The organism is Mesorhizobium sp. B2-7-1, assembly GCF_006440735.1.
GTDB lineage: Bacteria > Pseudomonadota > Alphaproteobacteria > Rhizobiales > Rhizobiaceae > Mesorhizobium.
In genome coordinates, this window is record NZ_VFUA01000057.1 from 1 (window position 1) to 42,419 (window position 42,419).

At 64.3% G+C, this 42,419-nt stretch carries 45 protein-coding genes and 1 pseudogene; 16 read left to right on the forward strand and 30 right to left on the reverse strand.

What is annotated here, in order from left to right; genetic code table 11:
- Positions 1 to 108: 108 nt before the first annotated feature.
- Positions 109 to 477: a response regulator gene (locus FJ471_RS20525; RefSeq protein ID WP_140806571.1), complete on the reverse strand. Its 369-nt coding sequence runs from the start codon at positions 475 to 477 to the stop codon at positions 109 to 111.
- A 223-nt stretch (positions 478 to 700) separates the two neighbouring features.
- The gene (locus tag FJ471_RS20530; protein ID WP_140806576.1) at positions 701 to 1,330 is read right to left on the reverse strand and encodes a histidine phosphotransferase family protein; all 630 of its coding nucleotides are present in this window, start codon (positions 1,328 to 1,330) and stop codon (positions 701 to 703) included.
- A gap of 384 nt (positions 1,331 to 1,714) precedes the next feature.
- Here FJ471_RS20530 and FJ471_RS20535 point away from each other — a divergent pair, with 384 nt between their 5' ends.
- Both FJ471_RS20535 and FJ471_RS20540 read left to right on the forward strand, forming a co-directional pair.
- The gene (locus tag FJ471_RS20535; protein WP_246684777.1) at positions 1,715 to 2,251 is read left to right on the forward strand and encodes an EipA family protein; all 537 of its coding nucleotides are present in this window, start codon (positions 1,715 to 1,717) and stop codon (positions 2,249 to 2,251) included.
- A gap of 134 nt (positions 2,252 to 2,385) precedes the next feature.
- On the forward strand, positions 2,386 to 3,525 hold the full coding sequence (locus FJ471_RS20540; protein ID WP_140806578.1) for a hypothetical protein: 1,140 nt from the start codon (positions 2,386 to 2,388) through the stop codon (positions 3,523 to 3,525).
- Positions 3,526 to 3,700: 175 nt separating this feature from the next.
- Here the strand turns inward: FJ471_RS20540 and FJ471_RS20545 are convergent, their stop codons facing one another.
- The 6 genes from FJ471_RS20545 to FJ471_RS20570 form a co-directional block, all read right to left on the reverse strand.
- A complete protein-coding gene (locus tag FJ471_RS20545) occupies positions 3,701 to 4,498 on the reverse strand; it encodes an RNA methyltransferase (RefSeq protein ID WP_140806579.1) in 798 nt (265 codons plus the stop codon).
- 55 nt (positions 4,499 to 4,553) lie between these two features.
- Entirely contained in the window at positions 4,554 to 4,892 is a 339-nt protein-coding gene (locus tag FJ471_RS20550) for a metalloregulator ArsR/SmtB family transcription factor (protein WP_140806580.1), read from the reverse strand.
- A 158-nt stretch (positions 4,893 to 5,050) separates the two neighbouring features.
- Positions 5,051 to 5,821, reverse strand: coding sequence for a HugZ family protein (locus FJ471_RS20555; RefSeq protein WP_140806581.1), 771 nt, complete (start codon positions 5,819 to 5,821; stop codon positions 5,051 to 5,053).
- Positions 5,822 to 5,857: 36 nt separating this feature from the next.
- Entirely contained in the window at positions 5,858 to 7,045 is a 1,188-nt protein-coding gene (locus FJ471_RS20560) for a CaiB/BaiF CoA-transferase family protein (RefSeq protein ID WP_140806582.1), read from the reverse strand.
- Positions 7,046 to 7,051: 6 nt separating this feature from the next.
- The gene (locus FJ471_RS20565; protein ID WP_140806583.1) at positions 7,052 to 7,813 is read right to left on the reverse strand and encodes a 3-hydroxyacyl-CoA dehydrogenase; all 762 of its coding nucleotides are present in this window, start codon (positions 7,811 to 7,813) and stop codon (positions 7,052 to 7,054) included.
- A gap of 27 nt (positions 7,814 to 7,840) precedes the next feature.
- On the reverse strand, positions 7,841 to 8,446 hold the full coding sequence (locus tag FJ471_RS20570; protein WP_140806584.1) for an N-acetyltransferase: 606 nt from the start codon (positions 8,444 to 8,446) through the stop codon (positions 7,841 to 7,843).
- A gap of 307 nt (positions 8,447 to 8,753) precedes the next feature.
- On the opposite strand from FJ471_RS20570, the gene FJ471_RS20575 reads away from it, so the two are divergent.
- Positions 8,754 to 9,740: a glutathione S-transferase family protein gene (locus FJ471_RS20575; RefSeq protein ID WP_140806585.1), complete on the forward strand. Its 987-nt coding sequence runs from the start codon at positions 8,754 to 8,756 to the stop codon at positions 9,738 to 9,740.
- Positions 9,741 to 9,760: 20 nt separating this feature from the next.
- Here the strand turns inward: FJ471_RS20575 and FJ471_RS20580 are convergent, their stop codons facing one another.
- Entirely contained in the window at positions 9,761 to 10,243 is a 483-nt protein-coding gene (locus FJ471_RS20580) for an ABZJ_00895 family protein (protein ID WP_140806586.1), read from the reverse strand.
- Positions 10,244 to 10,315: 72 nt separating this feature from the next.
- Positions 10,316 to 10,819: an NUDIX domain-containing protein gene (locus tag FJ471_RS20585; RefSeq protein ID WP_140806587.1), complete on the reverse strand. Its 504-nt coding sequence runs from the start codon at positions 10,817 to 10,819 to the stop codon at positions 10,316 to 10,318.
- A gap of 68 nt (positions 10,820 to 10,887) precedes the next feature.
- Here FJ471_RS20585 and FJ471_RS20590 point away from each other — a divergent pair, with 68 nt between their 5' ends.
- Entirely contained in the window at positions 10,888 to 11,823 is a 936-nt protein-coding gene (locus FJ471_RS20590) for a metallophosphoesterase (protein WP_140806588.1), read from the forward strand.
- Here FJ471_RS20590 and FJ471_RS20595 read toward each other — a convergent pair.
- Together FJ471_RS20595 and FJ471_RS20600 are read right to left on the reverse strand one after the other, a co-directional pair.
- Positions 11,813 to 12,433 (reverse strand): hypothetical protein, encoded by a 621-nt coding sequence (locus FJ471_RS20595; RefSeq protein ID WP_140806589.1) that lies wholly within the window; start codon positions 12,431 to 12,433, stop codon positions 11,813 to 11,815. The genes FJ471_RS20590 and FJ471_RS20595 overlap by 11 nt on opposite strands.
- 134 nt (positions 12,434 to 12,567) lie before the next feature.
- The gene (locus tag FJ471_RS20600) at positions 12,568 to 13,323 is read right to left on the reverse strand and encodes an alpha/beta fold hydrolase (protein WP_246684778.1); all 756 of its coding nucleotides are present in this window, start codon (positions 13,321 to 13,323) and stop codon (positions 12,568 to 12,570) included.
- On the opposite strand from FJ471_RS20600, the gene FJ471_RS35350 reads away from it, so the two are divergent.
- The gene (locus FJ471_RS35350) at positions 13,219 to 13,452 is read left to right on the forward strand and encodes a hypothetical protein (protein WP_224670246.1); all 234 of its coding nucleotides are present in this window, start codon (positions 13,219 to 13,221) and stop codon (positions 13,450 to 13,452) included. The genes FJ471_RS20600 and FJ471_RS35350 overlap by 105 nt on opposite strands.
- A gap of 136 nt (positions 13,453 to 13,588) precedes the next feature.
- On the opposite strand, the gene FJ471_RS20605 is transcribed toward FJ471_RS35350, so the two are convergent.
- Together FJ471_RS20605 and leuA are read right to left on the reverse strand one after the other, a co-directional pair.
- The gene (locus FJ471_RS20605; RefSeq protein ID WP_140806591.1) at positions 13,589 to 15,376 is read right to left on the reverse strand and encodes a tetratricopeptide repeat protein; all 1,788 of its coding nucleotides are present in this window, start codon (positions 15,374 to 15,376) and stop codon (positions 13,589 to 13,591) included.
- A gap of 192 nt (positions 15,377 to 15,568) precedes the next feature.
- Positions 15,569 to 17,245 (reverse strand): 2-isopropylmalate synthase, encoded by a 1,677-nt coding sequence (gene leuA / locus FJ471_RS20610; RefSeq protein WP_181179609.1) that lies wholly within the window; start codon positions 17,243 to 17,245, stop codon positions 15,569 to 15,571.
- A gap of 565 nt (positions 17,246 to 17,810) precedes the next feature.
- On the opposite strand from leuA, the gene FJ471_RS20620 reads away from it, so the two are divergent.
- The 3 genes from FJ471_RS20620 to FJ471_RS20630 are packed head-to-tail and all read left to right on the forward strand — an operon-like array spanning position 17,811 to position 20,072.
- Positions 17,811 to 18,977, forward strand: coding sequence for an ATP-grasp domain-containing protein (locus FJ471_RS20620; protein ID WP_140806593.1), 1,167 nt, complete (start codon positions 17,811 to 17,813; stop codon positions 18,975 to 18,977).
- A gap of 4 nt (positions 18,978 to 18,981) precedes the next feature.
- Positions 18,982 to 19,758, forward strand: a complete 777-nt coding sequence (locus FJ471_RS20625) for an alpha/beta hydrolase-fold protein (protein ID WP_140806594.1) — start codon at positions 18,982 to 18,984, stop codon at positions 19,756 to 19,758.
- A complete protein-coding gene (locus FJ471_RS20630; protein WP_140806595.1) occupies positions 19,758 to 20,072 on the forward strand; it encodes a nuclear transport factor 2 family protein in 315 nt (104 codons plus the stop codon). The genes FJ471_RS20625 and FJ471_RS20630 overlap by 1 nt, the downstream gene beginning before the upstream one ends.
- A gap of 107 nt (positions 20,073 to 20,179) precedes the next feature.
- Here FJ471_RS20630 and FJ471_RS20635 read toward each other — a convergent pair whose 3' ends face one another.
- Positions 20,180 to 21,715 (reverse strand): MFS transporter, encoded by a 1,536-nt coding sequence (locus tag FJ471_RS20635; RefSeq protein ID WP_140806596.1) that lies wholly within the window; start codon positions 21,713 to 21,715, stop codon positions 20,180 to 20,182.
- A gap of 147 nt (positions 21,716 to 21,862) precedes the next feature.
- Between FJ471_RS20635 and FJ471_RS20640 the strand changes: the two genes are divergently transcribed.
- Positions 21,863 to 22,750: a LysR family transcriptional regulator gene (locus FJ471_RS20640; protein WP_140806597.1), complete on the forward strand. Its 888-nt coding sequence runs from the start codon at positions 21,863 to 21,865 to the stop codon at positions 22,748 to 22,750.
- A 4-nt stretch (positions 22,751 to 22,754) separates the two neighbouring features.
- Here FJ471_RS20640 and FJ471_RS20645 read toward each other — a convergent pair whose 3' ends face one another.
- The 5 genes and pseudogenes from FJ471_RS20645 to FJ471_RS20665 all read right to left on the reverse strand — a co-directional run bounded on the left by FJ471_RS20645 (position 22,755) and on the right by FJ471_RS20665 (position 25,781).
- Complete coding sequence (locus tag FJ471_RS20645; RefSeq protein WP_140806614.1) at positions 22,755 to 23,507, reverse strand: SDR family NAD(P)-dependent oxidoreductase; 753 nt, start codon at positions 23,505 to 23,507, stop codon at positions 22,755 to 22,757.
- 155 nt (positions 23,508 to 23,662) lie between these two features.
- Positions 23,663 to 23,773, reverse strand: a pseudogene (locus tag FJ471_RS20650) (AbrB family transcriptional regulator); the annotation flags it as partial.
- A gap of 367 nt (positions 23,774 to 24,140) precedes the next feature.
- Positions 24,141 to 24,452 carry a putative quinol monooxygenase gene (locus FJ471_RS20655; protein WP_140806598.1) on the reverse strand — a complete coding sequence of 104 codons (312 nt, stop codon included), beginning with the start codon at positions 24,450 to 24,452 and terminating at the stop codon, positions 24,141 to 24,143.
- A 52-nt stretch (positions 24,453 to 24,504) separates the two neighbouring features.
- A complete protein-coding gene (locus tag FJ471_RS20660) occupies positions 24,505 to 25,278 on the reverse strand; it encodes an SDR family oxidoreductase (RefSeq protein ID WP_140806599.1) in 774 nt (257 codons plus the stop codon).
- 68 nt (positions 25,279 to 25,346) lie between these two features.
- Entirely contained in the window at positions 25,347 to 25,781 is a 435-nt protein-coding gene (locus tag FJ471_RS20665) for a DsrE family protein (protein WP_140806600.1), read from the reverse strand.
- Between the two features lie 200 nt (positions 25,782 to 25,981).
- On the opposite strand from FJ471_RS20665, the gene FJ471_RS20670 reads away from it, so the two are divergent.
- On the forward strand, positions 25,982 to 27,079 hold the full coding sequence (locus tag FJ471_RS20670; RefSeq protein WP_140806601.1) for a hypothetical protein: 1,098 nt from the start codon (positions 25,982 to 25,984) through the stop codon (positions 27,077 to 27,079).
- A gap of 157 nt (positions 27,080 to 27,236) precedes the next feature.
- Here FJ471_RS20670 and FJ471_RS20675 read toward each other — a convergent pair whose 3' ends face one another.
- The 6 genes from FJ471_RS20675 to FJ471_RS20700 all read right to left on the reverse strand — a co-directional run bounded on the left by FJ471_RS20675 (position 27,237) and on the right by FJ471_RS20700 (position 35,061).
- Positions 27,237 to 28,178 (reverse strand): cation diffusion facilitator family transporter, encoded by a 942-nt coding sequence (locus FJ471_RS20675; protein WP_140806602.1) that lies wholly within the window; start codon positions 28,176 to 28,178, stop codon positions 27,237 to 27,239.
- A gap of 13 nt (positions 28,179 to 28,191) precedes the next feature.
- A complete protein-coding gene (locus FJ471_RS20680) occupies positions 28,192 to 30,381 on the reverse strand; it encodes an anthranilate synthase (protein ID WP_140806603.1) in 2,190 nt (729 codons plus the stop codon).
- Positions 30,382 to 30,620: 239 nt separating this feature from the next.
- Entirely contained in the window at positions 30,621 to 31,676 is a 1,056-nt protein-coding gene (locus FJ471_RS20685; protein WP_140806604.1) for a succinylglutamate desuccinylase/aspartoacylase family protein, read from the reverse strand.
- A 163-nt stretch (positions 31,677 to 31,839) separates the two neighbouring features.
- The gene (locus tag FJ471_RS20690; RefSeq protein WP_140806605.1) at positions 31,840 to 33,012 is read right to left on the reverse strand and encodes an MFS transporter; all 1,173 of its coding nucleotides are present in this window, start codon (positions 33,010 to 33,012) and stop codon (positions 31,840 to 31,842) included.
- 214 nt (positions 33,013 to 33,226) lie between these two features.
- Positions 33,227 to 34,603: an FAD-containing oxidoreductase gene (locus FJ471_RS20695; RefSeq protein ID WP_140806606.1), complete on the reverse strand. Its 1,377-nt coding sequence runs from the start codon at positions 34,601 to 34,603 to the stop codon at positions 33,227 to 33,229.
- Positions 34,600 to 35,061, reverse strand: a complete 462-nt coding sequence (locus FJ471_RS20700) for a DUF4126 domain-containing protein (protein WP_140806607.1) — start codon at positions 35,059 to 35,061, stop codon at positions 34,600 to 34,602. The genes FJ471_RS20695 and FJ471_RS20700 overlap by 4 nt, the downstream gene beginning before the upstream one ends.
- A 145-nt stretch (positions 35,062 to 35,206) precedes the next feature.
- On the opposite strand from FJ471_RS20700, the gene FJ471_RS20705 reads away from it, so the two are divergent.
- On the forward strand, positions 35,207 to 35,764 hold the full coding sequence (locus FJ471_RS20705; protein ID WP_140806608.1) for a sugar O-acetyltransferase: 558 nt from the start codon (positions 35,207 to 35,209) through the stop codon (positions 35,762 to 35,764).
- Here FJ471_RS20705 and FJ471_RS20710 read toward each other — a convergent pair.
- Together FJ471_RS20710 and FJ471_RS20715 are read right to left on the reverse strand one after the other, a co-directional pair.
- Positions 35,751 to 37,100: an ATP-binding protein gene (locus tag FJ471_RS20710; RefSeq protein ID WP_140806609.1), complete on the reverse strand. Its 1,350-nt coding sequence runs from the start codon at positions 37,098 to 37,100 to the stop codon at positions 35,751 to 35,753. The genes FJ471_RS20705 and FJ471_RS20710 overlap by 14 nt on opposite strands.
- On the reverse strand, positions 37,097 to 37,756 hold the full coding sequence (locus FJ471_RS20715; protein ID WP_140806615.1) for a response regulator transcription factor: 660 nt from the start codon (positions 37,754 to 37,756) through the stop codon (positions 37,097 to 37,099). Before FJ471_RS20715 ends, FJ471_RS20710 begins: the two co-directional genes overlap by 4 nt.
- Positions 37,757 to 37,917: 161 nt before the next feature.
- On the opposite strand from FJ471_RS20715, the gene FJ471_RS20720 reads away from it, so the two are divergent.
- The gene (locus FJ471_RS20720; RefSeq protein ID WP_040989764.1) at positions 37,918 to 38,184 is read left to right on the forward strand and encodes a PepSY domain-containing protein; all 267 of its coding nucleotides are present in this window, start codon (positions 37,918 to 37,920) and stop codon (positions 38,182 to 38,184) included.
- A gap of 5 nt (positions 38,185 to 38,189) precedes the next feature.
- Positions 38,190 to 38,750, forward strand: coding sequence for a cytochrome b/b6 domain-containing protein (locus FJ471_RS20725; protein ID WP_140806610.1), 561 nt, complete (start codon positions 38,190 to 38,192; stop codon positions 38,748 to 38,750).
- Between the two features lie 60 nt (positions 38,751 to 38,810).
- On the opposite strand, the gene FJ471_RS20730 is transcribed toward FJ471_RS20725, so the two are convergent.
- Positions 38,811 to 39,800: a helix-turn-helix domain-containing protein gene (locus tag FJ471_RS20730; protein WP_140806611.1), complete on the reverse strand. Its 990-nt coding sequence runs from the start codon at positions 39,798 to 39,800 to the stop codon at positions 38,811 to 38,813.
- Positions 39,801 to 39,928: 128 nt separating this feature from the next.
- Positions 39,929 to 40,099, reverse strand: a complete 171-nt coding sequence (locus FJ471_RS35355) for a hypothetical protein (RefSeq protein ID WP_246684775.1) — start codon at positions 40,097 to 40,099, stop codon at positions 39,929 to 39,931.
- 4 nt (positions 40,100 to 40,103) lie between these two features.
- On the opposite strand from FJ471_RS35355, the gene FJ471_RS20735 reads away from it, so the two are divergent.
- The 3 genes from FJ471_RS20735 (at position 40,104) to FJ471_RS20745 (ending at position 42,274) form a co-directional block, all read left to right on the forward strand.
- On the forward strand, positions 40,104 to 40,568 hold the full coding sequence (locus FJ471_RS20735; RefSeq protein ID WP_246684776.1) for an isochorismatase family protein: 465 nt from the start codon (positions 40,104 to 40,106) through the stop codon (positions 40,566 to 40,568).
- A gap of 160 nt (positions 40,569 to 40,728) precedes the next feature.
- A complete protein-coding gene (locus tag FJ471_RS20740; protein ID WP_140806612.1) occupies positions 40,729 to 40,944 on the forward strand; it encodes a hypothetical protein in 216 nt (71 codons plus the stop codon).
- Between the two features lie 16 nt (positions 40,945 to 40,960).
- Positions 40,961 to 42,274, forward strand: a complete 1,314-nt coding sequence (locus tag FJ471_RS20745) for a hypothetical protein (protein WP_140806613.1) — start codon at positions 40,961 to 40,963, stop codon at positions 42,272 to 42,274.
- Positions 42,275 to 42,419 lie beyond the last annotated feature (145 nt).

Genomic DNA, 42,419 nt, shown 5'->3' on the forward strand with positions numbered 1-42,419 from the left:
AGCGCGTCGCGCTGAACCGGATTCAGGCGACGCGCCTTAAGTCTTTGTTTTGATGCATGTCGTTGTCCCAGAACCGCCGCGCACTTCTGGGCGACATGCATTAGCGAATCAGGCGGCTATCTTCAGGACACGGAAGCTTTCGAGCAATTGCGCCCGGTTGAAGGGTTTCAGCAGATAGCCCTGGGCGCCGGCGCGCTTGGCGCGCATGATCGCCGCGACGTCGACCTCGACCAGCGAGACCAGGATCTGCGGCTTGATGGGGCTTTCCATGGCGCGGATGCGACGAATGAGGTCCGCCGCCTGGACATCGGTCAGGCCGCCGTCGATGACGATGACGTCCGGCATGTCGCCGGCGCACATCTCGGTGGCTTCAAGTCCGCTCGAGGCTTCCATGACAATCATGTCCGAGCCGCCAAGAATGCGTTTTGCGACCTTCCTGATGACGCTCGAATCATCGACGAAAAGGCAGCGCTTCATGTCCGGGTCCTCTTTGCCATCTGCCGAACGGGCAGCCTCCGGGTAACAGGTGGGCACCATAGTCCAATCTGGTAAAGAAGCCGAAAAGCCGTTAGGTAAAGTTTTTCCAAACGGGCGTATCGCGTGGTTCTGGCCCGCGGCGCCGTTACATGGATTTCGACTGGCATTGCTCGATCTGCATCGCCAGCATAAATATTAGCAATTAAACATACTTCAGCTTTTCTTATGCAGCCGTCAGCACGATCTCTTCGGCTGTCGCGTGGATCGAGATCGTCATATTGGCCTCACGCGCCAGAAGCAGCGTGTAGTAAGGCTGGACGGAATGGGCGTCGATCGGCTCTTCCGGCTTATGGCCGGAATGCAGTTCGAGGAATTTCGGCGGAACGCGGAGCATCGGGCCGGCGGCCGACAGCAAAAAACGCGGCTCGGTTTCGAGATTCTCCAGCGTAATCACCAGCTTGCCGCCGCGCGGTATGGCCGCGTTGGCGACGAGAATGAGATTGAGCAGCAGCTTGACCTTGTTCTTGGGCAAGAGCGCCCGGGGGCCGTTCCACACCAGTTCCGGCTTTTCGTTCTTCAGGAAGGCGATGGCCACGGCCTCGGCATCGCCGGTGTCGATCATCATGCCGGCGGAACCCGCGGCACCGAAGGCGATGCGGGCAAACTGCAGCCGCGCCGATGCGTTCCTGGCGCTCTGGCGGATGAGCTTCATGGCGTCTTCGTCGGCGCCGCCCTCGTCGAGCAACTCGAGGCCGTTGTTGATTGCGCCCACCGGCGAAATGATGTCGTGGCAGACGCGGCTGCAAAGCAGCGCCGCGAGATCCGGCGCGGAAAGGGTGAAAAGCTCGGCCATCGTGGAAATCCCTGCTTCAAGTCACTTGTTCATGGCCGAGCGACCGTTTTCGCGCCTGCCCACACGAATCACGCTCTTTTCCAAGGCTTTCTGAATACACAGGGCCCGAGCGCGCATCAACAAATCCAAAATTGTCGGCGGCGAAAATGGTGTGTTCGCGGGGGGAAACCCGCCACCGAGGCGCAAGCGCAGCCTTCGAACGGCCATCTTCGTGTGGGAGCTTAATGGTTGAAAAAGGATTACGGCATAGTTTGCCCGTGATAGCCACCCTGAACGGCCGGCAAGAGCCGCAGGGGTGCGAGGCGTCGGCGAAAGTGCTCCCTGACGGAGATTGGAAGCATGTTTTCCCGATACTACGACCGGACGTTCGTCCGCGTCCTCACCATGACCATCACACTCCTGGGGGCTTTGGTCCTTTCGACCTCGGCTTTGCGGGCTCAGCAGTACACCGCTCAGGAAATCGTCGATTCCGGTCATAAATTCTTCGGCGAGACGTCGGGCGGCCTCGCCACCGTCGTCGAGAAGATCTTTGCCTCCTACGGCCTGCCCAACGGCTACCTGCTCGGCGAGGAAGGATCCGGCGCGCTGATCGGCGGCCTGACCTATGGCGAGGGGACGCTCTACACCAAGAACGCCGGCGACCATAAGGTGTTCTGGCAAGGTCCCTCGCTCGGCTGGGATTTCGGTGGCGAGGGATCGCGAGTGATGATGCTGGTCTACAACCTCGACGACATCAGCAGTCTCTACAACCGCTTCGGCGGCGTTGCAGGCTCCGCCTATGTCATTGCGGGCGTCGGTTTCAACGTATTGCAGGCCAACCGGGTGATGCTGGTCCCGATCCGCACCGGTGTCGGCGCCCGTCTCGGGGTCAATCTCGGCTATCTGAAGCTCACCGAAAGGCCGACCTGGAACCCATTCTGATCGGATTCCGCTCGCTGCAATCGCTCGGACAGTGCTGATCGCGCCGCGGCAAGCTCTTGCCGCGGCGTTGAATTTCCGCCATGCCAAGGTGGCACAATCCCGCGATTGCCGCTCCGTAAAGTGGATAGCACGCCTTGGTCCAGTCGGTCCTTTTCTTCGTACTCGGTTTCCTTTGCGCCGTCTTTCTGGTGTCGCTGGTCGCGCCGGCGGTCTGGCGGCGGGCCGTTATCCTGACGCGCAGGCGCCTCGAGGCTTCGCTGCCGCTGACGCAAGCCGAAATCCAGGCGGACAAGGACCGCGTCCGGGCCGAATATGCCATGACGACGCGCCGGCTGGAGATAACCGTCAAGAACCTGCAGGAGAAGACGGCCGAACAGCTCGTCGAGATCGGTCGCGGGCGCGAGGCCTTGAAGGGGCTCGCGGTCGAAAAGAAGGACAAGAACCAGGCGCTCTCCGATCTGCAGGCCAAGAATGCGGAGCTCAGGCAGCGCGAGGAGGATCTGCATCGGCTGTCGGACAAGCATGCACAGACGGAGCGGGCGTTGGAGAAGCGCGCGCTGGAGCTGCAGAAGCTCGAGCAGATGTATGACGACGCCAGCTTCTCATCCTCGAACCGCCAGATCGAGTTGGTGGCCCGCGAATCGGAACTGGAAAAGCTCGCCAGCGACATTGCGTTGCTCAAGGGCCAGCGCAAGGAGGCGGAACGCCGCAACCAGGAGGTCGCGTCGGAAAGCAAGGCCGCTCGCGAGGCATTGAAGGCGGAGAAGAAGAGGGCGGCCGAGCTCGACAAGAAGGTCGAGCGGCTGCTTGCCACGCTTGCCGACCGCGAGGAAAAGCTCGACCGGCGCGAGAAGGATCTCGCTCGAATGCGCGAACGCCCGAAGGAAAGCGCTGCAAACGGCGTCGCGCAGCTGGCTGCCGGCACGAATGCGAAAAGTGACGACGTCGACAAGGCAATCGCCAGGCTCGAGGGCGACCGGGAACGGCTGGAGGCAAGGCTGACGGCGCTGGCGCGCGAGAACAAGCGGTTGAAAACCGATCTTGCCGCCTCGGGAACGGCAATGCCGGACCCGGCGGGCGAAGCCCGTTCCGGCGCCGGCCTTCGCGAACAAATGAACGAGCTGGCGGCCGAGGTGGTCAATCTGACGATGAAACTCGACGGGCCGGACTCGCCCATCGCCAAGGCCCTGGCGGGCGAGGGACAGCAGAACGGGCGCGGCGTCAGCCTTGCCGACCGCGTGAGGGCCCTGCAGAAGGCCGGCTCTGCCAACTGAGGTGTGGTGAGCATTCAGGTGAGGCCGGCCTGCAAATGGCGGCTTCCTGCGCTTCCGGTGCTCACGTACTTTAAGTACGCTCCGCTCCGGTTTTCGGAATCCGCCATTTTCGACTCGGCCTGACCCGAAATTTCACCACACCTCCGGCGTCGCAGCTATTTGGGCTCCTCTTGGGCTACCGGTTCGAAAATTGATGCAGGGCTATTGCCGACGCGGCGGCGACGTTCAGGCTGTCGAACCCTTCCGCCATGGCGATCCGCACAGTGTGCAGCCTTACGAGCAGGTCTTGCGGCAGTCCTTCGCCTTCGGTGCCGAGATAAAGCGCCAGGCGGGCCGAGCGCTCCGCGGCGCGGATGTCGATATTTCCGCGTGGCGAGAGGGCGAACTGGCTGAAGCCAAGCCGATCGAGCGTCGCGGTGAAGGCTCCGGTCTCGCCGAACAAAGCGAAGGGGACCTTCAGCGCCGCGCCGACCGAAACACGGATCGCCTTGCGGTAGAGCGGATCGCAACAAGTCTGATCGAGCAGCACCGCGTCCGCGCCGAAGGCCGCGGCATTGCGGAAGATCGCCCCCATATTGTCGTGATTGGATATGCCGACCAGGACGACGGCCAACGCGCGCCGGGGCAAGGTTTCCACCAGAATCTCGGCGGGCGTCGGATCGCCGCGCATGCCGATCGCCAGTATGCCGCGATGCATATGGAAGCCAGCGATCCGGTCCATGACCTCGCCTGCGGCGACATAGACAGGAAAATCCGGAGGCGCCTTGCGCAGGACCTCCTGCACGCCGGCCAGCCTGTTTTCGAGGACGAGGGCGGACTCGGCGGCGAAGCGCCCGGTCGACAGCAACAGGTCCAGCACCACCTTGCCTTCGGCGACGAAGCGGCCATGGCGGCCGACGAGATCGCGCTCGCGGATGTCGAGATAGGCGGCGACGCGCGGGTCGCGAGGATCGTCGATGGGGATGAGGTTCATGCAAATCTCGCCGGCAGAAATTGCCAGCGAGGTAAGGGGCTTTGGATAGCGCGGGTCAAGCCCCGGCGCGGCGCAACCGATAGGCCATCTGGGAGAGGTCGCCGTCGCCGAAAATGCCTTCCAGCATGCGAAGCAATTCGCGCACCGCTTCGGATCTGCAGGAATAATAGATCATCTGGCGGTCGCGTCGGGTCTCGACGAGATCGAGCGCCCTCAGCTTGGCAAGATGCTGCGACAGCGCGGATTGGCTGAGTTGCACCTTCTCGGCGATGGCGCCGACCGACATTTCGTCGTCGATCAGATGGGCCACGATCAGCAGGCGCTTTTCGTTGCCCATGAGAGTGAGAAACGCGGCTGCCGATTCCGCATTGGCGATTAGCTTATTAGAGATCATAGATCCCCCAAGGGTCCTGGCTCATCCAAGCGCCAGGGGGCAATGGCGCCTGATTCCGCAATGTTCAGATGTCGATAGGCGCTGCTGAATCAGCGTCACTACAAGGGTAGATCATTTCGTTCAAATCTCAAGCGTTGCTTTCGCCGGCGCACGATCAACTATCGCTCTTGCTCTGCCACGCGTCCCGCCTTTGCCATCTCGACAAGCGCCGAACGCAAGTCGTGCGCGCTCTGCAGAGGCTGGGGAAAGAAAATCCTGCAGGTCGCATCCGGGGCGGCGAGATCCATGCCATCGGGGTCGAAGCCGGTGGCGATCCAGCCGTCGCCCTCGGCATGGCCGAAATGGCGGGCATAAAGGGCAAGCGCGTCGCGATGATCGGCATTCATGTGATCGAGCGCCGCTTGTTCGCCGCGGGCGAACTCCTCGACAAGGGCTGCGCCGGTGATGAAATCGTCGCGCTCGAGAAGAAAGGCCTTGCCGAAGCCGCCGTTCAGGCTGGCGCGCTCGGGCTCGAGCCGGAAGAACGAGAAGTCGCCGAGCCCCACATAGAGCTTCGCCTTCGGATTGCGGTTGAGGTAGCGCCGTTCGGCCCGGACCTGATCGGCCGCTCCCCGCTCCAGCCGCAGGGCCCGGCATGCCAGGCTGATGCGTGGGTGCGCCAGCGGGTCGCCCTTGCCGGGTTCGCCAAGCAGCAGCGAGCAGCGCGGATCGGCGAGCAACGCACCGGTGTGCGCGGACAGCATCGAGACCAGGATCAGCGGCGTGCCGTCGATGTCGGTGGCGACGCCGACCCTGCTTGCCAGCGGCGCGCCGGTGCCAGGCTCGATCGCCGCAAGCGCGCCGAAACGCGCCGCGCGGATCAGGGTTTTCGCCAGCCTGATCGCCTCGGCATCGGTCTCGCGGATGACGTCCTTTTTCGGTTCGGTCACGAGCTCACCCCAGATAAGTTGATTTCCGTTCTCCGGTTATTGGGCGAGTACACCCGCCTTTGCAAGGGTTGCGATCTCCTCTTCGCCCAAGCCGAAACGGGTCAATATGCCCGCGGGCTGGCGATCGGCCGCAGTCGGCATTGCGGCAGGCACTTGTGAGCCTTGCGAGAAACGCGGCGCCGGCGCCGGGCGGTCGAGCCCGCCGGACTTCACGAAGCTTTGCCTGGCGCGATTGTGCGGGTGGCTCCTGGCTTCGACCAGGGACAGCACGGGCGCCACGCAGGCATCGGTCGCGGCGAAATGCCCGGCCCATTCGTCGCGCGTCTTCGCCTTGATCCGGCCGGCAATGGCGGCGCGCATGGCGGGCCACGACGACTTGTCGTACTGGGTGCCGACGAAATGCGAATCCAGCGGCAACAGCCTGGCGAATTCGGCAAAGAAGCGCGGTTCGAGACAGCCGACGGCAACGTGCCTTGCGTCCGCCGTCTCATAGGTATCGTAGAAAGGCGCGCCGGAATCGAGCAGGTTCTCGCCGCGCCTGTCGGTCCAGAGATCCGACGCCAAGTAGGCGTGGATGGGGGCGGCGAGCATCGAGGCTCCCTCGATCATCGAGGCGTCGACCACCTGGCCCTTTCCGCTGCGCGAGCGCTGGAAAAGAGCGGCGAGCACGCCGGCGATCAACATCATGGCGCCGCCGCCTTGATCCGCGACGAGATTGAGCGGCGGCACCGGCGGCGCGTCCTGCCTGCCGACCGCATGCAAGAGGCCCGCGTAGGCGAGATAGGTGATGTCGTGCCCGGCCCGGCCGGACAGCGGCCCGTCCTGGCCGAAGCCGGTCAGGCGGCCATAGATCAGCGCCGGATTGCGCTGGAGAACGACATCCGGCCCGAGGCCGAGCCGCTCCATCACGCCGGGGCGGAAGCCTTCGATGAGGAGGTCGGCCTTTGCCGCAAGCCGCAGCAGTAGTTCCGCGCCCGCCGGCCGCTTCAGGTCGAGCTTGAGGATGGAACGGCCGTGGCGATCGAGATCGTATTCTTCCGGCAGGCTTAGAAGCGGCTTGCCGGCGTCGGCGCGTTCGACGCGCAGCACCTCGGCGCCCATCTCGGACAGCATCAGGGCGGCAAGCGGCACCGGGCCGAGCCCGGCCAGTTCGATCACCGTCAGGCCGGCGAGCGGACCGGTCTTTCCGGTGGAAGCACCGGCGCCTGTCGGTGAGCCAGTCATCCCTGCTTATTTCGGCGCCATGCGGATGGCACCGTCGAGGCGGATGGTCTCGCCGTTCAGCATCTGGTTCTCGACGATGTGGAGGGCAAGTGCCGCATATTCCGACGGCTCGCCGAGCCGCGACGGGAAAGGCACGGAAGCGCCGAGCGAATCCTGCACCTCCTGCGGCATGCCAGCCATCATCGGTGTCCTGAAGATGCCGGGCGCGATGGTGCAGACGCGAATGCCGGAGCGGGCGAGATCGCGCGCCACAGGCAGCGTCATGCCGACGACGCCGCCCTTGGAAGCCGCGTAGGCGGCCTGGCCGATCTGGCCGTCGTAAGCGGCGACGGAGGCGGTGTTGACGATGACGCCGCGCTCGCCGCCGGCGAGCGGATCGAGCTTCGCCGCCCGGTCGGCGACGAGGCGGATCATGTTGAAGGTGCCGATCAGGTTGATCTCGACCACCTTGCGGTACTGGTCAAGCGGATGCGGTCCGTCCTTGCCGATCGTCTTCACGCCGATGGCGATGCCGGCGCAATTGACGAGGATGCGCGGTTGTCCAAGCTTTTCAGCCACTTCGGCGATCGCGGCGGCAGCGCTCTCTCCACTGCTGACATCGCATTGGACGGCAACGCCACCGATGTCGGCCGCGACTTTCGCCGCGCGCTCGATGCCCACGTCGAGGATGGCGACGCGGGCGCCCTTGGCCGCCAACGCGCGCGCCGTCGCCTCGCCAAGGCCGGATCCCCCGCCGGTGACGATCGCGATCTGGCCGTTCGGGGTCATGCAAGCCTCCCAGGGTTTCGAATTATGCTAAGAAGCGCGCAAAGGTGGCGCAACCGCAATAGCCGGGTCGACTGACGGCTGCGCATTGGCGGCAGGTCGCGCCAAGGCCGGGGCAAATTCGGCGACCCTCGCCATATTGGTGTGACAGACATCGCCGGCAAAGCGAGCGACGGCTCCGGGCTTGATTTCATGATGCAGCAGCCGGTCGAGATCGACCGGGCGCGGCATGGTGATCTGCCCGCGCGGAAAGCGCTTGAAGCCGAGCGGTCCGTAGTATGGCTCGTCGCCAACCAGGATGACGGCGGGCGCGCCGGCCTTCCTGGCTGCCTCCAGCGCGATCGCCACCAGCTTTCGGCCGATGCCGAGATTCTTGTAGGCGGGGCGCACCGCAAGCGGGCCGAGCATCATGGCGCGTCCGGCGCCCGCGGCCACGCGCGTCATGCGCACCGAAGCGATGACCGTGCCGTCCTTGACGGCGACAAAGGACATCGAGCGGTCATGCCCGCCGGCCTCGCGGATCTTGTAGGCGGCAAGCACGAAACGGCCGGGGCCGAAGGCCTCGTCGTTGATGGCTTCGATTTCAGCATCATGCGCCGGGGTTTCCGGCAGGTATTTCACGTCGGCAAGGCTCATGGTCTTTGCGTTCCGGTATGCGAGGAAGGTTTGCTGCAAACGGCAGCGTTCGCCAGTCAGCGCTTGTTAAGCGCGGGCGCCCTTTCGTCGTCGGTCGAACCGGATAGAGGCAAAGTCGAACATGGGCGCTTCCGCTAGCACCAATTTTGTGCCGCCGCAATCGGTGCTTTCCGGCTTTCTTTGCGTCGCACGGGGAACTTGTCCGTCTCTGGACCGGTTCGTCATTTGACGAACTGTTCAGCGCCTGGGGGCTTCGCCAGGCCGATCATGGGCCTAGATAAATTCGAACCGCAGGGAGATTTTCCGCATGGGATTGTTGATTGAAGGCAGATGGCAGGATCGCGCGCCCAATACCGACAGCGGCGGCCGGTTCGTGCGAACGGAGTCGCAATGGCGCGACTGGATCACGCGCGACGGCAGGCCGGCGGAAGGCCGCACGCGAGGCTTCAAGGCGGAACCCGGCCGCTATCACCTCTATGTGTCGCTCGCCTGCCCATGGGCACATCGCACGCTGATCTTCCGCGCCCTGAAGAAGCTGGAAGGCATCATCTCCGTGTCCGTGGTGCACCACTTCATGGGCGAAAACGGCTGGACCTTCAAAGCCGAGGACGGCGCCACCGGGGACACGCTCTACGGCCTCGATTTCCTGCACCAGATCTATGCCAAGGCCGATCCGGCCTACTCAGGCCGCGTGACCGTGCCGGTGCTGTGGGACAAAAGGCAAGAGACGATCGTCAACAACGAATCCTCCGAGATCATCCGCATGCTCAATTCCGCCTTCGACGAATGGGGCGAGGCGGGTCTCGACTTCTACCCGGCGGCGCTGCGCGCACAGATCGACAGGATCAACGCGCTGGTCTATCCGGCGATCAACAACGGCGTCTATCGCGCCGGCTTCGCCACCGCGCAGAAAGCCTATGAGGAAGCGTTCGGCGAATTGTTCTTAGCGCTCGATACGATCGAGGAGCGGCTTTCGAAGCAGCGCTATCTGACCGGCGAGCACATCACCGAGGCCGACTGGCGGTTGTTCACGACGCTGGTTCGTTTCGATCCGGTCTATGTCGGCCACTTCAAATGCAATTTGCGCCGCATCGCCGACTATCCGAATCTGTCCAACTATCTGCGCGATCTCTATCAGGTGCCCGGCGTCCCGGGCACGGTCAACCTGCATCACATCAAGGCGCACTATTACGGCAGCCACAGATCGATCAATCCAACGGGAATCGTTCCGGTGGGGCCGGAGCTTGATTACGCGGCATCGCATGATCGGGGCAGGTTCAGGAAGGCGGCATGAAGCTGCCTGGCGATGAAAGCCTATCGGAAAGGCTCGGTGTCGAGTTGAGCCTGCCTCTTGCTGTGGGCCTTCAAAAGAGTTTTGCCGAACCGGCTGGAAAAGCCGATAGCGTTGACGCAAAGTCCGAAAATCGTACCGATAATCAGCAGAATGATCCAAATCTTGGCGGGAACGTCGCTTGCGCTTCCCGGTGCGGCTCCTGCCGCAATTGAAAACAACATCATGACTGCTGAAAACAGCACGGTGGCCACCGTTGAAAGAAAGACCACCTTCCAATACTCGCTCCGGTCAAAAAGCCTGCCGTTGCGCCTTATGAAGACCGAATATGCGGCAAGCGTGGATGCGAAAATCATCACGAAGCTGGCTGCCGTGTTCGCCTTTTCGACCAAATCAGGAGCAATATAACCAACCGTCGCCCATATTGCCGTCAATATCATTGTGGTCACAATGTAAATGGCAACGCAGGGCCATACATTGGCTGGCTTGGTGGTTTCCGCTGCCATGCAGACGCCTCCAGCGATCTATAAACGCGATTGCGTTATTGATCCCCTGAAGAAGATCACGTCTTCTTGAAATCACCAATAGGGCGATACACGTTCTCCGCTAAATATTTCTTCGATTCTTCGCCTCGTCGCCGAGGTCGCATCTTCCGGCAAGCGATCGAGCGGGAAGAAGCCGGCTTCGGCGATCTCATGGTCCGGCAATTTCGGCGCCGTCTGGCTGAAGGCTTCAATCAAGTAGAAGCCGACATGGTCGCGTCTGCTGGAGCGGCGGTTGAAATGCATCGACTTCAGCACCGGCGGGGCGGTCAGCGCGATGTTGCCTTCCTCGGCAAGCTCGCGCGCCAGCGCCTCTTCGAGCGTCTCGCCGGCTTCGACGCCGCCGCCCGGCAACTGCCAGCCGGGGACATAGGTGTGGCGGATCAGGAAGACGGAATTGGAGGGGCGGTCATAGATCAGGCCGCGCACGCCGAGCGTCATCGGACGGCGCAGCAGGAAGAAAAGATGGAACAGCCTTGCCCGCAGGCCCGGCCAGCCGGTCTGACGGAACGCTTCCTCGGGATCAGCCGCGCCACTCATCCGACCATCGCCGAACGAACAGCAAAGGGTGAGTGGAAAGCCAGGCTTGCGTCGCTTAAGAAGGAGGAATGTTCAGGCTTGCGCATATTTCCGACGCTCATCTGGGACCGCTGCCCGATGTAACCTATCGCGACCTCGCGTCCAAGCGCGTGCTGGGCTACGTCAACTGGCAGCGCAACCGACGCCGCCATATGCATGACGCAGTGATCGACACCATTGTCGCCGACATCAAGGCGAACGCGCCGGACCATCTCGCCGTCACGGGAGACCTCGTCAATCTGGCGCTCGACGGCGAGATCGAGATGGCCAAGCACTGGCTGGAGACGCTTGGATCGCCGCACGACGTTTCCGTGGTCCCCGGCAATCACGATGCCTATGTGCCGGGCGCCTTCGACAAGGTTTGCCGGGCATGGGCTCCGTGGATGACGGGCGACGGCGTCAACAGTCCGGTCGACCGCAATTCCTTTCCGTATCTGCGCGTGCGCGGCAATGTCGCGCTGATCGGCGTCACCACGGCGCGCGCCACCGCGCCCTTCATGGCCAACGGCTTCTTCATGGAGGGGCAGGCCGAGCGGCTCGGCAAGGTTCTCGACGACGCGGCGAAAAAAGGGCTGTTCCGCGCCATCATGATCCACCACCCGCCGGTGCGCGGCGCCGTCACGCAGCATAAGCGGCTGTTCGGCATCGCCCGTTTCCACAAGGTGATTCGCCGTCATGGCGCGGAGCTGGTCCTGCACGGCCATTCGCATCTGCCGTCCTTGTTCACCATCGGAGCACGTGGCGCCAAGGTGCCCGTCGTCGGGGTTGCCGCCGCGGGCCAGGCGCCGGGCGGCAAGCATCCGGCCGCCCAGTACAATCTGTTCGAGATCGACGGCGAAAAGGGCGCTTGGCGCGCGCGCTTGACGCGGCGCGGCCTGACCGGGCCGGCGCTGCCGCCATCGGACCTGCAGGTCACGGATATCGAGGTGCCGGCCGTGAAGGACCGTGAACTCGTCAGAAGCTGATCTTCATATGCGCGATGCGGTCCCAGAACATCGCCAGCGAAACCGCCAGGCCGACAAGGGCGCCGGCGGCGATCAGGCCGAGGCCGGCGAAGAAGGTCGTCCAGCCGTTGCTGCGTCGGGTTTCGGATTGGATGGGCGGCTCCGCTTCCCGGACAACGGGGCGATGCAGGCCGGGAACGGCGCTCTCCATGCTCCCTTCCATCATGCGCTGCCGCTCGACGACACGTTCCGCCACATAGCGCGTCACCGCATCGGCGGCGGCTTTCATCTCGGTCGATTCGGCCAGCACCACACGGCCGACGCGCGTATCCTTGAGGAAACGGTAGGTGCGGCGGTCGCGTCCCATGGCGACATGGCTCACCGCGTCGATCCATAGCCGCGGCTGCAGGCCGGACGAGACGGCGAAGTCGAAGCTGTCCATGTCGGCCGGGACATCGGCAAAGACCGGGGCAAGCTCGGTTGCCAGGAGATCGAGCCGCATGCGGTGCGCGTCGCGCATCTCCACAATCACATCGTCGCGGTCGGCGAAGGCGTTCTTGACGTCGCGTACCGCGTCGGCGAGCTTCCGCGACGGCTCGATCGGGGTGATTTTGTCGCCTGCATCCTTCATGGCGGCTGCCTCGCTGTTGGTTAACAGCGAGTTAACACAATCCCCGGCAAAATGCACTGCCGACGACGGCCCATGCGATTGCTGTGGTCCGGCGGAAGGGGTTACGGATATTCTTCGGGGTCGGTCCGGAGAGATCAGCTCGCCGCCGCGCCCAGCGGCGGACGCAACCGCCTGCCGCGCCGTCGCGTGTTGCGACGCACGACCTCGGCAACAAGGTCCGGAGCTTCCTCGACCAGCATATGACCCGCGCCGAGAACATGGTGCAGATGGAAATGCGACGGCAGCGCCTCGGCCTGCTCGACCGGCAGCAGCGGATCCTCCGTTCCCCAGGCAACCATCACCCGCATGTCGAGCGTGTCCAGCTGCGCGCGGGGGATGACGCCTTGCCGGTCGTCCCTCGTCATCGCGGCCGCCATGTCGATCAGGGTCTGCAACTGGCCCGGCTGTTTGCGCATCCGGCACAGTGCATCCACCACGTGATCGGGCGGCCCGCTGCGCGGACCCGACATGGCCGCAAGGCTGGCGCGGATCTGTTTCCTGCCGGCCGCGGCGGCGTAGCGGCGCAGCAAGGCTGCGTTGATTTCCGGGCCGAAGCCGCCGGGCGCCAACAGAGTGAGCGAGGCAATCCTGTCGGGGTCGGCAAGCGCCATCAATGTCGCGATCGCGCCGCCCATGGAGTGACCGACGAGATGAACCTTGCCCAACTGGCGCGCGGCTAGATCGGCCAGGATGGCCCGCGCGGCCGGCTTGGCGCCGCCCATGCCTTCGCATTCCAGTGATTGTCCATGGCCCGGCAGATCGTAGGCAAGCATTCTCGCTTCCGCCGCCAGCGATGCCACGACGTCACGCCAGATCTCACGGCAAGCCCCGAAGCCGTGCAGAAAGACGATCGTCTTCGGGCCAGCGCCGCCTTCGACGGCATAAGGGAATGGAAGCATGAAAAATGGTGGAGTGAGCAAGACGGGCAACAATCGCAAATTGTGGCTGAATTGCTCCCGAACCAGACCGATGGCCAGTAAAATCTTTGCGACCGCAGCGCCCCGTCGGGCGCCCGGCGCGCAACCATGTCCCAATATTCGCATATTTGCCGGATCGCAGCGTCATATTTTGCGCGCTGCAGCGATCGGGTGGCCCAAACGAAAGCGGAAACTGTGTTTAGCTCGGGTTGCCGATCCCGGCGGCCCGCAAGGACTGCACCAGCCGATCGGTGAGATCGCCGGGGTATTTGCGATCGACGAATGTCGCGCGCGGGTTGGCGGCGAAGTTCGGGAATTCGGCGGTGAGCTCGTTGGCAATCTCGCCCGCCAGCTTGTCGCGGCCCGAAATCCTGGCGCCGATCAGGCGCGCGGCGAGGTAATGCGACTTCGATGTCGTCGTGCGCAGCGACTCGCTGGCGATCGCGGCCTTCTTCATATCGCCCTGCATGAAGGCTCCGACGAACAGGCCATAATCCCACCAGGTCGGATGGCCGCTGAAGGCTTCCACCGCGTGGCCCAGGATCGGCGTTCCCTCATCATATTTGCCGGCGAAGATGAGCCCGTAGCCATAGGCGGCGGCCATGCCGAGATCATACGGGTTGAGCTCGTAGGCCTTTCGCATCAACCGGATGGCCTCGTCCGTGTTGCCGAGGCGAGAGTTGAGATAGCCTAAGGCGCGATGCGCGTGCGGGCTCGTCGGCCCCATCTGGACGGCGCGGTGCGCAAGCGACATGGCCTTTTCGAGCGTCGCTTCCGGCGGATAGGCATAGTGGGAGTTGACGGCCTCCACGTGAAGCGAGGCCAACTCCGCGTAGACAAGCGACGATTTGGTGCCTTCGCCGACAAGCTTCTCCAGGCAGCGATAGGCAATCTCGTGCGTCTGGGCGCTCATGTCGAGATAATAGCGGTCGTCGAGCACCAGGCATCCGATCTGGCTGGTCCGGATGTCGCTCTGGTCGATGTAGCTGTAGATCGCGCCCGAAGCGGGAACGGTCGAGGTGAGAAGGCTGGCGATGTTGCTTTCAACCGCACCGGGGGCGCTTTCGGCCGATGTCAGGTTGCGCGACAGGAGAACCCGCCCGGTCGCGACGCTCTGCAATTCGACCGTGACGTCGCCGGCAGCGGGCCCGGGAACAATTTCGAAAACGAAACTGATCGGATCGGCGGATTGATCGCGCGTCGAATCCGCGTCGCGTCCGATGAAATCGATGGTGTCGAAACCCGCGAGCCCGGCGCGCAGCGACGACGCGACGCGAGTCGCCTCCGCTCCATCGGCTTTCACCGCAATGTAGATCAGCGGCAGGGAATCGAATGCCGGCTGGGCGGCGGCCCCGGCCAGGCGCGCCGTTTCAACCGTCGCGGTCGTGTCGCCGCCGTTGAGGAAGGCATTGCTTTGACGCACGATGAGCACACCGAGCATGGCAATGACCAGGACCATGGCCGCCCAGAAGAAGCGTAGCTGCCATGTGAGCGACCGCGAAGGCGCCGCCGGCGCCATCAGCGCCATAGGCTCGCCGGGCGTCGGGCCATCGAGATATTCAGCCGAAGCCGGAGCGGCATCGGCCGATGCGTCGGGTCGCGCGATGGTACCGGAGGCGGCCCTGGCCCCGCCTGGCAGACGGATCGCGTTCAGCTCATAGGAAGGGACATAACCGCCGCGCGGGATCGCGATGCGCACCGGCTCGGCGACACCTTCATTGGCGAAATACTGCTCCAGGAGCTCGCGCAGGCGACCGGCCTGGACCCTGACCACGGCATCGGTGGAGGCGTCGAAATCGCCGTCCTTGCCGAAGACGTCCATGGCGATGGAAACGCCCTTCAGCCTGTCCGCCTCGCCAGCCTGCTCGCGTTCGACGAGATAGCGTAAAAGCCTGCGCGCACGTTCGGAGCGTCCGAACGTTTCGCTGGCAAGCAGTCGCTCCAATGTCTCGCGCACTGCGGGGGCGGCAGGCGGGGCATGCTCCAAGTGTCGATCCTTCCGAAGTCGGCACAGGTTAGGGCGCGATAATATAGCGCTCGCGCCGGCGCACAAGGATGCTTCTATTATGCGATCGCGTAAGCCACCGGAAATTCCTCCGGCGGTTAACGAATGGCAGGATCTCGCGTCTGTCGTTGAAGCGCGGCGCATTGGATGCGCCGCACTTCGATCGATTGGCGCTCAGCCAGCTTTATGGCCGATAATGCGATTGGCGGCCGAAACAACGGCCTCGAGCGAGGCGGCGACTATGTTGGTGTTGATGCCGGCGCCGAACAGCTTGCCGCCCGGATACTCCATTTCGACATAGGAGATCGCCGAGGCGTTGGAGCCGCGCTGCAAGGAATGCTCTGAATAGTCCAGCACCGACATGTCGACGCCGACATGGCGCGAAAGCGCATCGACAAAGCCGTCGATCGGGCCGGTGCCCGAGCCGGTGATGGTCACTTCCTTGCCGTTGTCGATGATATCCGCTTCGACCATGCGCCGGCCCTTCACCTCGGTGTCGGGGTAGGTGCGATGGTCGAGGAACTTCAGCCGCGCGCCGGGCTGGTCGACATAGGTTTCGAGGAAGCGTTCGTGGATGCGCTTGACCGGCACTTCCTTGCCTTCCGCATCGGTGATCGCCTGGATCGCCTGGCTGAACTCGATCTGCAGGTTGCGCGGCAAATTGAGGCCGTAGTCCGCCTGCAGCACATAGGCGATGCCGCCTTTGCCCGACTGCGAGTTGATGCGGATGATCGCCTCGTAGGTGCGGCCGACATCGGCCGGATCGATCGGCAGATAGGGCACTTCCCAGATTGGCGTGTTGGCCTTCTTCAGGGCCTTCATGCCCTTGTTGATGGCGTCCTGATGCGAGCCGGAGAAAGCCGTGTAGACCAGTTCGCCGACATAAGGATGGCGTTCCGGGATCTTCAGCTGGTTGGAATATTCGTAGACGTCCTTCATCCGGTTGATGTCGGAGCAGTCGAGCTCCGGATCGACGCCCTGGGTGAACATGTTGAGCGCCAGCGTGACGATATCGACATTGCCGGTGCGCTCGCCATTGCCGAACAGCGTTCCCTCGACGCGGTCGGCGCCGGCCATCAGGCCGAGCTCGGTGGTGGCGATGCCGGTGCCGCGGTCGTTATGCGGATGCAGCGAGATGATCAGGTTCTCGCGGTTGTCGAGGTTGCGGCACATCCACTCGATGCGGTCGGCATAGACGTTGGGCGTCGACATCTCGACCGTCGAGGGCAGGTTGATGATCAGCTTGTTGTCAGCCGTCGGCTTCACGATCTCGGTGACGGCGTTGCAGATCTCCAGCGCGACGTCGAGCTCGGTGCCGGTGAAGCTTTCGGGCGAATATTCGAAGCGATAGCCGCCGCCGGCCTTGGCCGCCATGTCGGTGATCATCTTGGCGGCGTCGGTGGCGATGCGCTTGATGCCGGCGACGTCCTTTTCGAAGACGACGCGGCGCTGCAATTCACTGGTCGAATTGTAGAAATGCACGATCGGGCGATGTGCGCCCGTCAGCGCCTCGAAGGTCCGCGTGATCAGCTCCGGCCGGCACTGCACCAGCACCTGGAGCGATACATCGCGCGGCACGCCGCCTTCCTCGATGCACCAGCGGGCGAAGTCGAAATCCGTCTGCGAGGCCGAGGGGAAGCCGATCTCGATTTCCTTGAAGCCCATGTCGATCAACAGCGCGAACATGCGCGCCTTGCGTTCATGCCCCATCGGATCGATCAGCGCCTGGTTGCCGTCGCGCAGGTCGACCGAGCACCAGATCGGCGCCTTGTCGATGATCTTGTTCGGCCAGGTGCGGTCGGTCAGGCCGACGGTCGGGTAGGATTGGTATTTGCGCGCCGCGTCCGGCATATGGCCGGCCGCGTGCTTGCCGGCTTCAGTCTCGCCGGCGCGGATTTCTTCTCGTGCGTTCATCGTCTCTTCTCCGGGCGGCTCGCATGTTCGCCTTGGGCGGATTGATGGCGAGCGTCGCCTCTACCAGAATTTCGTTCGCTTGATTATGACTTTAGCCAAGGAGCATACGCCTGAGGGCGGCTGGTACCGACCGCCGGGCGCTCCTTCAGCGAACCCGGCGATCGCCGATAAGGCCGAGAAGAAGCAGGGTCGAGGCGAGCGCGCGCGCGGTCTCGCCGGCAAAGCCGGTGCGAGAGGAAGCGACGGAGCGGACGCGCGTGGTCATGGCGGTTCTCTTACAGGAGCGGTCATCGGGAGGCAAGTGCCGGCCAGGCCGCGCTCAACGCGCTTCATATCGAAATGGAATCGAGCGACGCGCTTTAAGCCTTTGGTTTTATGCATGTCGTTTCCCAAAAGCGCTGCACACTTTGGGCGACATGCATTAGCGCCGGCTCTTCCCCGCATCGGGCAAATGCGCCACACTCGCCCGACGCGGTCCATAGTGCTCCGGGGGAGGTCGTACATGAATTTCGTGTTCTTCTCGCCGCATTTCCCGGCCAACGGCGCCGATTTTTGCGACCGGCTGAAGAAGGCCGGCGCCACCGTGCTCGGCATCGGCGATGCGCCTTACGAGACCTTGAACAGCAAGCTGAAGCCGGCGCTGTCGGAATATTACCGCATCTCCGACATGGAAGATTACGATGCCGTGTTCAGGGCGATGGGCCACTTCATCCACAAATGGGGCCGCATCGACCGCTTCGAGTCGCTCAACGAGCATTGGCTGGAGCTCGAGGCCAACATCCGCACCGACTTCAACATCTACGGCACCAAGCTCGACTTCGTGAAGAATCTGAAGCGCAAGAGCCGCATGCGCGCCTTCTTCCGCAAGAGCGGCGTCGAGACCATTCCGCAGCGCAAATGCTCCGACCGCGCCGGCGCCATGACCTTCATCCGCCGTGTCGGCTATCCGGTGGTCGTCAAGCCGGATTCGGGCTCCGGTGCCTCGAACACCTTCAAGATCTCCAACGCCAGGGAGCTCGACCAGTTCTTCAGGGACAAGCCGGAGGGCGTCACCTTCGTCATGGAGCAGTTCATAGAGGGGCTGGTGGTGACCTTCGACGGGCTGGTCAACCGCGACGGCGAGGTGGTGCTGGCGGCCAGCCACCGCTACGACCAGAGCATCATGGAGGCGGTCAACCACGACCGCCACATGAGCTATACCTGCTTCCCCGAGATCGGCCCGCAGGTCGGGGAGGCGGGGCGCAAGATACTCAAGGCGTTCGACGTGCGCGAGCGCTTCTTCCACATCGAGCTGTTCGAAACCAAGGACGAGCGCGTCATCGCGCTCGAGGTCAACATGCGCCCGCCCGGCGCCTGGATGACGGACGCCATCAACTACACGTTCGACATCGACGTCTATGCCGCATGGGCCGACATGGTGGTCAAGGACGCGGCCGGCGGCCCTTACAAGGGCAAGTATTTCACCGCCTATGCCAGCCGCAAACGCCATATCGGCTATTTGCACAGCCATGCGGACGTGCTAGCCGCCCACGGCGACAAGATCGTCCATCACCAGGCCATCGAAGAGGTCTTCAGCCGCGCCATGGGCAATTACGCCTACCAGATGCGTTCGAAGGATCAGAAGGCGTTGCGCCAGGCGGTCGACTATATCCACGCGGAAAAGGCCTGAGCCGATGGACGTCTCCTACCACAAGGGCCATGCCCGCAATCTCGGCCGCGACATGGAATACAAGCGCTACGGCCATGCCGGGCGGCCGGTGGTGGTGTTCCCGACCTCGCAGGGGCGGTTCTACCAGTTCGAGGATTCGGGCGGGGTTGGCGCGCTCGCCGACTTCATCGATACCGGCCGCATTCAATTGTTCACGCTCGACGGCATCGATTCAGAGTCCTTCTTCAACAAGCAAGCCGATGCGGCGCATCGCATCGCCCGCCACGAGGCCTATTTCCGCTATGTGCGCGAGGAAGCGCTGCCGGAGCTGCAGGCGGTCGCCGCCAAGGCCAATGGCGGCCGCGCCTTGAAGCCGCTGTTCTGCGGCTGCTCGATGGGCGGCTACCACTCGTCGAACTTCGTCTTCCGCTTTCCGGAGCTGGCAAGCGGCGTGATCTCGCTGTCCGGCGTCTATTCGGCCCGCGACTTCTTCGGCCGGACGCTTGAAGGCAACATCTATTTCAACTCGCCGCTCGACTATCTGCCCGGCATCGTCGACCAGAAGCTGCTCGGGCGGCTCAGGGCGCTGCGGCTGATCTTCTGCTGCGGGCAGGGCGCCTGGGAAGAGCGCATGCTTGTCGAAACACGCGAGCTGGAGCAGGTGCTGCGCGACAAATCCATTCCCGCCTGGGTCGACTATTGGGGCGGCGACGTCAGCCATGACTGGCCGTGGTGGCACAAGCAGCTTGTTTACTTCTTCGGCCGCTGGCTGGATGAAGATCTGATGCACAGGTTGGACTGATGACCACGCCCGGCCCGATCCGCCGCTTTGTCGAAGCCACTAACGTCGGCGATAGCGAAGCCTTTCTGGACACATTCACCGAGAAGGCTTTCCTCAGCGATTGGGGTCGCGATTTCCATGGCCGCGATGGAGTCGCGCGGTGGAACCAGTCGGACAATATCGGCGTGCAGTCCAATCTTCGCATCGTTCGTCTCGCGCAGCGCGACGGCGTCTACCATGCCCGCGTCGCGGTGACGGGCAACGGTTTCAACGGCGAGGGCGACATGGCCTTCACGCTCGATGGCGACCGGATCGCAAGCCTGGTCATCAGCTGAAATCGGAAGTGCCATGGCGCGCGCCACGTCAGCCAGTCGTGATGTCCGCGTGGTTATAAGGTCACCGCGCGCGACAGGCCGGAGGCGGCGCGCGGCTTTGGCTGACGTCAGCCTTCCTGGCAGGCCGGGATAGGAGCGACGTCTTGTTCCGGCGCCGATCCACGGCGCAGGCCGAGAAAGACGACGATGGCGGTCAGCACGGTAATCGTCGCCAGCACGACGAGCAGCCTGTCGAAAGCCGTCTCGTAAGCCTGGAGCAGGGCACCGGCGTCGGCCAAGTGCAGATGTTGCGCCGTTCCCGCGATATTGCCTGTTGCCAGCAGTTGCGCTGCCGCGGCCGCTTCTGCGGGCGAGGCCAGCCCTTGAGCGCCGAGTTGCGCGGCGATGAAGCCCGACAGGGTCGCCATGACGATCGCCAGCGCCACGCCCTCGCTGGCGACGCGGGTCGTGTTGAAGATGCCGACCGCCATGCCGGCGCGCTCCTTCGGCACGACGCTCACGGCAAGTCCGTCCATCAGCCCCCAGGGAAAGGCGATGCCGATGCCGATCAGGATCAGCGGGGCCACCAGCGCGCTGTCCGCCGCAGACACTTGGCTCAGCCAGACAAGGCCGGCGGCCGCGACGAGCAGGCCGACACCGCAGATCGTCGCCGGGGCGATCCAGCGCGCCGCCTGGCCGGCCAGCAGCGGCAGGACCAGCAGCGGCCCGGAGAGGCAGATCATCAATTGCCCGGCCTTGATCTCGCTCATCCCCTCGATGCCGATGAAGCGGATCGGCAGGAGCACGAGCAGGACGACGAAGGCATAGGCGGGTGCCGCGGCCAGGAATTGCACGCCGACGAAACGCGGGAAGCGAAACAGCGTCAGGTCCAGCATCGGCCGGCGCGCACGCCGCTCGACAATGACGAAGGCGGCGAAGAAGATGGCAGCCACGCCGAGAAGCGCGATGACGAGGAGATCGGCCCAGCCGTTCTGCGGCGCCTGCAGCACGCCGCTGGTCAGGGCGGCAAGCGCGATGGTGAAGGTGGCGGCCCCCACCCAGTCGAGCCCGATCGCATCCGGGTCGCGCGATTCGGTGATGGTGCGCAGGCCAAGCGCCGCGGCGGCAACGCCAAGCACCGCCACCAAGACAAAGATCGCGCGCCAGCCGAAAGCGTCGATGAGCAGGCCCGACGCGACAGGGCCGAAGGCAAGGCCAATGCCGAAGCTGGTGCCGAGGAAGCTGAAGGCGCGCAGACGCGCTTGCCCATCGAATTCCTGGGCAAGGGCGGAGGCGCCGCCTGCGAAGGCGGCAGCGCCGCCTATGCCCTGCAGGGCTCTGAACAAATCGAACCAGACGATGTCCGACGCCAGCATGCAGCCCAGCGCGGCAAGGAGATAGGCGGCGAGGCCGACGAGGAATATCCGCTTGCGGCCATGGTTGTCCGCCAGCGCTCCGGCCGCCATCAGGCCGGCGCCGAAGGTCAGCATGAAGGCATTGGTCACCCAATTGAGCGCGAGCGGACTGCCGCCGAGATCGGCGGCAATGCGCGACAGCGCCACGGCCGGGCCGGTGAAGCTCAACGGCATCGTCATGGCGGCAAGGCAAACCGACAGCAGCACGAGCCATCTGCCGGCCGGGCCGGTTCTGGTCATCAAAGTCATGATTTTCCCTATCTGAGGCGGGGTTTGCCGGCGGCCGCTGACTGGCGGCGCCGATCGCAACGACAAGATAGGGCGGCGACATTTCCGGCAAAATGGTATTAGATATCCGATCATCTCGGACTAAAACGCTCGAATAGGTCCTACGCCATGGATCGTCTCAACGGCCTTCTGGCTTTCGCCCGCACCGCCGAGCTCGGCAGTTTCGTCGCCGCCGGACGGGCGCTCGGCATCTCCGCCTCGGCCGTCGGCAAGAGCGTCGCCCGGCTCGAGCACGAGCTCGGCGTGCGGCTCCTGCAGCGCAGCACGCGACGAATAGGCCTGACGGAGGAGGGAAAGCTGTTCAACGAACGGGTGCGCCGCATCCTCGACGATATCGACGACGCGGAGGCGATGCTGTCGCGGACGCGTGAAACGCCGCATGGCCGGCTACGCATCTCGACCCCGATCGTCACCTATCACCTGCTTTTGCCGGTGCTGTCGGAGTTCATGGCGCGATACCCGGAGATCGAGCTCGACATCGATTTCAACGATCGCATCGTCGACGTCATCGAAGAGGGCATCGACGTCGCGATCCGCAGCGGCGAGCTACCCGATTCACGGCTGGTGTCGAGGCCGGTTGCGCCCTTTCGCATGATCTTGTGCGCCGCCTCGTCCTATCTCGATCGGCATGGCACGCCCGGCACGCCGGCGGATCTGGCGGCGCATTTCGGCATTCATTTCCGCTTTCTCAACAGCGGCCGGCTGCTCAACTGGCCGTTCATCACCGGAAGCGCCGCGCCGCAGATCCGCTCGATGCTGACCTGCAACAACATGGAGGCGCTGAAGGGCGCGACGCTTGCCGGTCTCGGCATCGCCTGCATGCCCGATTTCCTGGTGCGCGAGGCGCTGCATGACGGCAGGCTGCGCACCGTGCTCGAAGACCATGTGGACGGCCGCGGCCAGTTCCGCATGCTGTGGCCGTCCAATCGCCACCTCTCGCCAAAGGTCCGCGTCTTCGTCGATTTCCTGCCCGAGCGGCTTGCGGTCGGGCGATAGGTCTTCAGTAGGTCGTGCGTCCGCCCGAGAGGTCGAAGGTCGCGCCGGTGGTGAAGGAATTCTCGTCCGACAGCATGAAGATGACCATGGCGGCGGCCTCTTCGATCTCGACGAAGCGGCCGCGCGGCACTTTGCCGAGCATATAGGCGACCTGAGCTTCGGTGAGCTGTTCAAGGATGCGGGTGCGGGCGGGCGAAGGCGTCAGCGCGTTGACGGCGATGTCCTGGCCGGCAAGCTCCTTGCCGAGCGACTTGGTCAAGGCCAGCACGCCGGCTTTTGCAGCGGAATAGGCGGCGGCATTCGGATTGCCTTCCTTGCCGGCCACTGAAGAGATGTTGACGATGCGGCCGTAGTTGCGCGCGACCATGCCAGGCACCAGGCGCTTGCAGCAGTAGAAGACGCCGTTGAGGTCGATATCGACGATCTGCCGCCAGGCGGCGGGGTCGTAATCCACCACGGTCGCCGCCGGCCCGGCAATGCCGGCATTGTTGACGAGGAGATCGACGGGACCGAGTGTCCGCTCGGTCTGGCTGGCGGCGCGATCGACGGCCTCGATCTGCGACTGGTCGCACAGGATGGCCTCCACCCGGCCGGGCGAAGCGAGGTCGGCGACGGCCCTGGCCATCGCGGCATGGTCGACGTCCCAGATGGCGACGCCCGCACCCGACGACAACAGGCGTCGCGCGACCGCAAGGCCGATGCCTTGCGCGCCGCCGGTCACCACGGCGACGCGGCCAGACAGATCGACGGCGTTCAAACGGCGGCTCATAGGCAATTCCCCTTGTTTGCCTAGAGCAATTCAGCATCCCGACAGGATTGCTGACCTGCTCTAATTTTCTGTTTTTACGCAATTCCGGATGGAAAACCGCCGAACACTTTCCTGGAATTGCTTCGGGCACTGGATAGCCCGGATCAGGCCCTGACGTTTCGCGCCACCAGCTTGGCTACGCTTGGCCCAATGAGCAGCACCACCAGGAAGCGCGCCGACTGCAGCGCCATGACGAAGGAGATGTCGACGTTCTGCGGATCTCCGGCCAAGGAGAACCTGGGCGGAGGCTGGTGCCGTCCAGGAAGGGGGATAGCGGGAAAAATGGAAACGATGACAGGAACGGCGCACCCAAGCGGCCGCTCGCATGAAGAGCTTCAAAGTCGAAACCAAGCGCCCCCCGCCCGTTTCAAGTGCTCTTTCGGGGTTATCCTGCCTGGATAGGCCTGAATGGCCAGTCGTCAAATGACGACGGTGAGCGGCAAAATCGCGGTCTTGCGAGACAATACGAGGCCGTTGCTGCCGAGATGCAACAGGCGCGAGCGGGTGCCCTGGAGGTCTACCGACAATGGCGATGTCGCAGAGCCGCGACCCGGCTCGGCGAGTGTCGAGAGTTCGAGGAGGTCAACCGACCTTTTCGGGCGATGGAAGTCCAAAGCCGCCGACCGGGCGGGTTTCGACCTGGAATTCGAAGCCCGCGATGAAGGGGCGAGCCCTCGCGATCGCGGCCTGGACTTCAGGCAGCTGCAGCGAGGCCTTGTGGCTTGCCTGGTCGGTCCACACCTCGGTGACCCAGATCGCGTCGGCGTCGACCGGATCGACGGCGATGATGTAGCTCAGGCAGCCGGGGAGCGCGCCGGTGCTTTCGCGCAGCACGTCCATGACCGCATCGCGCTGGCCGCGCGCCGCCCGCATCTTGCCGATCAGTCCGTACATGCCCTTGATCTCCCTCCAGGTTGCACGCTCAGTCGAGTATGCAGTCGACCGCTCACGGCATCAACTGGCCACCATTGACCTCGATCACCTGGCCGATGATGTAGCCGCTCAAAAGGTCGGACGACAGGAACAGATAGGCGCCGACGCAATCCTCGGGCGTTCCGGCGCGCCCTTGAGGAATGGTGGCGACCATGGCCTTGATCTGCTCGGCGCTCGAATAGCGTTCGTGGAAGGGCGTCAAAATGGTGCCGGGCGCCACGGCGTTGACGCGGATGCCGAAGCCGATCAGCTCCTTGGCCATGCCGCGCGTCACGTTGGAGACGAAGGCCTTGGACGAACCATAGAGGCCGGCGCCACCGCCGGCGCCGTTGCGGGCGGCGATCGAGGTGGTGTTGATGATGAAGCCGCCCTGGCGCTTCAGCCACGGTATCGCCTTGCGCGAGGCGGTCAGGACAGAGCGCGCGTTGAGGTCCATCACCGCATCGTAATGCGCTTCGTCCTGGTTGGCATAGGCGACGCGGCCAAGCATGCCGCCGGCATTGTTGACCAGGCCATCGAGCCGGCCGAAATGGTTTGCGCTCTCCTCGACGACGCGTTCGACGTCGGCAGGTATCGAAAAATCGCCCTGGACCAGAAACACCTCGCCGCCATCGTCGCGGATGGTTCTGGCCACGGTTTCGGCGGCAGCGCGGCTTGCGTTGTAATGCAGCGCGACGCGGCATTTCTGTTCGGCATAGGCACGGGCAAGCGCGGCACCTATGCCGGTCGAGGCGCCGGTGACCAGGACGGCCTTGCCGGCAAGATCGGGGATGGCAAATGTCGTCATGTCGGTCGGCCTCCGGGTAACCATCCTTCGTAGGCCATTGCCGGCCTGCCGTTCAAGTATGCCCGATTTCAGGGCCTGAGATAGACATAGCCCTGGTGCTGCAGTTCGGCGAGCTTCACGACGCCGCCTTTCTCGGCAAGCTCGAAGCCCGCCAGCAGGTCGGTCAGCGTGATGTCCATGCCATGCAAGGTGTTGCCACAGGCTTGCGGGACAAGGCCCTGCTGGACAAGGCCGGCAAAGCGGCTGGAAACAGCGCCGGAAGCGGCCTTGGACTTGAAGGCGGCCAGAGCCGGACCGTGCACCACAAGCACGATGTCGACATTGCCGCCGGTGCCTTCGTAGTGGTTCTTGATGTTGCCGAGGACGAAGTTGACCTTGTCGGCATCGCTGAGGTGATAGGCGACCTTCAGCCGTCCCTCATCCGTTGCCGCGTTTGCCCGGCTCAAGCCGAAAAGGCCCGCGGCGCCGGCAAGACCGGCGCGAAAAATGTCACGGCGCAGCATCCTGTCCTCCGTTGCTTCGCCGCCTCGCATGATTTTGCATGGTCCGGGCGGCACTCCTAGACTAGTGCATTTCACCGTTTCATGGAAACGGCGCACCGCTCTATCTCCTTGTTTTGACGCAATTCCGGACGGAAAACCGCTCACACTTTTCCTGGAATTGCTCTAGCATATCCCGGTCCTGTCGGGGGGAGGAGGATCATATGACATCGAGGACCATGGTAGCGAGGACCATGGCGGGCGCCCTGTTCTGCGCCGTGCTTGCTGCTTTTGCCGGTGCGGCGCGCGCCGACAATGCTCTCAGCCTTAAGGAGCTCAGCCCCAACGGTGCCGACGCCTGCTTCGGTCGTGTCTACGATGCCGCCCATCTCAAGGCGCATCCGCACCAGAAGGTGGGGCGCATCTTCTTCTTCTACGGCCATGACCCGGTCAGCCGGCCAAATGAAGAACCCGCCGCAAACCAGGATAATTCCTATAATGGCTTCCTCACCACCACGGTGCGCGGCGCCAAGAAGCCGGAATGGGCGAGCAGTTGGTGCAACAAGAACGACCCGAGCGATCCGACGAGCGGCATCCGTTGCGGCATGGATTGCGACCGCACGCTTGCCTCGCTGAAGATCGACGACAAGGGAAAGCTGCTTCTGTCTGGCCTGTCGTCGGACGTCTATCTCGATCCCGACGCGTCGGAGTCGATGAGCAAGGCGGAGTACAACAAGCAGGCGCTGGGCAGCGAGGACGACAATTTCAAGCTTGATCCGATGCCGGCCGATAGCTGCAAGGCCGAGTTCGCGCGCATCGACCCGATCGATCCGGCGCTGGGCGACCCGCTGCGGGTGCGGCTGAAGCCCGATCAGCCCTTCTGCTTCGGGCGCGACTATGACGATGCGCATCTGAAGTCGCACCCCAACCAGCTGACGCAATCGATCCGCGTCTTCCGCGGCCCGATCGAGCTCGCCGCCTTCGCCGCCGGCGGCGATGCCGCAAGCTGGCCCGACGGGGCGGATATCGCCGTTTCGGTGACGACGAGGCAGAACGGGAAGAAGATCACGCAGACCTATTCCTGCCAGGGCGAGGCCGACCAGTGGCGCTGCTCGGCCAGTGCGAAGATGAGCGATTTTTCCTGCGACGTCTCGCAGAAGGAGATTTTCCTCAAGCGCGGCGCCAACGGCACGATCATGGTCGCGAACCCCAACAATGCGGTGGCGGTCGTCGATCTCTGCTCGAAGGCGAACGGCAAGACGAAGTCCGACGACAAGGTCTATCGGCTGCAGCCTATGCCGCAGTCGGCCTGCGCACCTTAAGGTCTGGCGATATTCAGGTGAGGCCGGCCTGCGAAAGGCGGCTTCCTGCGCTTCCGGTGCTCACGTACTTCAAGTACGCTCCGCTCCGGTTCTCGGAAGCAGCCGTTCTCGGCTCGGCCTGACCTGAATCTCGCCAGACCTTGGAGCCAAGCTTTGATCAGGCGAAAGGCACCGCGGTCGTGCCTTTCGGCAGCTTGGCCTCGTCGTCCGGCTCGACATGGATGGTGACGAGCACCGAGGGGATCTCGGCCTTCAGCGCGTCCTCGATGCGGTCGCAGATGACATGGCTGGCGCCGACCGTCATGTCGGCGTCGACGACGAGGTGGAACTCGATGAAGGTGGCGCGTCCGGCGATGCGGGTCTTGAGGTCATGCACCTCGAGCGCGCCCTTCGAGTTGGCCGAGATGATGTCGCGGATCTGCATGTGCTCCTGGGTGTCGACGGCGCGGTCCATCAGTCCGTTCATCGACGAGCCGATGACATGCCAGCCTTGCCACAGGATGTTGAGCGCCACGATCACGGCAAGCGCGGGGTCGAGGATCTGCCAGCCGGTCAGCACCGCGCCGACAAGGCCGCCGAGCACGCCGACGGACGTCACGACGTCGGTCATGATGTGCTGGCCATCGGCGGTCAAGGCGGGCGATTTCGCGTTCCGCCCGGCGCTGATCAGCATCCAGGCCCAGATGGCGTTGATGACTGTCGCGACGCCGTTGACGGCAAGGCCCTGCCAAGGCTGCTCGAGCGGCGCCGGCTGCTGCCAGGATCGCCAGACCTCGCTGATGATCAGGAGCGCGGCGACGACGATCAGCACCCCTTCGAGCACGGCCGAGAAATATTCGGCCTTGTGATGGCCGAAGGGATGGTCCTGATCGGCGGGCTTGTAGCTGACCTGGATCGCCCAGAAAGCGGCGGCCGACGCGATGACGTTGACGATCGATTCCGCCGCGTCCGAATAGAGCGCGACCGAACCGGTGATGTACCAGGCGACAACCTTGAGGGCGAGCACGACGCCGGCGACGACGATCGACCAGAACGCAAGGCTGGCGACCTTTTGCCTGGCCGCCGCCTTTGCTTGCGCCGTCGTCATTGCCGCGTTCATCCCTGGACGCCGCCTAGGCGGCCTTTTCCTTGGCTTTGCGCGGCAGGTGCGCAACGATGTTCTCGATGATGCGCATGCCGGCATTGTGCCCGAGCGTCATGATCGATTCCGGATGGAACTGGACCGCGGCGATCGGCTCCTTGCGATGCTCGAAGGCCATGATGATGCCGTCCTCGGTCTCGGCGGTGACCACGAAACCGTCGGGCAGGCGCACCGGGTCGGCGAAGATCGAGTGGTAGCGACCGACGGTCACTTCCTTCGGCAGCCCTGAGAAGATGATGCCGGGCTTCGAAACGCGGATGCGCGACGGCTTGCCATGCATGGGGATGTGCAACTGCCTGAGCTCACCGCCATAGGCCTCGGCCAGCGCCTGCAGGCCGAGGCAGACGCCGAAGATCGGCAGGTCGCGGCTGCGCGCTCGTCTGATGGTGGCGGCGCAATCGAAGTCCGTCGGCGTGCCCGGGCCGGGCGACAGCACGACGAGATCGGGCTTCAGCCGCTCGAAGACTTCTTCCGGTACCGGCGAGCGCACCGTGGAGACATTGGCGCCGGTCTGGCGGAAGTAGTTGGCAAGCGTGTGGACGAAACTGTCCTCATGATCGACCAGCAGGATGTTGACGCCGTCGCCGACGCGCGCGGTGGTGCGCTCGGTTCCGGTGGCGTTGCCGGTCTTGGCGTCGCGGATGGCGGAGAGCATGGCGGATGCCTTCAGTTCGGTTTCGGCTTCTTCTTCCTCGGGGATGCTGTCGAAAAGCAGCGTTGCGCCGGCGCGCACCTCGGCGATGCCGTCCTTGATGCGGATGGTGCGCAAGGTCAGTCCGGTGTTCATGTCGCCGTTGAAGTTGACCATGCCGATGGCGCCGCCATACCAGGCGCGCGGGCTCTTCTCGTTCTGCTCGATGAAGCGCATGGCCCACAGTTTCGGCGCGCCGGTGACGGTGACCGCCCAGGCGTGCGACAAAAACGCGTCGAAAGCGTCCATGCCTTCGCGCAGCCGCCCCTCGATGTGGTCGACGGTGTGGATCAGGCGCGAATACATCTCGATCTGGCGGCGACCGATGACACGCACGGAGCCCGGCTCGCAGACGCGCGACTTGTCGTTGCGGTCGACGTCCGAGCACATGGTGAGCTCGGACTCGTCCTTCTTCGAGTTGAGCAGCTTCAGGATCTGCTCGCTGTCGGAAATGGCGTCGTCGCCGCGCTTGATGGTGCCCGAGATCGGGCAGGTCTCGACGCGGCGGCCGTTGACACGCACGAACATCTCCGGCGAGGCGCCGATCAGATATTCGTTTTCGCCGAGATTTATGAAGAAGGAATAGGGGGAGGGGTTGATCGATTTCAGCTTGCGCGAAATGTCGGAGGGCTGGGTCTCGCAGCGCTCGTAGAACATCTGTCCAGGCACGACTTCGAACAGGTCGCCGCGCTTGAAGCTCTCCATGGCGCGCCGCACCAGGTTGGCGTATTCGCCCGGCTCGTGGTCGCCGCGCGGCGGGATGCGGTCGGCGGTCTTGAACGGTTCTGCATGGGCGTCGCGGGCCAGGCCTTCGGTCGAAAAACCCTCGCCGGAATAGTCGTAGCGGTCGGTCCAGGCCTTGGTCGAATAATGGTCGACGACGAGGATCTCGTCGGGCAGGAACAGCACGAGGTCGCGCTGGCTTTCTCTGCGCTCGAGCTTGTGCTCGACCGGGTCGAACTGGAAGGCGAGGTCGTAGCCGAAGGCGCCGTAAAGGCCGAGATTGGCGTCCTCGGCGGTCTTGAACAAAGCGGTGATGGCGCGCAGCACGGTAAACACGGACGGAACGCGGCTGCGCTCCTCCTCGGTGAAGACGCGGCCGGGTTTCGCCACATCGAGTCGGATGAGCGTCTTCGAGGTCTCGGCGATCGTCACTTCGCCGAGCTCGCCAAGCGCCTTGCCGATCACCGGCAGCAACGCTTCGCCGCGCTTGTTCAGTGCTTCGATGCGCATCGTGCGGCCCCGCGCGGAGATCACCAGCGGTGGATCGATGATGGCCGTATCCCAGCGCGTGTAGCGGCCCGGATATTCGTAGTTGGAGGAAAACACCGCGCCGCGGCGCGAATTCAGGCCATCGACATAGGCATCGATCGCGCCTTCATAGGGTCTGTCGTGCCGCTCGCGCGTGATCGTCACGCCGCCCGCGGTAACGAAGCGCTCGGCCCCGTTGTCCAGAACTTTAGTCGTCATTGCCGTCTCCATCAGCGTTTTGGGCAACGGACCCGGGAATGGCGTTAAAAAACAAATGGCCGCCCGGACATTCCGCTGCGGCCACCCTTTCTTTCACGCGCACACGCACGAACCGGCCGCTGTCAGCGAGCCCACCACCAAATGGTCTTGTTCGAACGCATGTTCATGGCGACTCCCATAGCGGCGAATGGAGGCCGGCGCAACTGGATTTCACGCGGACGCCGAGGCCCGCATGGCCCTCAATCCTCCAGCGTGCCGGAGCGCGCGTCGCCGCTCTTCTTGTCGCCCGCCAGCTTCAACAGATCCTCGCCGGCGCGGATGATGCGGCGCGAGCGGCGGGTCAGGATGACGCCCGCCTGCGGCGCGAAGACTTCCGTGCGGCCGCCGATCTCGCCGGGCGCATGGACGATCGTCGCCAAACGGTCGCCCTTCTTGACGCGGTCGCCGGGCTTGACGTCGTAGAGGATCGCGCCCGCCCTGGGCGCCGGCATCATGTCGATGTTTTCCAGCGGCACGACGGGACCGGCAAACGTCTCGAATTTCCGGACCGACGGATCCTGGATGACGCCGCGCGTCACCAGCAGCCGGTAGAGCCCTTCGGCATCCGAGGCCGCCAGCGCGGCGTCGACGTCGAGTATGCCGCGATATTCGACCGTGGTGACAGCACGCTTGTCGAAGCGCGCAACGCTCGTCGGCACGTTCTGGTAGGGCATGATCGAGGCGCCTTCGAACGTTCCGTCCGTGTCCTCGCTCCACAGCACCACCGCGTCGATGCCCATGGCGGCGGCGCAGTCGGCCATATGCGGCCACAGGCTGGTGTGGATGTAGAGATAGGCGAGACCTTCGTCATCGCAGTGGAGATCGAGCACGATATCGCTGCCGAGCGAGAGCTGCACCAGCCGCGTCTTGAGCCGCTGGTCGGCGCCGCCAAGCGTCGTATCCGGCAAAAGCCTGGTCTCAGGCGCCGCAAGCAGCGGGAAGCCGCGGTTGAAGTTGGTCCTCGTGCCGAGGTGGAAACGGCCCTGGTGCTCGCCGAAATGATATTGCGCGCGGCCGATCGGGTTGGCCCAGGGCACGATGGTGATCGGACCCCTGATGCGGCCCTCGACCTCGGCCTTAGCAAGCATCGGCATCAGCGCGTCGATGGCGACGACGCCCGGTAGCTCGCCGGCATGCAGCGCCGCCTGCAGGTAGGCGGAGGGAGCCGCCTTGTCCTTGCCCTCGAAGCGCAAGACCGGAAATTCGTAGACGGTGCCTTCGGCGTCGCCGGCGATGCGCTCGATCGTCTTCTGCATGGGGGGCCTCCGAATGAAGAGGCCACCCAAATGCATGTTTGCGGCAGGGATGTCGAGTGGTTCCAGCCCGGGCCGTGCCGTGGGGCAACTGCCCGCTACGGCGAAGACGCCGAGCCTGGCTACGGCGAAGACGCCGAGCCTGCTACGGCGAAGACGCCGAGCCTTATTCAGCCGGCTGCGGCTGCAGGATCGTCCGGCGGTCGAGCGCCTGCGACAGCACGGCCACCGCGACGGCCAGAAGCGCCAGCGCCGCGCCCACCAGCGGCAGGTTGGCGTAGGACACGCCCCAGGAGATGGCGAGGCCACCGATCCAGGCGCCGCCGGCATTGCCGACATTGAAGGCGCCCTGGTTGAGCGTGGCGGCCAGGTTCGGACCTTCGGCGGCCGCCTCGACGACACGGATCTGCAAAGGCGGCACGACGATGAAGATCAGCATGCCCCACAGGAAGACGATGGCCACGGCCACGCTGGCGATGGCGCCGAGCTCGGTGAAGATGACGAACAGCAGGGCCATGGCGAGCAGCGTGGCGATCACCGTCGGCATCAGCTTCCAGTCGGCCAGCCTGCCGCCGATGATGTTGCCGATGGTCATGCCGGCGCCGAACAAGAGCAGCACCCAGGTGACGGTCGCCGTCGACAGGCCGGAGACGTCGGTGAGGTAAGGCTTGATGTAGGTGAAGACCGCGAACAGGCTGGCGGAGGCGAGCGAGGCGATCAGCATCGCCAGCCAGACCTGCAGCTTGCCGAGGACGCGCAGTTCGCCCACCAGGCCGCCGCCGCTGGGCTCCGCGACGTCCGAAGGCACCAGCCAGGCGATGGCCGCGACCGAGATCAGGCCGATGCTGACGACAGCGAGGAACGTGGCGCGCCAACCGAAGGCCTCGCCGAGCGCCGTGCCGGCGGGGACGCCGAGGATGTTGGAGAGCGTCAGGCCGGCAAACATCAGCGCGATGGCGCTTGCCCGCTTGTTGCGCGGCACGAGGCTCGCCGCAACGACCGAGCCGATGCCGAAGAAGGCGCCATGACCGAAAGCGGTGAAGACACGCGCCGCCATCAAGAGCCAGTAGTTCGGCGCGATGGCGCAGAAGAGATTGCCGACGACGAAGAGGGCGGCGAGGCCGACAAGGACGGGCTTGCGCGGCAGGCGGGCGGTTGCCATGGCGACGATCGGCGCGCCGAAGACGACGCCCAGCGCATAGCCGGTGACCAGAAGACCAGCCGACGGGATCGAGACGCCGAGGTCGGCCGCCACTTCCGGCAACAGGCCCATGATGACGAATTCGGTGGTGCCGATGCAGAAGGATGCAATGGCGAGCGCTAGGATCGGCAGCGGCATGGGATGTCCGGACTGAATCGGTTCAAATTCGAGACTGGCTCCGGATATGCCCGGCGCACAAGCGCCATTGTTGCAACGCAGCAATGCAGAAACGGAAGAACGCTGCCGCTAGGGCATGATCCCGAAAAGTGGGAACCGGTTTTCGGGGAAGATCATGCTCCAACAAAGAGTTGGATCAGGATGGTGATTCAACGAAACGTCATCCTGATCCTGCTTAGACCAGCGGCTTCAGCTCCTGGGCGATGGTCGGCAGCAGCTCCGAGACGGTCGGATGGATGTGCATGGCGCGCGCCAGCGTCGAGATCGGCGCCTTGGCATACATAAGGTCGAGCACGCAGTGGATCGCCTCGTCGCCGCCCGGCCCAAGCACCGAGCAGCCGAGGATCTCGCCGGTGTCGGCATCTGCCAGGATCTTCATGAAGCCTTGCGTCTCGCCCTTCTCGACAGCGCGGCCGACGCGGGTCATCGGCCGCTGGCCGACCAGCGCGCGGCGGCCGGATTTCTTCACGGCGGCCTCCGTCATGCCGCAGCGCCCGAGCGGCGGATCGATATAGAGCGCATAGGCTTCGATGCGGTCGCTGACCTTGCGCGGATCGTTGTCGAGCAGGTTGGCGGCGACGACCTCGAAGTCGTTGTAGGAGGTATGGGTGAAGGCGCCCCTGCCGTTGCAGTCGCCCATCGCCCAGATGCCGGGCACGTTGGTGCGCAGTTGGTCGTCGACGACGACGAAGCCACGCTGGTCGACCGCGACGCCGGCTTTGTCCAGGCCGAGGTCGTCGGTGTTGGGCGTGCGACCCAGCGCCAGCAGCACATGCGAGCCGACCGCCGCCGGCTTGTTGGCGGCGAAGGTGACGGCAATGTCACTTCCTTGTTTGGCAAAGCTGATGTCGCCAGCGCCGAGATGGACGGCGATGCCTTCGTTCTCGAGGATGGAGAGGATGGCCGCTGACGTGTCCTCGTCCTCGCGGCCGGTCAGCCGCGGCGCCTTCTCGATCACCGTAATCTCGGAGCCGAACCGGCGGAACATCTGCGCGAATTCGAGCGAGATGTAGCTGCCGCCGACGACGATCAGATGGCTGGGCAGCACATCGAGGTCCATCATCGAGGAATTGGTGAGATAGGGCACGTCGTTGACGCCCGGCAGGCTCGGCACCGAGGCGCGGCCGCCGGTGTTGAGGAAGATCTTCGGCGCGGTGAGCAGCTCGTCGCCGACGCGCACCGTGTCGGCGGTGACGAAACGTGCGTGGCCGCGATAGAGCGTGCAGCCCTTCATGCCGGCGATCCATTTTTCAAGATTGCCGCGAGAGTCGTTGGTGACCTTGTCCTTGCGCGCCTTGATGCGCTTGTAATCCACGCCGACGGGGCCCGAGAGCGCGACACCGTACTCGGCGGCGCGGCGGGCGAGATGCGCGGCATAGGCGCTCGCCACCATCGTCTTGGTCGGCATGCAGCCGGTGTTGACGCAGGTGCCGCCGATGAATTTGCGCTCGATCAGCGCGACCTTCATGCCGGCGGACTCGAGCCGGCCGACGAGCGGCGGGCCGGCCTGGCCGGCGCCGATGACGATGGCGTCGAAGCTCTTAGCGCTCATGCGACCGCCGCAACGATCAGCAGGCCGCCGATGATGGCGACTGCATCCTCGATGAAGGCGGCGGGCGGATCCATGCCGAAGACGGCGGCGAGCCGGCCGCGCGCTTCGGCGCCGCCCAGCGTGCCGATCACCGCGCCGATGGCGCCGGCGACCAGGCCGCCAATGGTGGCGCCGGCCGTGGCGCCGATCACCGCGCCGGAGAAGGCGCCGGTCACGGTGCGCGCGCCGAATTGCTGCGGCACCTTGCGGCTCGGCGTCGACGGCAGCTGGTCGGTGACCAATTCGACGATGGCCAGGATGGTGAAGATGCCGACGGCGATCCAGTGGCCCATAAAGCTAGCCCAGGTGCCGGCGACCGGAAGCCAGCCGAGATAAGAACCCCAGGCGACGGCGGCGGGCGCGGTCATGGCGCGCAGGCCGGCAATGACGCCTATCAGCAGTGCAAGAATGTAAAGCATGATCGACCCCCTCAATGAGACACTCGCATGGTCTCGCAATGGCAGGCTAGCATAAGCCTTGCGTTTGGCCACGGAGCTTTTGTCTGACAATCGATTATGCTTTGGCGACTATGCTTGGCGGAAGAGGATATCTGGAGATGTCGCCATGACGACGAGCGAGCGCATGAAGATGGCGGGGGGCGAATGGTACACCTGCATCGACGATGAGCTGGAGGCGCTGCGCGTCGCCGCGCGCGATGCGGTGTTCGAGCACAACGGACTGCCGCCCCGGCAGCGCGGCAATATGGGCCCCGCCTTGCGGGCGCTGCTTGGCGGCGTGGGCGAGGGGGCGCGCATCGAGACGCCGTTCCATTGCGCCTATGGCTTCAACCTGTTCCTGGGCGATAGCGTCTTCCTCAACGCCGGCTGCACCATCCTCGACACCGCGCCGGTGCGCATCGGCAAGGGGACGCTGCTTGGCCCCAATGTGCAGATCTACTGTGCCGAGCATCATCGCGAAGCTTCCGGCCGGCTGGCCGGGCTGGAGGTCGCCAGGCCCGTGACGATCGGCGACAATGCCTGGATCGGCGGCAGCGCGGTGATCCTTGCCGGCGTCAGCATAGGCGAGGGCGCCATCGTCGGCGCCGGCGCTGTGGTGACCCGCGACGTGCCAGCGAACACCACCGTCGTCGGCAACCCGGCACGGGTGGTCACGCGGCGCTGACGCCAGGCGGTTGGAACCGGACCGTCGCTTCAAAGCCATCCTTTTGGCCAGACGCCGGTGAGTTCAGCACCAGCGTCGCACCGACCTGCTGTAAAATCCGATTGACGATCGCCAGCCCGAGGCCGGATCCCGCCGCGCGCGTTGCGCCGCGTTCGAAGCGTTTGACTAGATCGGTCGTGGCGGGGACCACCGGGCCTTCGTTGATCACGCTCAGCGCGACGTCATCGCCGACACGCACGACCACCTGCGTATTCTCAGCTCCGTGCAGCAGTGCATTCTCGATAAGATTGCGCAGGACTATGGCCAGGGCGTCGGGATCAATCGGAACCTGCGTCCTGCCTTTCGCAGGCGCTTCGAGGCGAAGGCGGCCGTGATTTTCACCGTGCTGTTCGAAGTCGCTGACCACAAAAGCCGCGACCGAAGCGAGATCGCTCGCCTTGCCGCCGGCGGCGATACCGGCATCGGCGCGCGCCAATTGCATCAGTTTCTCGGACAGGCGGGCGAGGTGGGACAACGCCGCCTTGATCTGATGCGGCCGCTTTCGACCGGCCTCGTCGGTCGCTTCGGCGATCAGCCGTTCGGTCTGCGCGAGCGCGCCGGCGATGGGCGTGCGCAACTCATGCGCGGCATTCGCGGTGAACTCCTTCTCTGCATCAAGCGCCATATCGAGGCGTTGCATCAAGCTGTTGACGGAGGTGGCTATGGCGGCAAGCTCCGACGGGAGGTCCTCGGTGCGAATGGGCGCGAGATGGTCGCCGTGACGAGCCTTGATCTCGTTGCGCAGCGCGGCTATCGGCCTGAGCGAGTGCGCCAAGGACAGCCAGGCGACGATTGCGCTGAGCGGCGTCAGGATGATCATCGGCACCAGGAAGCCGGTCGCTGCCTCGAGAGTTTCCTCGTTACGGTGGGCGTCCCGCTCGGCGACCTGGACGAAGAGCGAGCCACTGACGGCCGGTTCAGTGTAAACGCGCCAGCCGGCTTGTTCCGAGAAACCTTGAGCAAGGCCCTGGGTCAACGGCTCGACTGGCGCGCTGTAGGAACCCATGAGCACGCGCCCTTCGCCGTTGCGCACCTGGAAGACAAGTCTCCCGCCGTCATCTTCTGAAACGGCTTCCGCAAGCCTGCGCGGAGATTGGGGTTCGTCACGCTCGAACAGATCGTCGATGACCAATGGCAGCAGTCTTCGTGCAGCTTCCTGCATCGAGCTGTCCATGGCTTCGTTGATCTCGCGCTGCAGCGTGTAGCTTCCGGTGGCTGCCGCAACCACTCCGAACGCGACGGTGACCACGATAAGCGCCACAACGAGGCGGCTGACAAGGCTGTCAAATATTCTCATGGAGCTGCCAGGCGGTAACCCAGCCCCCTGACCGTTGTGATCGCATTGCGGCCGATCTTCTTTCGCAGGCGGCTGACATAGACTTCGACCGTGTTGCTTTCGATCTCGGCGCCGAAGGCGTAAAGCGCATCCTCGATCTGGGCCTTGCCGACAGTGATACCGGGCCGTCGCAGGAACTGGTCGAGCACGGCCCATTCGCGGCTGGTCAGCATCGTTTCCTTGCCATTGATGACAACAACGCGGCGAGCCTGGTCGATTTCGACCGGTCCGAGGCGGATCAGGGGGTTGGGGCTTCCGGCGTAGCGCCGCGCCACGGCGGCAAGGCGCGCGGACAACTCGCCGAGATCGAACGGCTTCACCAGGTAGTCGTCGGCCCCGGAGTTCAGTCCCTCAATTCGATCGGAGAGCTGGTCGCGCGCTGTCAGTATGATCACCGGCGTATCGTTGTTCTCGCGTCGCAGCGCCTTCAGAAACTCGATGCCTTTTCCGTCCGGCAGGTGCAGATCGAGCAGCACGAGTTCATAGGCAATGACGTGGAGGTGCTCGCGGCCCTCCGCCAGGGTGGCGCTCCAATCGACGGCATGCCCATCGGCGGCGACGTGGTCGCGTACAGCCTCCCCCAACACCCGATCGTCTTCGATCAACAGGACCCGCATCGTTGCCTCCGCCGGATAATGACCGGCCCATGCGGCACGAGACTGACAGCAGCCTGAATGAAAGCCAACCGCGGTCTTTTGGGTGGAGAGAACATTCAGGTTGCTGTCAGCTTCGACAGCCAGGTTCCCCAGCATCGGAATTGGCCGATGGAGAAATCGACATGAAGGGTTTGATCCTGACCGCGCTTGCATTGACTGTAGCCGGCCCGGCTTTCGCCGGCGACAGATGCGATGTGCCAACCAACGAATGGCAGCCGCGCGAGGCGTTGCAGAAGAAGCTCGAAGGAGAGGGCTGGAAGGTCCGCAGCATCAAGACCGAAAACGGCTGCTACGAAGCCAAAGCGGTCGACGCCAACGGCAAGAGGCTGGAAGGCGTGTTCAATCCCAAGACGCTCGAGTCGGTCGGCGCCGATTCCGACGACGGTTGATCGGCATGAACGCCACCGTTTCAGCGCAGGAAACCTCCGTCAGGGTCTGGAGCCCCTATGTTCGCCTCTTCCACTGGTCGCTGGTTCTGTGCGTCGCGGTGGCGTGGCTTTCTTCCGGGGAAATCATGAAGGTGCATGAATTGGCCGGCTATTGCGCCGGGGGCCTGATCGCCTCGCGCCTGATCGCGGGGTTGGCCGGGTCCGGCTATACGCGCTTCGATCAGTTCGTGCGCGGGCCGCGCACGGTGCGTTCGTATCTCGCTGACGTGGTGCGAGGCCGTGAAAGGCGGTATCTCGGCCACAATCCTGCCGGCGGCGCCATGGTGCTGGCGCTTGTGACTTGCATCGCGGGAATTGCGCTGACCGGCTGGATGCAGACCACCGACACCTGGTGGGGCGTGGCCTGGGTCGAGGACGCGCACAAGGTTCTGGGCAACGGTATCCTGGTGCTGATCGGGCTTCATGTCGGCGGCGTGGTTCTGGCAAGCCTGCGCCATGGCGAGAACCTGGTTCGGGCGATGGTCACCGGCCGCAAGCACGCGCCGTCGCCGGAGGACGTTGCCTGAAAAGCAGGCTGGAGAATGCAAAGGGCGCCGCGTCGATGCGGCGCCCTTTGCCGTTCCATCTCAGGAGGCGCGCGCCATGCGCTCGTCCTGATCGATCCGCCTCGAAAACTCGCGCCGGTACTGCCGCGGCGAGGTCCTGAGCCGCGCGGCGAAATGCTGGCGCAGCGAGGTGGCGCTGCCGAAGCCGGCTTCGAAGGCCACCATGTCCATCGACTTGTCGGTCTGTTCCAGCAGCCTTTGCGCCAGTGCGACGCGCTGGTCGGCGAGCCAGTCGCCGAAACTGGTGCCGATCGAGTTCTGGAAGCGGCGCGTGAAGGTGCGGCGCGTGAGGCCGGCCGCCTCGGCGACGCTGTCGAGGCTGTGCGGTTCGTGGAGTGTCGCCCGCACCTGGTCGAGAGCGTGCGTGAACCGGTCGGCGTTCGGTGTCGGCGCAAGCGGGCGCTCGATGAACTGCGCCTGTCCGCCCTGCCGGTGCGGCGAGAGCACGACGTGGCGGGCAAGCCGAAGGGCGGCCTCCGCGCCATAGCGGGCGCGCACGATGTGCAGGCAGCAATCGAGCCCGGCGGCGACGCCGGCGGAGGTGATGATGTCGCCCTCGTCGACATAGAGCACGTCGGCGTCGATCGCGATGTCGGGATGAAGCGCTTGCAACCGGTCCGTATAGGCCCAGTGGGTCGTTGCCTTGCGCCCGGCCAGCAATCCGGCGCCGGCGATGGCGAAGGTGCCGAGGCACAGGCCGACGATCAGCGCGCCGCGCCGATGGGCGCGTTGCAGCGCCTCCTCGAACGGCGCGGCCAGGGGAGCCTCGAGATCCTTCCAACTCGGGATGATGACGATGTCGGCCTCGTCGAGCGCCGAGAGTCCGTGCGGCACGACGATGCTCAGCCCGGCATCGGTATGCACAGGTCCTTCCTCCATCGCGCAGACGCGGAAGTCGAAGCGCGGCAGGCCAAGCTTGGTGCGGTCCGCGCCGAACACCAGGCAAGGCACCGAGAGGTGGAACGGGCTGATGCCGTCGAAGGCGACGGCGGCAACGATCGGATTGTTCATGACAGACATCACCGGTTGAATGGCGATTGTCCCAATTCTTTCGAATGATGTCAATCGGGCCACTTTCTGGCGCTGATGCGGCCGGTTAGCTTTGACCCATCAACCCGGTCGAAAGGAAAACCGCTATGTCAGCTCCCGCCACCCAGCCGCGCCGCGCGCTTGTCGTCGTCGATGTGCAGAACGACTACAATGGCGGCAATCTCGCCATCCAGCACCCGCCCTTCGCCGAGACCGTCGCCAACGTTGCGCGCGCCATGGACGCGGCCGCGGCGGCCGGCATCAAAAATCGTCGTCGTCAAGCAGATGGCGCCCGAGACCTCGCCGATCTTCGCCAAGGGCAGCCATGGCGGCGAGCTGCATGCCGAGATCGCCAGGCGCGGCCGCGATCACTATGTCGAAAAGACGCTGCCTTCGGCCTTCACCGGCACGGATCTCGAGGCCTGGCTGCGCGCCAACGCCATCGATACGATCGCGGTCGTCGGCTACATGACCCACAATTGCGATCTCTCGACCATCATCCACGCGGTGCATATGGGCTTTGCCGTCGAGTTCCTTTCGGATGCCAGCGGCTCGGTGCCCTATGCCAACAGCGCCGGCTACGCGTCGGCCGAGGACATACACCGGGTGGTGAGCGTCGTGTTGCAGTCACGCTTCGCCGCGGTGCTGAAGACCGCCGAGTGGATCGATTGCCTGAAGACCGGCGCATTGCCGGAGCGCGACACGATCTACGCGTCGAACCAGCGGGCCTTGCAGCGGAACGCCGCCTGACCGAGCTTCTTTCGAGCAGCAAAGGCGCCGCCAGACACGGCGCCTTTTTGTTTTGGCGACAATACCCAGAAAGAGCGTGAGCCATTTCACGGACGTCGCTCCGGTATTTTCGGAAAGTCGCCGCGCATGTGAGTAAGCGCGGTTGGCTTTGGGGGCTGGATTGAAGGCGCGCGTTGCACGAACCATGGTCGTCCTGGCCCTCGCCGTCGGCGCGGCGCTGCTGCCTTGGCCGGCCTTCGCGCAAGTCCCGCCACACGCGCCAGGCACGATCTGCTTCACCCAATTCTTCTGGTGCTGGGCGCAGCCGCCCGGGCCGCCCGGCTATCCCTGCGGCTGCCCGTCGCAATATGGCTTCGTGCCGGGTTATCTGGGCTAGTCGTCGGGGGGCTGAGATGACGGCATCCCACGATCCTCTTGTCTCCGGCTTGCTTGCCGACGCCAAGCTGGTTGCCGGCTATGGCCGCTACGGCGTGTTCAAGGACAGCGCCCTGTTCGCCGCGATCGGCGATGCGGAAAAGCTCAATGACGCGACCGCAAGCCAGCCGGAGGTCGTCAAACTCCAGACGGTGCTCAACGACTGCTCCAGCACTGTGCCGTTTTCCACCCTGGCAGCGCTGCGCACCGGCTGGTCGCCGGGCGACATGTCGCGGCGGACCGCGCTCGCGACCTATTTCCTCATCGCGCTCTCGGTGACGATGATGATCGTCATCGGCAAGCTGACCTATGTCTACAACAGGGGCGTTGCGATCAACGCGGAACTGCAGGAGATCGACAACAACGATTTCAGCGCCCGGTTCGGACAGTCGATCCGGCAGGTCTGGGCGACGAAGAAGCAATTGAGCTCGGCCACCGCCCAGCAGGCGTCGGCGACCGATCTGACGCTGCTGAAGGACGCCTACTACAATTCCGTCGACAGCCTGCATTCGCTCGACCAGCGTTTTTCCTCGCTGCTGGCGCGGGCGCAGGGGTTCATGACGCAGGAGGCGCCGTTTCCGCTCTGGGGCATGCAATGGGGCTATTGCAAGCTCTCGGCTTCGCCGGCCAAGGCTGGCGCGCCGCTAGATTTCTCGAACCCCAGGCAGATGGCCATAGATCAATTCTGCGGTCAGCAAATCGCGCTGGCGCAACAGCAAGGCGGGGCAGAGAACAGCCAGCCGCTCAAGCAGTCGGATTTCGATTGCAAGAACAACGGCGACATTCAAGGGGGCATGCAAGCCGTCAGCGCCACCGGCACGGCCGGCCAGGCGGAAGACGTGAATGCGGATTTCGACCAGGCGACACGCGACCTGCAGTGCGAAGGCGTCATCACAATCACGCCGAATTCGATTTCGACGCTGACGCTGCAGGCCAAGACGCTCAGCGAGGTCCTCAGCCCCTATGCGTTGTGGATCCTGCCCGCGCTCTATGGTGCACTTGGCGGCATCATGTTCCACATGCGCATGATCCTGAACCCGCTCCTGCCCAATCCGCCGCTGTCGCGCCTCATCCACCGCATCGCGCTCGGCGGGCTTGCCGGCATGATCCTCGCCTGGTTCATGGCGCCCGGCACCAAGCTCGGCGGCGAGGTCACCGGCATCGGCTTCAGCCTGTTCACCTTCGCTTTCCTGTTCGGCTTCAGCCTGGATATCTTCTTCGCCATTCTCGACCAGTTCGTTTCGATGTCGGTCGCCGGCATCAAGAAGTTCGGCTCGCCCACGGTGGCGTGAAAGCCGGCGAAGCAAAAAGGGCGCCGCGATGAGGCGGCGCCCTTGGTCGTTTCCAGCTCGAAGGATGTTTAGAGCAATTCCAGGAAAAGTGTGAGCGGTTTTCCGTCCGGAATTGCGTCAAAACAAAGAGATAGAGCGGTTCGCC

Coding starts and splice junctions, on each gene's coding strand:
- FJ471_RS20525 (WP_140806571.1), bottom strand. CDS start 477: ATGAAGCGCTGCCTTTTCGTCGATGATTCGAGCGTCATCAGGAAGGTC.
- FJ471_RS20530 (WP_140806576.1), bottom strand. CDS start 1,330: ATGGCCGAGCTTTTCACCCTTTCCGCGCCGGATCTCGCGGCGCTGCTT.
- FJ471_RS20535 (WP_246684777.1), top strand. CDS start 1,715: ATGACCATCACACTCCTGGGGGCTTTGGTCCTTTCGACCTCGGCTTTG.
- FJ471_RS20545 (WP_140806579.1), bottom strand. CDS start 4,498: ATGAACCTCATCCCCATCGACGATCCTCGCGACCCGCGCGTCGCCGCC.
- FJ471_RS20550 (WP_140806580.1), bottom strand. CDS start 4,892: ATGATCTCTAATAAGCTAATCGCCAATGCGGAATCGGCAGCCGCGTTT.
- FJ471_RS20560 (WP_140806582.1), bottom strand. CDS start 7,045: ATGACTGGCTCACCGACAGGCGCCGGTGCTTCCACCGGAAAGACCGGT.
- FJ471_RS20565 (WP_140806583.1), bottom strand. CDS start 7,813: ATGACCCCGAACGGCCAGATCGCGATCGTCACCGGCGGGGGATCCGGC.
- FJ471_RS20570 (WP_140806584.1), bottom strand. CDS start 8,446: ATGAGCCTTGCCGACGTGAAATACCTGCCGGAAACCCCGGCGCATGAT.
- FJ471_RS20575 (WP_140806585.1), top strand. CDS start 8,754: ATGGGATTGTTGATTGAAGGCAGATGGCAGGATCGCGCGCCCAATACC.
- FJ471_RS20580 (WP_140806586.1), bottom strand. CDS start 10,243: ATGGCAGCGGAAACCACCAAGCCAGCCAATGTATGGCCCTGCGTTGCC.
- FJ471_RS20585 (WP_140806587.1), bottom strand. CDS start 10,819: ATGAGTGGCGCGGCTGATCCCGAGGAAGCGTTCCGTCAGACCGGCTGG.
- FJ471_RS20590 (WP_140806588.1), top strand. CDS start 10,888: ATGTTCAGGCTTGCGCATATTTCCGACGCTCATCTGGGACCGCTGCCC.
- FJ471_RS20595 (WP_140806589.1), bottom strand. CDS start 12,433: ATGAAGGATGCAGGCGACAAAATCACCCCGATCGAGCCGTCGCGGAAG.
- FJ471_RS35350 (WP_224670246.1), top strand. CDS start 13,219: ATGGCCCGGCAGATCGTAGGCAAGCATTCTCGCTTCCGCCGCCAGCGA.
- leuA (WP_181179609.1), bottom strand. CDS start 17,245: ATGCCGGACGCGGCGCGCAAATACCAATCCTACCCGACCGTCGGCCTG.
- FJ471_RS20620 (WP_140806593.1), top strand. CDS start 17,811: ATGAATTTCGTGTTCTTCTCGCCGCATTTCCCGGCCAACGGCGCCGAT.
- FJ471_RS20625 (WP_140806594.1), top strand. CDS start 18,982: ATGGACGTCTCCTACCACAAGGGCCATGCCCGCAATCTCGGCCGCGAC.
- FJ471_RS20630 (WP_140806595.1), top strand. CDS start 19,758: ATGACCACGCCCGGCCCGATCCGCCGCTTTGTCGAAGCCACTAACGTC.
- FJ471_RS20635 (WP_140806596.1), bottom strand. CDS start 21,715: ATGACTTTGATGACCAGAACCGGCCCGGCCGGCAGATGGCTCGTGCTG.
- FJ471_RS20640 (WP_140806597.1), top strand. CDS start 21,863: ATGGATCGTCTCAACGGCCTTCTGGCTTTCGCCCGCACCGCCGAGCTC.
- FJ471_RS20655 (WP_140806598.1), bottom strand. CDS start 24,452: ATGTACGGACTGATCGGCAAGATGCGGGCGGCGCGCGGCCAGCGCGAT.
- FJ471_RS20660 (WP_140806599.1), bottom strand. CDS start 25,278: ATGACGACATTTGCCATCCCCGATCTTGCCGGCAAGGCCGTCCTGGTC.
- FJ471_RS20665 (WP_140806600.1), bottom strand. CDS start 25,781: ATGCTGCGCCGTGACATTTTTCGCGCCGGTCTTGCCGGCGCCGCGGGC.
- FJ471_RS20670 (WP_140806601.1), top strand. CDS start 25,982: ATGACATCGAGGACCATGGTAGCGAGGACCATGGCGGGCGCCCTGTTC.
- FJ471_RS20675 (WP_140806602.1), bottom strand. CDS start 28,178: ATGAACGCGGCAATGACGACGGCGCAAGCAAAGGCGGCGGCCAGGCAA.
- FJ471_RS20680 (WP_140806603.1), bottom strand. CDS start 30,381: ATGACGACTAAAGTTCTGGACAACGGGGCCGAGCGCTTCGTTACCGCG.
- FJ471_RS20685 (WP_140806604.1), bottom strand. CDS start 31,676: ATGCAGAAGACGATCGAGCGCATCGCCGGCGACGCCGAAGGCACCGTC.
- FJ471_RS20690 (WP_140806605.1), bottom strand. CDS start 33,012: ATGCCGCTGCCGATCCTAGCGCTCGCCATTGCATCCTTCTGCATCGGC.
- FJ471_RS20695 (WP_140806606.1), bottom strand. CDS start 34,603: ATGAGCGCTAAGAGCTTCGACGCCATCGTCATCGGCGCCGGCCAGGCC.
- FJ471_RS20700 (WP_140806607.1), bottom strand. CDS start 35,061: ATGCTTTACATTCTTGCACTGCTGATAGGCGTCATTGCCGGCCTGCGC.
- FJ471_RS20705 (WP_140806608.1), top strand. CDS start 35,207: ATGACGACGAGCGAGCGCATGAAGATGGCGGGGGGCGAATGGTACACC.
- FJ471_RS20710 (WP_140806609.1), bottom strand. CDS start 37,100: ATGAGAATATTTGACAGCCTTGTCAGCCGCCTCGTTGTGGCGCTTATC.
- FJ471_RS20715 (WP_140806615.1), bottom strand. CDS start 37,756: ATGCGGGTCCTGTTGATCGAAGACGATCGGGTGTTGGGGGAGGCTGTA.
- FJ471_RS20720 (WP_040989764.1), top strand. CDS start 37,918: ATGAAGGGTTTGATCCTGACCGCGCTTGCATTGACTGTAGCCGGCCCG.
- FJ471_RS20725 (WP_140806610.1), top strand. CDS start 38,190: ATGAACGCCACCGTTTCAGCGCAGGAAACCTCCGTCAGGGTCTGGAGC.
- FJ471_RS20730 (WP_140806611.1), bottom strand. CDS start 39,800: ATGAACAATCCGATCGTTGCCGCCGTCGCCTTCGACGGCATCAGCCCG.
- FJ471_RS20735 (WP_246684776.1), top strand. CDS start 40,104: ATGGCGCCCGAGACCTCGCCGATCTTCGCCAAGGGCAGCCATGGCGGC.
- FJ471_RS20745 (WP_140806613.1), top strand. CDS start 40,961: ATGACGGCATCCCACGATCCTCTTGTCTCCGGCTTGCTTGCCGACGCC.